This window comes from Bradyrhizobium guangdongense (genome assembly GCF_006483445.1).
Classification (GTDB): domain Bacteria; phylum Pseudomonadota; class Alphaproteobacteria; order Rhizobiales; family Xanthobacteraceae; genus Bradyrhizobium; species Bradyrhizobium guangdongense_A.
Window position 1 is genome coordinate 1 of sequence record NZ_PPPT01000195.1, and the last position, 53933, is coordinate 53933.

General features: G+C 64.7%; 49 protein-coding genes and 1 pseudogene. 22 read left to right on the plus strand and 28 right to left on the minus strand.

Going from position 1 to position 53933, the window contains the following annotated elements:
• Together C2U70_RS26580 and C2U70_RS26585 are read right to left on the minus strand one after the other, a co-directional pair.
• A pseudogene (locus C2U70_RS26580) lies at positions 1-250 on the minus strand (DUF4112 domain-containing protein); the annotation flags it as partial.
• A 48-nt stretch (positions 251-298) separates the two neighbouring features.
• A complete protein-coding gene (locus C2U70_RS26585) occupies positions 299-727 on the minus strand; it encodes a DUF5413 family protein (RefSeq protein ID WP_140981589.1) in 429 nt (142 codons plus the stop codon).
• A gap of 138 nt (positions 728-865) precedes the next feature.
• On the opposite strand from C2U70_RS26585, the gene C2U70_RS26590 reads away from it, so the two are divergent.
• The 3 genes from C2U70_RS26590 (at position 866) to C2U70_RS26600 (ending at position 3657) form a co-directional block, all read left to right on the plus strand.
• Positions 866-2743: a sensor histidine kinase gene (locus C2U70_RS26590; RefSeq protein ID WP_246666874.1), complete on the plus strand. Its 1878-nt coding sequence runs from the start codon at positions 866-868 to the stop codon at positions 2741-2743.
• Between the two features lie 79 nt (positions 2744-2822).
• Positions 2823-3065, plus strand: coding sequence for a hypothetical protein (locus C2U70_RS26595; RefSeq protein WP_140981590.1), 243 nt, complete (start codon positions 2823-2825; stop codon positions 3063-3065).
• A 295-nt stretch (positions 3066-3360) separates the two neighbouring features.
• Positions 3361-3657: a hypothetical protein gene (locus tag C2U70_RS26600; RefSeq protein ID WP_246666875.1), complete on the plus strand. Its 297-nt coding sequence runs from the start codon at positions 3361-3363 to the stop codon at positions 3655-3657.
• Between the two features lie 21 nt (positions 3658-3678).
• On the opposite strand, the gene C2U70_RS26605 is transcribed toward C2U70_RS26600, so the two are convergent.
• From C2U70_RS26605 to C2U70_RS26615, 3 genes are all read right to left on the minus strand, one after another.
• The gene (locus C2U70_RS26605; RefSeq protein WP_140981591.1) at positions 3679-5517 is read right to left on the minus strand and encodes a sensor histidine kinase; all 1839 of its coding nucleotides are present in this window, start codon (positions 5515-5517) and stop codon (positions 3679-3681) included.
• A 98-nt stretch (positions 5518-5615) separates the two neighbouring features.
• Positions 5616-7217 (minus strand): hypothetical protein, encoded by a 1602-nt coding sequence (locus tag C2U70_RS26610; RefSeq protein ID WP_140981592.1) that lies wholly within the window; start codon positions 7215-7217, stop codon positions 5616-5618.
• A 36-nt stretch (positions 7218-7253) separates the two neighbouring features.
• Positions 7254-8546 carry an adenylosuccinate synthase gene (locus C2U70_RS26615; RefSeq protein ID WP_140981593.1) on the minus strand — a complete coding sequence of 431 codons (1293 nt, stop codon included), beginning with the start codon at positions 8544-8546 and terminating at the stop codon, positions 7254-7256.
• Between the two features lie 370 nt (positions 8547-8916).
• On the opposite strand from C2U70_RS26615, the gene mgtA reads away from it, so the two are divergent.
• A complete protein-coding gene (mgtA, locus tag C2U70_RS26620) occupies positions 8917-11415 on the plus strand; it encodes a magnesium-translocating P-type ATPase (protein WP_140981594.1) in 2499 nt (832 codons plus the stop codon).
• A 154-nt stretch (positions 11416-11569) separates the two neighbouring features.
• Entirely contained in the window at positions 11570-12499 is a 930-nt protein-coding gene (locus tag C2U70_RS26625) for a DMT family transporter (protein ID WP_140981595.1), read from the plus strand.
• 23 nt (positions 12500-12522) lie between these two features.
• Here C2U70_RS26625 and C2U70_RS26630 read toward each other — a convergent pair whose 3' ends face one another.
• A complete protein-coding gene (locus tag C2U70_RS26630; RefSeq protein ID WP_186294487.1) occupies positions 12523-12948 on the minus strand; it encodes a DUF1330 domain-containing protein in 426 nt (141 codons plus the stop codon).
• 91 nt (positions 12949-13039) lie between these two features.
• On the opposite strand from C2U70_RS26630, the gene C2U70_RS26635 reads away from it, so the two are divergent.
• The 6 genes from C2U70_RS26635 to C2U70_RS26665 all read left to right on the plus strand — a co-directional run bounded on the left by C2U70_RS26635 (position 13040) and on the right by C2U70_RS26665 (position 19101).
• The gene (locus tag C2U70_RS26635; protein WP_140981597.1) at positions 13040-13975 is read left to right on the plus strand and encodes a DMT family transporter; all 936 of its coding nucleotides are present in this window, start codon (positions 13040-13042) and stop codon (positions 13973-13975) included.
• Between the two features lie 98 nt (positions 13976-14073).
• Positions 14074-15051 (plus strand): Bug family tripartite tricarboxylate transporter substrate binding protein, encoded by a 978-nt coding sequence (locus C2U70_RS26640; RefSeq protein ID WP_140981598.1) that lies wholly within the window; start codon positions 14074-14076, stop codon positions 15049-15051.
• A gap of 327 nt (positions 15052-15378) precedes the next feature.
• Entirely contained in the window at positions 15379-16212 is an 834-nt protein-coding gene (locus C2U70_RS26650) for an NAD-dependent epimerase/dehydratase family protein (RefSeq protein WP_140981600.1), read from the plus strand.
• A 21-nt stretch (positions 16213-16233) separates the two neighbouring features.
• Positions 16234-17205, plus strand: a complete 972-nt coding sequence (locus C2U70_RS26655; protein WP_140981601.1) for a TRAP transporter substrate-binding protein — start codon at positions 16234-16236, stop codon at positions 17203-17205.
• 61 nt (positions 17206-17266) lie between these two features.
• Entirely contained in the window at positions 17267-17818 is a 552-nt protein-coding gene (locus C2U70_RS26660) for a TRAP transporter small permease (protein WP_140981602.1), read from the plus strand.
• Positions 17809-19101, plus strand: a complete 1293-nt coding sequence (locus tag C2U70_RS26665) for a TRAP transporter large permease (RefSeq protein ID WP_140981603.1) — start codon at positions 17809-17811, stop codon at positions 19099-19101. The genes C2U70_RS26660 and C2U70_RS26665 overlap by 10 nt, the downstream gene beginning before the upstream one ends.
• 84 nt (positions 19102-19185) lie before the next feature.
• Here the strand turns inward: C2U70_RS26665 and C2U70_RS26670 are convergent, their stop codons facing one another.
• The gene (locus C2U70_RS26670; protein ID WP_140981604.1) at positions 19186-20871 is read right to left on the minus strand and encodes a methyl-accepting chemotaxis protein; all 1686 of its coding nucleotides are present in this window, start codon (positions 20869-20871) and stop codon (positions 19186-19188) included.
• Between the two features lie 245 nt (positions 20872-21116).
• On the opposite strand from C2U70_RS26670, the gene C2U70_RS26675 reads away from it, so the two are divergent.
• The 4 genes from C2U70_RS26675 to C2U70_RS26690 all read left to right on the plus strand — a co-directional run bounded on the left by C2U70_RS26675 (position 21117) and on the right by C2U70_RS26690 (position 25650).
• Positions 21117-22160, plus strand: a complete 1044-nt coding sequence (locus C2U70_RS26675; protein ID WP_186294488.1) for a C-terminal binding protein — start codon at positions 21117-21119, stop codon at positions 22158-22160.
• 117 nt (positions 22161-22277) lie between these two features.
• Entirely contained in the window at positions 22278-23627 is a 1350-nt protein-coding gene (locus tag C2U70_RS26680) for an ABC transporter substrate-binding protein (protein ID WP_140981606.1), read from the plus strand.
• Between the two features lie 171 nt (positions 23628-23798).
• Positions 23799-24755, plus strand: coding sequence for a carbohydrate ABC transporter permease (locus C2U70_RS26685; protein WP_140981607.1), 957 nt, complete (start codon positions 23799-23801; stop codon positions 24753-24755).
• Between the two features lie 52 nt (positions 24756-24807).
• On the plus strand, positions 24808-25650 hold the full coding sequence (locus C2U70_RS26690; protein WP_408918131.1) for a carbohydrate ABC transporter permease: 843 nt from the start codon (positions 24808-24810) through the stop codon (positions 25648-25650).
• Between the two features lie 179 nt (positions 25651-25829).
• On the opposite strand, the gene C2U70_RS26695 is transcribed toward C2U70_RS26690, so the two are convergent.
• Together C2U70_RS26695 and C2U70_RS26700 are read right to left on the minus strand one after the other, a co-directional pair.
• Entirely contained in the window at positions 25830-27515 is a 1686-nt protein-coding gene (locus C2U70_RS26695; protein WP_140981609.1) for a mucoidy inhibitor MuiA family protein, read from the minus strand.
• A 192-nt stretch (positions 27516-27707) separates the two neighbouring features.
• Positions 27708-28310 carry a response regulator transcription factor gene (locus C2U70_RS26700; protein ID WP_140981635.1) on the minus strand — a complete coding sequence of 201 codons (603 nt, stop codon included), beginning with the start codon at positions 28308-28310 and terminating at the stop codon, positions 27708-27710.
• A 202-nt stretch (positions 28311-28512) separates the two neighbouring features.
• Between C2U70_RS26700 and C2U70_RS26705 the strand changes: the two genes are divergently transcribed.
• A complete protein-coding gene (locus C2U70_RS26705) occupies positions 28513-29565 on the plus strand; it encodes an AraC family transcriptional regulator (RefSeq protein WP_140981610.1) in 1053 nt (350 codons plus the stop codon).
• Here C2U70_RS26705 and C2U70_RS26710 read toward each other — a convergent pair.
• From C2U70_RS26710 to C2U70_RS33190, 12 genes are all read right to left on the minus strand, one after another.
• Entirely contained in the window at positions 29562-31535 is a 1974-nt protein-coding gene (locus C2U70_RS26710; protein ID WP_140981611.1) for a methyl-accepting chemotaxis protein, read from the minus strand. The genes C2U70_RS26705 and C2U70_RS26710 overlap by 4 nt on opposite strands.
• A 196-nt stretch (positions 31536-31731) precedes the next feature.
• Positions 31732-32904: a thiolase family protein gene (locus C2U70_RS26715; RefSeq protein ID WP_140981612.1), complete on the minus strand. Its 1173-nt coding sequence runs from the start codon at positions 32902-32904 to the stop codon at positions 31732-31734.
• A gap of 209 nt (positions 32905-33113) precedes the next feature.
• On the minus strand, positions 33114-34703 hold the full coding sequence (serA, locus tag C2U70_RS26720; RefSeq protein WP_140981613.1) for a phosphoglycerate dehydrogenase: 1590 nt from the start codon (positions 34701-34703) through the stop codon (positions 33114-33116).
• Between the two features lie 128 nt (positions 34704-34831).
• On the minus strand, positions 34832-36004 hold the full coding sequence (locus tag C2U70_RS26725; RefSeq protein ID WP_140981614.1) for a phosphoserine transaminase: 1173 nt from the start codon (positions 36002-36004) through the stop codon (positions 34832-34834).
• A gap of 79 nt (positions 36005-36083) precedes the next feature.
• Positions 36084-36290, minus strand: coding sequence for a hypothetical protein (locus C2U70_RS26730; protein WP_140981615.1), 207 nt, complete (start codon positions 36288-36290; stop codon positions 36084-36086).
• Between the two features lie 158 nt (positions 36291-36448).
• A complete protein-coding gene (locus C2U70_RS26735; RefSeq protein ID WP_140981616.1) occupies positions 36449-36916 on the minus strand; it encodes a GNAT family N-acetyltransferase in 468 nt (155 codons plus the stop codon).
• A gap of 15 nt (positions 36917-36931) precedes the next feature.
• A complete protein-coding gene (locus C2U70_RS26740) occupies positions 36932-37522 on the minus strand; it encodes a glutathione S-transferase family protein (RefSeq protein WP_140981617.1) in 591 nt (196 codons plus the stop codon).
• Between the two features lie 74 nt (positions 37523-37596).
• Entirely contained in the window at positions 37597-38358 is a 762-nt protein-coding gene (locus tag C2U70_RS26745; RefSeq protein WP_140981618.1) for an outer membrane protein, read from the minus strand.
• A gap of 169 nt (positions 38359-38527) precedes the next feature.
• Positions 38528-39358 (minus strand): outer membrane protein, encoded by an 831-nt coding sequence (locus C2U70_RS26750; RefSeq protein ID WP_140981619.1) that lies wholly within the window; start codon positions 39356-39358, stop codon positions 38528-38530.
• A gap of 224 nt (positions 39359-39582) precedes the next feature.
• Positions 39583-40872, minus strand: coding sequence for an MFS transporter (locus C2U70_RS26755; RefSeq protein ID WP_186294489.1), 1290 nt, complete (start codon positions 40870-40872; stop codon positions 39583-39585).
• Positions 40873-40969: 97 nt separating this feature from the next.
• Positions 40970-42313, minus strand: coding sequence for a phosphoglucosamine mutase (gene glmM / locus C2U70_RS26760; RefSeq protein ID WP_140981621.1), 1344 nt, complete (start codon positions 42311-42313; stop codon positions 40970-40972).
• Between the two features lie 222 nt (positions 42314-42535).
• On the minus strand, positions 42536-42703 hold the full coding sequence (locus C2U70_RS33190; protein ID WP_186294490.1) for a hypothetical protein: 168 nt from the start codon (positions 42701-42703) through the stop codon (positions 42536-42538).
• Positions 42704-42795: 92 nt separating this feature from the next.
• Here C2U70_RS33190 and C2U70_RS26765 point away from each other — a divergent pair, with 92 nt between their 5' ends.
• Entirely contained in the window at positions 42796-43932 is a 1137-nt protein-coding gene (locus C2U70_RS26765; RefSeq protein ID WP_140981622.1) for an alpha-hydroxy acid oxidase, read from the plus strand.
• Between the two features lie 130 nt (positions 43933-44062).
• Here the strand turns inward: C2U70_RS26765 and C2U70_RS26770 are convergent, their stop codons facing one another.
• From C2U70_RS26770 to C2U70_RS26800, 7 genes are all read right to left on the minus strand, one after another.
• On the minus strand, positions 44063-44641 hold the full coding sequence (locus C2U70_RS26770) for a hypothetical protein (protein WP_246666877.1): 579 nt from the start codon (positions 44639-44641) through the stop codon (positions 44063-44065).
• Between the two features lie 104 nt (positions 44642-44745).
• Complete coding sequence (locus tag C2U70_RS26775; RefSeq protein ID WP_433960711.1) at positions 44746-45579, minus strand: shikimate dehydrogenase; 834 nt, start codon at positions 45577-45579, stop codon at positions 44746-44748.
• Between the two features lie 322 nt (positions 45580-45901).
• Positions 45902-46174, minus strand: a complete 273-nt coding sequence (locus C2U70_RS26780) for a helix-turn-helix domain-containing protein (protein WP_140981625.1) — start codon at positions 46172-46174, stop codon at positions 45902-45904.
• Between the two features lie 138 nt (positions 46175-46312).
• Complete coding sequence (locus tag C2U70_RS26785) at positions 46313-46687, minus strand: hypothetical protein (protein ID WP_140981626.1); 375 nt, start codon at positions 46685-46687, stop codon at positions 46313-46315.
• Between the two features lie 80 nt (positions 46688-46767).
• Complete coding sequence (locus tag C2U70_RS26790; RefSeq protein ID WP_140981627.1) at positions 46768-48816, minus strand: elongation factor G; 2049 nt, start codon at positions 48814-48816, stop codon at positions 46768-46770.
• 121 nt (positions 48817-48937) lie between these two features.
• The gene (locus C2U70_RS26795; protein WP_140981628.1) at positions 48938-49417 is read right to left on the minus strand and encodes a DUF992 domain-containing protein; all 480 of its coding nucleotides are present in this window, start codon (positions 49415-49417) and stop codon (positions 48938-48940) included.
• A 161-nt stretch (positions 49418-49578) separates the two neighbouring features.
• Positions 49579-50781 carry a pyridoxal phosphate-dependent aminotransferase gene (locus tag C2U70_RS26800; protein ID WP_140981629.1) on the minus strand — a complete coding sequence of 401 codons (1203 nt, stop codon included), beginning with the start codon at positions 50779-50781 and terminating at the stop codon, positions 49579-49581.
• A gap of 593 nt (positions 50782-51374) precedes the next feature.
• On the opposite strand from C2U70_RS26800, the gene C2U70_RS26805 reads away from it, so the two are divergent.
• The 5 genes from C2U70_RS26805 to C2U70_RS26815 form a co-directional block, all read left to right on the plus strand.
• A complete protein-coding gene (locus C2U70_RS26805) occupies positions 51375-52025 on the plus strand; it encodes a glutathione S-transferase family protein (protein WP_140981630.1) in 651 nt (216 codons plus the stop codon).
• Positions 52026-52190: 165 nt separating this feature from the next.
• On the plus strand, positions 52191-52364 hold the full coding sequence (locus C2U70_RS33195; RefSeq protein ID WP_186294491.1) for a hypothetical protein: 174 nt from the start codon (positions 52191-52193) through the stop codon (positions 52362-52364).
• A gap of 36 nt (positions 52365-52400) precedes the next feature.
• Positions 52401-52577 (plus strand): hypothetical protein, encoded by a 177-nt coding sequence (locus tag C2U70_RS33200; protein ID WP_210243918.1) that lies wholly within the window; start codon positions 52401-52403, stop codon positions 52575-52577.
• Positions 52578-52729: 152 nt separating this feature from the next.
• Positions 52730-53542 (plus strand): PAS-domain containing protein, encoded by an 813-nt coding sequence (locus C2U70_RS26810; protein WP_140981631.1) that lies wholly within the window; start codon positions 52730-52732, stop codon positions 53540-53542.
• A 72-nt stretch (positions 53543-53614) separates the two neighbouring features.
• The coding region (locus C2U70_RS26815; protein WP_140981632.1) for a GNAT family N-acetyltransferase at positions 53615-53933 on the plus strand (319 nt) is incomplete at its 3' end.

Genomic DNA, 53933 nt, shown 5'->3' on the forward strand with positions numbered 1-53933 from the left:
GGAGCAGCGGCTGGCGCGGCTCGAGGCGCTGGCAAAGCTGCTCCCGCGTCAGATTGCCGAACGGGTTCGCAAAAGAACTATCCTGCCCGAACTCGAAGCCAAACCCCTGCTCCAGCGTTTCGGGGCGGATCTCGTGGCCGTCTTGGTCGATGATCGGCCCGCGCGCCTCGCGGCCGCTGAAGGTCGCGCGCGAATTGTTCCCCGAACGGGGGCGGCCGCGCACTGAAATCTCGTCATCGGACATGGTCATCATCCACGGACAACGCGCGAGCCCCCGCGCGGGTTGCTGCGGCGGAGTTCACGCCGATGCGGCGGCCGGCTGCTGCGGCTCGTCGATATATTTGTAGACGAGCCAGGACGAGATCACGGCCGGCACGAAGCCGACCAGGCCGTAGAGGATGAACTGCACCGCGCCGCTCTCCGATCCGCGCCCGCCATAGGTGAAAGCCGCGAGGAAGAAGGCGATGATGCCGACCAGCAACACGCGCAGCACGGGTCCGATCCGCCTGATGTGCAGGATGATGTCGTCCACCGCGCCGATCATCAGCGCCGGCAGGAAGCCGAACAGATAGCTGTATTGCAGGGTCTTGAAGAACACCACGAACAGCTTGCCGACCTCGCCCCAATTGGTCTGGGTCCAGTAGCCGGACTGATAGGTGGTGGTCAGCAGCAGCAGAAACCCGCCGACGAACGGGCCCACCAGCGCGAAAACCAGATAGCGTTTCATCAAGCACCCCTCAACTGGACGCCGCCGTTATAGCAGTGCTGCGCGCGGCTTGGATAGCGGGCCGAGTGGGCCGGATTGCGGATTGAATTGGCGACACCTAGAGTGGGACGTCAAACAGGCGCTGGTCCGGGGAAGACGTTGGCACGACGTTGGCATGCGGGGCTGCGGCACGTCGTCATCTGCATGCTGGCGACGATGCTGTCCGTCGCGCTGGCGCGGTCGGCGGATGCCGTGGAGCCGAAGCGCGTCCTGGTGCTGCATTCCTACGGCCAGAACTTCAAGCCGTGGCGGGACTACGCGGTCGCGATCCGCCAGGAGTTCGAACGCCAGACGCGCTGGCCGATCGACGTGCAGGATTTTTCGGTCGTCACCGCGCGCTTCGACGACAATAACGTCGAGAACCAGTTCGTCGAATATCTCGCCGCATTGTTCGCGCACGGCGCGCCTGATCTCGTGGTCGCGATCGGGGCTCCGGCGGCGCTGTTCGTGCAGCAGCATCGCACCGACCTCTTTCCGTCGGTGCCGATGGTCCTGACGGCCGTCGAGGAACGGCGGGTCCGGTGGTCCGCATTGACGCAAAATGATGCGGTCGTTGCCGTCAGGCAGGACATTCCGGCGCTGTTTGCCAACATCTTCCGGCTGCTGCCGGAGACGAAGACCATCGCGGTGGTGATCGGCGATTCCCCGAACGAGCGCTTCTGGCTCGGCGAATTCCGCCGCGAGATCGAACCGACGATGCCCAACGTCAAGATGACGTATTGGAACCACAAGTCGTTTCCCGAGGTGCTGAAAGAGGCCGCCACGCTGCCGCCGTACAGTGCGATCTTCTGGGTGCAGTTGCAGGTCGACGGCTCCGGCGCCGTGCACGAGGGCGAGCGGGCGCTGAAGGACATCCACGACGTCGCCAACGCGCCGATCTTCTCCTATGACGAATCCTTCTTCGGCGGCGAGACCGTCGGCGGTCCGATGACGTCGGCGACCAGGACCGGCCGCAAGACCGCGGAGATCGCGCTGCGGATTCTCGACGGCGAAGCACCGGCCGACATCAAGACGCCGACGTTGCAATATGGCCCGGCCAAGTACGACTGGCGGCAGTTGCAGCGCTGGGGCATTCCCGAGAGCCGGCTTCCGCCCGGAAGCGAGGTGGAATTTCGCTCACCCTCGGCGTGGGAGATCTATCGCTGGCAGATCAGCCTGATCACGGCCGTGATCCTGCTGCAGTCCGCGCTGATCAGCATCCTCGTCCACGAACGGCGGCGGCGGGTGCTGGCGGAGGTGCAGTCCCGGCAACGCTCGGCGGAGCTCGCGCATATCAACCGCTTCTCGATGGCGGGCGAACTGACCGCCTCGATCGCGCACGAGCTCAACCAGCCGCTCGGCGCGATCCTGACCAACGCCGAGAGCGCGGCGCTGATCCTGAAATCCGACGCGCCCGACCTCAAGGAATTGCGCGAGATCGTCGAGGACATCAGGCGAGACGACACGCGCGCCAGCGAGGTCATCATCCGCCTGCGCAGCCTGCTCAAGAGGGCGCCGTTCGAGCAGAGCGACCTCGATCTCAACCAGGTCGCGCAGGAGACGATCGAATTCCTCCAGCCGCTGGCGACCGCGCGCGATGTCGAGCTGGACCCCGGCATCGCCGCGGGCACGCTGCCGATCCGGGGCGACCGGATCCAGCTTCAGCAGGTGATCATGAACCTGATCGTCAACGCGATCGATGCGATCTCCGGCCTGGCGGGCCCCCACCGCAGGATCGGACTTCAGACCGCGCGTGACGGCGACTTCGCCGAAATCGGCGTCTGCGACAACGGCCCCGGCATCATGCTCGACAGGTTCGACCGGGTGTTCGAGCCGTTCTACACCACGAAGCCGCAAGGCATGGGCATGGGCCTTGCGATCGCCCGCACCATCGTCGAGGCCCATGACGGGCGGATCGTGGCCGAGAACAAGCCCGAGGGCGGCGCGGTGTTCCGCATCCGCCTGCCGCTCTCCAAAGCCGGGCGCGCGCTGGCGTGAGCCGCCGGAACAAGTGCCGGTCCTGCCGAGTTGGGCAAGTCGAACGTCCTGCAACCCTGCAACCGACGCGGAGCGAGCCATGCGTGGCCTGATCATGGGACTAGCCGTCATCACCATGGCCGTGACAGGCCTTGCGGGCGCACCGGCCTTAGCGCAGGGCCACGCTGGAACCAAGCAGGAGCAGCAGGCCTGCTCGCGCGATGCCTCAAAGTTCTGCCGCAAGGACCTCGGCAATGACGGTGCAGTGCAATCGTGCCTGACGGTCAACCGGGCCAAGCTGTCGTCGTCATGCCGCAAGGTGTTCGAGAGTCACGGCATGTAATCCGGGATGTAACCTGGGATGCAATTCCGGCGCGTGATTTTCGTAATTTGCGTGACGAACGGGCAACAATCCCGGAATCGTTTTCGCGAACCATTGAAGCTTCGTCGCAATCACGCATAATTTGATTCGGGCGGCGCAGCACTTTCGATTCGACGACATCTCTGGATCGAGCAACCGCACCGGATGGATGGTCCGGTGCCGGTGATGACATGCGGCAGCGCAAGCCGCGTGCGGTGCCCCCAAAAAGTACAAGCGGCCTGCCGGGCCGCGAAAAAACCTCGGGGACGCATTTCACATGTCAAGCTACCGCATCGGAAACTTCGGGATCACCAGGATCGCCACGCTCGCAGCGCTCGCCATTTCGGCCTCCGCGCTCGCCACCTCGCCCAGCCTCGCCTTCACGCAGGAAGCCCAGCAGATGTGCTCGGGCGACGCCATGCGCCTGTGCTCCGCCGAAGTCCCCGACATCCCGCGCATCACCGCCTGCATGGCGCGGAACAAGTCCCAGGTCAGCCCGGGTTGCCGCGCCGTGATGGACAAGGAAGCGGCCGCCGCAGCCCACGCCCGCAAGCGGGAAGCGGCTGCGCAGTAGGGTCAACCGACGCCGCTCGTCTCAGGCAAGCGGCAGCCTGATCCGAAAGCGTGCGCCACCCTGGGCATCATTCTCGGCCAGGAGCTGTCCGGCGTGCGCCTCCACGATGGTTCGCGCGATGGACAGCCCCATGCCCATCCCGTGCTCCTTGGTGGTGAAGAACGGCTGAAACACCTGCGAGAGCTTGTCCTGGGGAATGCCGGAACCGGAGTCGGCGATCGAAACCTCGGCAAAGTTGCCGTTGCGATCGGTCCTGACGGCAATGCGGCGGTTGGCGGCCGCCATGCCCGACATCGCGTCGATGGCGTTGACGACCAGATTCAGGATCACCTGTTGAAGCTGGATCCGGTCGCCCTTGACGATGAGCGACCCCGGCTCGAGCGCCCTGTCCACGCTGACCTGGCGGCCGACGGTCAAGGCCGCAAGAAACTCCAGGGTCTCGCCGACGACGCCGTTGAGATCGACCTCACGCAATTCGAACGGCGTTTTCTTCAAGAGGCTTCGCAGGCGTAGAATGACCTCGCTGGCGCGCTCTTCGTCGCGGCGGATGTCGGCCACGATCTCCCTGATCTCGCTCATGTCGGGGCTGCTGGACTTGATCATCAGCGCCATCGTTTCGGCGTTGGTCCTGATGGCGCCGAGCGGCTGATTGATCTCGTGCGCGATAGAAGCAGTCAGCTCGTTGGCTGTCGTGAACCGGTTCACATGGGCGAGCTCGGACATGCGCTGGCGTGACTGCACCTCTGCGATGAGCCGGCGCCCGCGCTCATGCACCAGCAGCGTGATCAACAGCGCCTGGGCCACCAGCACGGCGAGGATAAGGGCGATCTGCCAGCGATAGGTCTGCCAGATGGATGGCTCGCGGAAATCGACCTCGCTGCCTGCCGGCAGCCGGCTTTCGCTGACGTTCCAGCGCTTCAATTCCCGTGCGTCATATTTGGGCGGCTGGAAATCGCTGGGCGGGGTCTTGATGTCGGCCGGCTTCTCGCCGCCGAGGATGCGCATGGCGACGGCCGCCGTTCGCCGGCCTCCTTCCGTGGGCGAATGCATCGGGCCGCCAATGATCTCGCGGCCGAAGAACGCCTGATCCGTCGTGAAGATCGGCGCATTGGCGACCGCGTATAGTCGCGTCAGCGCACGGTCGCCCTCATGCGCGACGCCGGCCCCATCGATGATCATCTGGAACCAGAAGATCGCGGAATGTGGCGGCAGCACCGCGATCTCCTTCAGCATGTCCTCGAACGAGCGCTTGTCGTACCACCTGACATCGACACGCTGCTCCAGCGGCTGCAGCTCCCGCCGCATCTCGTCCTGCCAGACCAGTTCGTTGGGAGAATTGCCGTTCACCATCGCAATGACGCGCGTCTCCGGCGCAATCGCGAGGAAGCTTTCGAACAGGTAGCGGAAATCGTGCCTGACCGCGACGACCGTGTCGTTCTCGGTCAGGTTCGCGAACTGGATACGGCGCTGCTCGACCGCCGTGAACAACATGGGCGCGGAAGGAAACAGTTTTTGCCGATAGCGCTGGATGAAGATCGCCGCCGGCGCCCCGATGCAGATGATCAGCTCAGGCGGCTTGCCGGCATAGAGCGCGTGCAGGTACTCGACGAAGGCAGGCTCCGGATTCGAGTCCGGCGTGCGCGCCGCCATCAGCGCATGCTCCTGCACATCCAGAACCCACGGCGACTGCCGGTCCAGCTCACCCCTGATAGCCCGCGCATACTCGTTCCACGGTCTGAACTCGCGGCCGAAGGAATGGAGGATCATGACGCGCTTGTGCTCGGCGGCCGCCGCATCGAGCAATGTCAATGCGTAGACCAGCGCCGCAACGCACAATCTGACAAGCGATGCCTGGGTCATGAGGACTGCAATGTGCTCGCGCGAAGGACGCCGAGGCCATTGTAGATCACAGGGTTCCGCAACGACAGCGGCGACCCATGACGCTTTGGATTAAGGCCCTACTCGCCCCACTGCGCAAACGCGTCGTTGAAGGCGCGTTCGCCGGGGGCGCCCTTCTCGATCGCGATGATGGCGCGGCGCTGGTTGGTGTAGACCAGCGGGATGTCGAACCAGGAGCGCTCCTTCAGGAGCTGGATGTTGCGGGCGCGGTCGGTCTCGACGTTGGAGAGGCCGACCAGGAAGAAGCCGTCGGTGACCTTGACGGCTAACCCTGCGAGCGGCGTGCCGCGCGCCTGCTCGTTCGACTTCATCAAAATGCCCGGCACGTTGGAGACGCCGCCGCCCGGGAAATCCGGCGGCAGGATGAAGGTCAGCTCGGCCGTGTGGCTCGCCGGCAGCGAGGAGTCGGTATTGCGGCGGAACGACATCGTCATCTTGAACTTGCGGTCGGGAATGTCGATGTCGGCGCGCACGGCGACGTCGGCCTTCTGGTTGCCGGACGCCTTGATCGGCTCGGTCCGCCACACCACCGAGCCGACGAACTGCTTGCCCTTCGGATCGGACGGATCCTCGTCATAGAGCACGACCTTCTGCGCCACCGGCGCAGCCGGCTGCTCGCTCGACGAGGGCTGGCCGACGCGATCGGGAATCTTCGGCTTGCTCTGCGGTTGCGACGGATCCTTCGGCGCCTCGACCACCTGCGTCGCCGACGGCTTGAACAGGCCGCTCACGGTCTGCACCACCGTCTTGCCCCAGAGAATGCCGGCGCCGACCAGGATCAGCACGATGCCGATGGCGATCGCGCTCTTGAACGGGAAGGCGCTGCGGGACTTCTTGACGTCGCGCACCGGAATGCGCGGACGGGGCGACGGGGCCTGCGCCTGCGGCGCGTAGCGCTCGGCCTCCTCCATCGACTCGTCATAAGAGTAGGGAGCGTCCGGCGGCTCGCCGGCGCGGTTCTCCAGGCTCGGCTCGAGCCGGTCGAATTCCGGCGAAGGCGACGGCACGTTGGCGTAGGTGCGGCGCGCGGCGCGATTGGCCTGCGCAGCGGCGCCGCCGAGATCGTTGGCGTCAGCCGTGATGTCGCGGAAGCCGCGAACGCCCGGGGCCTGCGGCGGTACGGGCGGCGGCGCACCCTCAGGCGGACGGCGCGACCGGTCACGCCCCGAGGGCTCCGGCATCGGCGGCGGCGGAGGAGCCTGCGGCGAACGCGGCGCTTCGGGGCGCGGCGGGCGCGCCTGGCGCTGGGTGTCACGATCGCCGAACTCGTCGGGCCGCTCGCCGCGCGGTGGCGCGGCCGGGCGCGGGGCCCGCGGCGGAGGCGCAGATGGCGGAGCCGGCTGTTGCGCGCCTTCGGCGGCGCGGGCGCTGGCCCGGCGGAATGCATCGCCGCTGCCGCCGGCAGCACCGCCGCTGCGGGAGCCGGAGCGGGAGGCGTCGCGGGCGCGTTGGGCGGCTTCCGATTCGACCTTGCGGACGGCCTCTTCCAGCGACAGCCGTTCGCGGGTGATCTCGGATTCGGAGAGCGGCGGCTGCACGCTGCGCAGTTGCGCGATCAGCGCCGTGCGCGCCCGTTCATAGAGCGCGCGCCGGCTTTCGCCGGGAGCATTGGGGTCCAGGGCGGATATAGCGCGGGCGATCAGCGGATAGTAATCAGCCATTGCAACTCAACTAGCGCACGTCCCGGTAAGATATCGTTAAGCCTCAAACGGATTTTGCACCAGAATAGTATCTTCGCGTTCGGGGCTGGTGGAAAGAAGGGCGACGGGGCAGCCCACCAGTTCCTCGATCCGGCGGACGTATTTGATGGCCTGGGCCGGCAGGTCCGCCCAGGACCTTGCATTGGCGGTCGGCTCCTTCCAGCCCTCGATGGTCTCGTAGATCGGCTCGACCCGGGCCTGGGCGCCCTCGCCCGCCGGGAAATGGTCGATCTCCTTGCCGTCCAGCCGGTAGCCGGTGCAGACCTCGATGCTGTCGAAGCCGTCGAGGATGTCGAGCTTGGTCAGCGCCAGCCCGTTGATGCCGCAGGTGCGGACCGCCTGGCGGACCAGCACGGCATCGAACCAGCCGCAGCGACGGGGACGGCCGGTATTGGTGCCGAACTCGCGGCCGCGCTCGCCGATCTTGCGGCCGGTCTCGTTGTCCTGCTCGGTCGGGAACGGACCCATGCCGACGCGGGTCGTATAAGCCTTGCAGAGGCCGAGCACGTAGCCGACAGCGCCGGGGCCCATGCCCGAGCCGGTGGCAGCCTGCGCCGCCACTGTGTTGGACGAAGTGACGTAAGGGTAAGTGCCGTGGTCGACGTCGAGCAGCGCACCTTGCGCGCCCTCGAACAGCATGCGCTTGCCTTCGCGGCGCTTGATGTCGAGCAGCCGCCACACGGTTTCCGCGTAGGGCAGAAGCTGCGGCGCCAGCGCGGTCAATTCCTTCAGGATGTCCTTGCCGTTGAACTCGGGCAGATTGAGCCCGCGGCGCAATGCGTTGTGGTGAGCAAGGAGCCGGTCGATCTTGTGCGGCAGCGTGTCGAGGTCGGCGAGGTCCATCAGGCGGATGGCACGGCGGCCGACCTTGTCCTCATAGGCCGGTCCAATGCCGCGGCGGGTGGTCCCGATCGCGGTCGCCGTGTTGGCCGATTCGCGCAGCGCATCGAGCTCGCGGTGCAGCGGCAGGATCAGCGTGACGTTCTCGGCGACACGAAGATTGTCCGGGCTGACGGCGACGCCCTGTGCGCGCAGCTTGGTGACCTCGTCGAGGAAGGCGGCGGGATCGAACACCACGCCGTTGCCGATGACCGACAGCTTCGACTCCCGGAGCACGCCCGAGGGCAGCAGCGCGAGCTTGTAGGTCTTGCCGTTGATGACCAGCGTATGGCCGGCATTGTGCCCGCCCTGGAAGCGCACGACGATGTCGGCTTGCTCCGACAACCAGTCGACGATCTTGCCTTTTCCCTCGTCGCCCCACTGGGCGCCGACGACGACAACATTGGCCATTCGCGGGTAATCCCTATCAATCTGTCTCTAGGAGGCACGATCCCTGCGGAAAACCGGTCGTTTCCGGGATCATGCCTGCGCCACGCCGATTCCGCGGCCGGGACCGCTGGCATGCGAGGCAGTCCCACCGGATAAAGGAAGCGGGTCCTCTAGGCAAGCAAGAACGGGGCTTTTTCGGGGTCTGAAACCAGCTTCAAGCCTTTGATATCCCCGGAAAATCCAGAATCGCTCAGGGACGGGCGGGCCATCCTCGACGAAAGGCGGAAGAAGCCCCCTTCAAATTGACGCGCATCAACCCGGCGCCGGCGCCCTTACGCCAAGGCTAGTGACCACCAAGCCTAGTCGCACCGCCTTTTCCTTCGGAACCGAAGTGACCGCGTCATCCGAGCCGACCCCCAAGGACTTCTGGCAACTTCCGCCCGACGCGCTGTGCCGGCAGCTCGGCTGCGGTCTGCAGGGCCTGACCGCGGGCGAGGCGAAAACGCGGCTGGCGCGCTTCGGGCCGAACAGCGATGCGCCGCCGAGCGTCGAAGGCGCTATGCGCGCGATCCTGCGCCGGCTCATGGAGCCGCTGTCGCTGATCCTGCTGGTGGCCGGTGTCATCTCCATGCTGACCGGCGACGAGATCGGCGGCCTGATCATCGTGCTGATCCTGACGCTGTCGATCGGGCTCGACACCGTGCAGGAAGGACACGCGGTCCGCGCCGCCGAGATCCTCCGCCGTTCGGTCGCGCTGAAGGCCGAGGTCAAGCGCGACGGCGCCTTTGCCGAAGTCGACGTCGAGCATGTGGTGCCCGGCGACATCCTGCGCATCCGCGCCGGCGACATCATTCCGGCCGATGCGCTGATCCTTGAAAGCACCGCCTTCACGGCCGGCGAAGCCGCGCTCACGGGCGAACCCTATCCGGTCCAGAAGCGCGCCGGCCCCGCCGCCGATGCCGACGACAAGTCGAACGCGCTGTTTCGCGGCGCCGTGGCGCAGACCGGCGAAGCGATCGCGCTCGCGGTCAAGACCGGGCGCGACACCGTGTTCGGCGCGGCGGCTTCCGCGCTGGCGGAAGCGCAGGTGCCCTCCCCGTTCGAACGCGACCTGCGCGAATTCGGCCTCGTGGTCGCGCGCGCCACGCTGGCGCTGGCGCTGATCGTGCTGACGGTCCGCGTGGTGTTCGGCCGCCCCGTGCTGGACTCGCTGCTGTTTGCGGTCGCGCTCGCGGTCGGGCTGACGCCGGAGCTACTGCCGATGATCACCACGGTGACGCTGTCGCGCGGCGCGCTGCGCATGGCCGGCCGCAAGGTGATCGTGAAACGGCTCGCCGCGATCCACGATCTCGGCGCCATGACGATTCTCTGCACGGACAAGACGGGCACGCTGACCTCGGCGGAGATCACGTTGGCCAGGAGCCTCGATGCCGAGGGCAAGGACGATTCCCACGCCGCAAAGCTCGGCGCGATTGCAGCCAGCCTCGGCGGCGACCGCGGCTCGCTCGATGCCGCGCTCGTTGCCGGGCAACCGGATGCCGCGCGCGGCTGGACGCTCGCGGGCCGGCAGGCTTTTGACTTCTCGCGCCGGCTGGGCTCGGTGCTCGCGAGCGGTCCGGACGGCCCACGCCTCATCGTCAAGGGCGCGCCGGAAGCCGTGCTTGCGCTCTGCACGTTAGATGACGAGGCGCGCAGCGCCGCATTGGCGCGCGTCCATGCACTGGCCGAAGAGGGCCTGCGCTGCGTCGCCATCGCCTCGCGGGCCTGGGATGGACCGACACGGGAGGTCGAAACTGAGGACGAAGTCGCGCTGACCTTCGAAGGTTTTTGCGCGTTTGCCGATCCGCCCAAACCGACAGCGGCGGCTGCGATTGCCGATCTGGCCGCGAGCGGCGTCGGGCTGAAGATATTGTCCGGCGATGATCCCGTGGTGGTGAAGCGGCTCGCAGGCCTCGTCGGGCTCAACGCCGAGCGCGTGCTGTCGGGGTCGGACATCGCCGAGCTCAGCGACGAGGCGCTCGCCGTGCAGGTGCAATCGGCCGACGCGTTTGGCCGGCTCGCGCCCGACCAGAAGGCGCGCATCGTCAAGGCGCTGCAGGCGACCGGCGAGGTGGTCGGTTTCCTCGGCGACGGCATCAATGACGCGCCGGCGCTGAAGGCCGCCGATATCGGCCTCTCCGTCGACGGCGCCACGGGCGTAGCGCAGGCCGCCGCCGACATGATCCTGCTTGCGTCCGACCTCGAGGTCGTCGCCGATGGTGTCGAGGAGGGCCGGCGCACCTTTGCCAACATCCTGAAATATGTCCGCATGGGCGCGAGCTCGAATTTCGGCAATATGCTGTCGATGGCGGCCGCCTCCATCGCGCTGCCGTTCCTGCCGATGCTGCCGACGCAGATCCTGCTCAACAACCTGCTCTACGACCTCTCCGAGCTCGGCATTCCCTTCGACCGCGTCTCCGCGCAGGCAACCGCCCAGCCGCAGGTCTGGAGCATGACGCGCCTGGCGCGCTTTGCCGCGATCATGGGACCGCTGTCGTCGCTGTTCGACTTCCTGACCTTTGGCGCGCTCATTTATCTCTTTGGCGCCTCGCCGGTTGAATTCCGCACCGCCTGGTTCATCGAATCCATGGCGACGCAGATCCTGGTCATCTTCATCATCCGCACCAATGGGCGGCCCTGGCACAATTGGCCCGATCCCGTGCTGTCGGCCTCATCGCTGATCGCGCTCGCCGTAGCGCTCGTCCTGCCGTTCACGCCGGTCGGCGCCTGGTTCGGCTTCGTCGCCCCGCCACCGCTGATGATGGCCGGCATCGCGGCTCTGGTCGTGGTCTATCTCGCCTGCGCCGAACTGGTGAAGCCGTTTGCGATCCGCAGCGTCCCGAAGCCGTAGAGTTCCTTCATCCGCACCATGCATGGTCGCGATGCGCCGCAGACCATTGATGTCAGGCGGATTTCCGTGTCTCTCTGAGGAGGCCGGGCATGAGCCGGCCCGGAGCTGCCGGGCCGGATGGCTCGGCGCATCAACCGGGCCTCGTCTCCACACCATGTCCGCCACCGACCAGACCACGGCCGCCGCGCCGGGTCATATCTGGATCGCCAACCAGCCTTATCTCCTGCTCAGCATCACCGCGCTGTGCTGGGCCGGCAACGCGATCGTCGGCCGGCTCGCCGCCGGCCACATCCCGCCGGTGACACTGTCCTTCCTGCGCTGGACCTTTGCGTTCCTGCTGGTGCTGCCGTTTGCGTGGAAGCATCTGGCGCGCGACTGGCCTGCCATCCGAGGCAAGCTCGGCCTGATGATCGTGCTGTCGATCACCGGCATCGGTGCCTTCAATACCTTGCAATACTGGGCGCTGGAGCACACCGAAGCCCTCAACACGCTGCTGCTGCAGTCGGCCGCGCCCTTGGTGGTGGCGCTGTGGTCGCTGGCGATCCTGGGTATCAGGCTGACGGCGACGCAGACTTTTGGCGTGCTGCTGTCGCTGTGCGGCGTGCTCACCATCCTGTTGCGGGGCGATTTCACGGCGCTGTCGAACATATCGTTCAACAAGGGCGATCTCATCTTCATGGTCGCCCTGATCATCTTCGCGCTCTATTCGGTGCTGACCTTGAAGCGGCCGGCGATCCACGGCCTGTCCTTCCTCGCCTTCACCTTCGGCTGCGGCGCGGCCTGCCTCATCCCGCTCGAGATCTGGGAATTGTCGGCCCGCCCCGTGATGAAGCTCGACATGCCGAACCTGCTGACGCTGTTCTATGTCGCGGTGTTTCCTTCGACGCTCGCCTATCTCTGCTTCAACCGCGGTGTCGCGCTGATCGGGGCCAACCGCGCCGCGCCGTTCTTCCACGTCGTGCCGGTGTTCGGCTCGATCATGGCGATGATCTTCCTCGGCGAGCTTCCAAAGACGTTCCACTTCATCGGCTTCGCGCTGGTGCTCTCGGGCGTGTTCGTGGCCTCGCGCAAGCAGGCGACCTGACGATTCCTCTCCCCATTCGACGTCTAATATATTGACCGGTTTCCGGCTCGGGCCGGCTTGAATTTGCTGTAGGCTTCGCTGGTCGCGACGATCACGTGCTCGGCACAGCCGTTGCGGCGATGCGGATCGGCCTGCTTCTCATAAGCGTCCGATGTCATCATATCGAGGAAGGCAGCGACGGTCGGGTAATGCACCAGCGCCACGAAATCCCAGTCATGGCCGGCCCGCGAGCCGAGCGCGACCGCCCTGGCATCGCCGGTCCACAACAGCGTGCCGCCGCGCGCCTTGATCATCGGCACCGTCACCGCGCTGTAACGCAAATATGCGTCCCAGCCGGTGCCATCGCCATCGAGCGAGCGCGCATGGAAGCGCATCAGGTTCAGCATCACCACGGGCGCCTGCTGGTCGAGCTGCGCCAGTCCTTCGACGTTCAAGAGATCTACACTCACTGATGTCTCCTCGGGATTTCCTGCATTGTAGCATTGCGGAGACGGGACTTGTCCGGCAAGCGAAAGCGGGCGCAAGCTCGACGTGGAAACAATGACGATTGCCGCGCCCGCGCCACCGAAAACCAGTCCCATCGGCTGGCTCAACAACCAGCCCTATCTGCTCTTGAGCCTGACCTCGCTGTTCTGGGCCGGCAATATCGTGCTCGCGCGCCATGTCGGCGCGCATATCCCGCCGATCACGATGACGACGATCCGCTGGTTCGGCGTGTTCTTCATCCTGCTTCCGCTCGCCTGGCCGCATCTGAAGCGCGACTGGCCGGCGCTGCGCGCGCATCTGCCGCTGATGCTGTTCTTGTCGCTGATCGGCTTTGCCTTCAACAACGCCATCTCCTACTGGGCGATGCAGTACACCGAGGCGCTGAACGCGCTGCTGATCCAGTCGTCGGGGCCGCTGTTCGTGGCGCTATGGTCGCTGGTGCTGTTCGGGGTGCGGCTGACCGGCAGCCAGCTTGCGGGCATCGCGGTGTCGCTCGTCGGCGTGCTCGTCATCATCCTGCGCGGAGACCTGTCGGCGCTTGCCGGCATCACCTTCAACAAGGGCGACATCATGTTCGCGTCCTCGCTGGTGGCGTTCGGGCTCTATTCCGCGATCATTCCGCGCCGGCCGCGGGTGCATCAGCTCTCGTTCCTGTCCTTCACCACCTGCTGCGGCGCGATGATGCTGGTGCCGGGCGCGCTGTGGGAATATTCCGCAGGGATCACGCTGAAGCTCGATGCGCTGACCTTCGCGACCATGGGCTACATCCTGATCTTCCCCTCGACGCTGGCCTATCTGTTCTTCAACCGCGGCGTGGCGCTGATCGGGCCGAACAGGGCCGCTCCGTTCTTCCATCTGGTGCCGGTGTTTGGCTCGGCGATGGCGATCCTGCTGCTCGGCGAGAAGCTAAGGGCGTTTCATCTGATCGGCTACGCGCTGGTGCTCGCCGGCGTCGTCACCGCCTCGCGGCAGGGTTCGGCTGTGAAATAATTCCGCACGGCGGATACGGGCGTGCCAAGCTGCCGCCTTCCGCTTCCACGACGAAACAGCTAGGTTCCCTGCACAACAAGAACAGGGAAACGTCCGGAATGTCATCATTCGTCCTCCGCGGCTTGCGCGCCGCCGCATTGCTGCTCGCGGGTTTTGCTGCCACCGCCGCCGCGCAGGCGCAAAATTATCCGAACCGCAACATCACGCTGGTGCTGCCGTTTGCCGCCGGCAGCGGCACCGACACCACGACGCGGATCATCTCGCAGCATCTTTCGCAGGCGCTCGGCGTTGGCATCGTGATCGAGAACAAGGCCGGCGCCAACGGCATGCTGGCCGCGACCTTCGTCGCGCGCGCCGCCCCCGACGGCTACACGCTGCTGGTCACCACCAACACCACGCATTCGGCCAATCCCTATCTGCTGAAGAGCCTCACCTACGACCCGGTGAAGGATTTTGCGCCGATCGCGCGCACCGGCGACCTGCCCTTCATGCTGGTGGTCCATCCCGACGTGCCGGCCAAGTCCGTCGCCGAGCTCGTCGCCTATGGCAAGGCCAATCCGGGCAAGCTGAGCTACGCCTCGGGCTCGTCGTCGGCGATCGTGTCGGGCGCGACCTTTGCGCATAATGCCGGAATCGACATGCTGCACGTGCCCTACAAGAGCTCGCCGCCGGCACTCAACGACGTGATGGGCGGCCGCGTCTCCATGATGTTCGTGGACATCCTCACGGGGCTACCGCACGTCAATGGCGGCGCGCTGCGCTCGCTCGCCGTCACCACCAAGGACCGCTCGCCGCTGGTGCCGAACCTGCCGTCGATGCAGGAGGCCGGCGTGCCCGACTTCGACATCACCTCCTGGCAGGGCTATTTCGCGCCCGCTGGCACGCCCAAGGAGATCGTCGTCAGGCTCAATGCCGAGATCCGCAAGATCGTCGAGAAGCCGGAGATCAAGGCCCAGCTCGCGACCCTCGGCATGGACGCTTTCTCTGGCACGCCGGAGGAGCTCGGCACTTTCGTGAAGGATCAGCTCGTGCTGTGGGAGAAGCTGATCAAGAACGCCAATATCGAGGCGCAGTAAGCACGCGCCGCGACTGACGGCCCCGCCTCGCACCGGACGAGCCAAGCGCCCCCTTGCGGGGCGCCGCGCGATCAATGCAACTCCAGCATTGATCGATGCCAGATTTGGCTTGGACAGAGAATGCTGCCCGCCCTAAGGACGAAGCTGGCGACATCGCGCCCGTAGAGCGCGCTCGCACAGCAATGGACGACTGTCTCGTCCGAACCTCCAATCCGCAACCAATAGCGGTCGAGCCGAGAAGCGGGAAGAAACATCCATGGATGCAATCTGCATCATCACCTCGCGCCCGGCGCCGGCCGACGGCGCGGCGCGATTGCCGAGGGTGCGATGAAAGTCGCATTGTCAGGCGCAAGCGGAAACATCGGCAGCCTGCTGCGCCGCGAGCTGCCGAAGCACGGCATCGCGCTGCGCTCTGCCGGCTGGAAGCCCTCGATTGCACCGCAGCACGAGGGCGAGGACGTCATGAACGGCGACCTCCGCGACACCGCCTTCGTCGATCGCTTCCTTAATGGCGTGGACGTCCTCATTCATCTTGCCGGGACCAGCGTCGAGCGGCCCCTGCCCGAGATCATCGAGAACAATCTGATCGGCCTGCACCAGGTCTACGAAGGCGCGCGCCGCAACAACGTCAAGCGCATCGTGTTCGCCAGTTCGAACCACGCCTTCGGCATGCACGAGGTCAGTGCAAAGCTCGCCCCCGACGCACCGTTCCGGCCCGACGGCCTTTACGGCCTGTCCAAGATGTGGGGCGAGGGCATGGCGCGGATGTATTGGGACAAGCACGGCATCGAGGGAATCTCGCTGCGGATCGGGAGCTGCGAGGCCCGCCCTTCGAACTTCCGGCATTTGAGCACCTGGCTCAGTCACGACGACATGGTTTCGCTGGCACTGTGCAGCATCAGGGCGCCGGCGGTCGGCTATCTCGACGTCTGGGGCGTCTCCAACAACACGCGCAGCTATCTCACGCCGCTCAACTGCGCCGAGATCGGCTATGCGCCGGGCGACAACGCCGAAGACTTCGCGACTGACATCCTGAAGCAGCCGAACCCGCTCGATTCCATCGCACAATCCTACCAAGGTGGTGCGTTTGTGACGCTTGACTTCACACCTGAACAGGAGCGCCCTACGGCGTCCCAAAGCTTCTGCGCGACCACGACATAATCAACAGGGAGGAACGACCACATGAAGACACTGACCGGCATCATCGCAGCCGCGGCGCTGGCGATCACGGCGCCCCTGGCGAGCGCCCGCGATTTCCGCTCCGCCGACGTGCATCCCGCCGACTATCCGACCGTCGAGGCCGTCAAGTCGATGGGCCAGGAGCTCGCGAAGGCGACCGGCGGCAAGCTCGGCGTGAAGGTATTTCCCAACGGTGCCCTCGGCTCCGAGAAGGACACCATCGAGCAGTTGAAGATCGGCGCGCTCGACATGATGCGCATCAACTCTTCGCCGCTGAACAATTTCGTGCCGGAAACCATTCCCCTGTGCCTGCCCTTCGTGTTCCGGGACACCAAGCACATGCGCGCCGTCCTCGACGGTCCGATCGGCGATGAAATTCTGGCGGCCATGGAGCCCGCCGGATTGATCGGCCTCGCCTATTACGACAGCGGCGCCCGGTCCATCTACACCGTCAAGGCACCGGTCAAGTCGCTCGCCGACCTCAAGGGCCTCAAGATCCGCGTCCAGCAGTCCGATCTGTGGGTCGGCATGATCCAGAGCCTCGGCGCCAACGCGACGCCGATGCCCTATGGCGAGGTCTATACCGCACTCAAGACCGGCCTGGTGGACGCGGCCGAGAACAACTGGCCGTCCTACGAATCCTCGCGCCATTTCGAGGCGGCCAAATTCTACAACGTCACCGAGCACTCGCTCGCGCCCGAAGTACTGGTCATGTCCAAGAAGGTCTGGGACACCCTCAGCAAGGAAGACCAGGCGGCGGTCCGCAAGGCGGCCAAGGACTCGGTGCCGGTCATGCGCAAGCTCTGGGACGAGCGTGAGCTGGCCTCGCGCAAGACGGTCGAAGCGGCCGGCGTTCAGGTCATCACGATCGCCAACAAGGCGGAATTCGTCGATGCGATGAAGCCGGTGTACGACAAGTTCGCCAACGACGAGAAGCTGAAGAGCCTCGTCAAGCGCATCCAGGACACGAAGTAAGACACGACGCCGGTTCCGGTGTCGCCGACCGGCGGCACCGGAATCCCGCAAGGAGATGGGGATGTCGGACAATCACTCGGGAAGCCACGAGCCGGAAGCGGAGGCGGGAAAGCCGTCGACCGGCTTGCTGTCGCGGATCAATGCACCGATCGCGCGCGTGGGCATGTATTTGTCCGTGAGCGGCCTGCTCGTCATCGTCATCATCGTATTCTACCAGGTGTTCGGACGTTACGTGCTTAATTCCAGCCCGACCTGGACCGAGAACCTTGCGCTGGTTCTGATTCTGTACGTCACGTTGATCGGCGCCGCCGTCGGCGTGCGCGATGCCGGGCACATCGGCATGGACAGTCTCCTGGTGATGCTTCCGGATCGCACGCGCGAGACGATCGAGCTCGTGATCCACGTTCTGGTGGCCGTGTTCGGTATCGCGATGGCCTATAATGGCTGGATCCTCGGCGCCTCGGTCGGCACCGTGAAGATCCCCAATCTCGGTCTGCCCGAGGTCGTCCGCTACGTCCCGCTGATCGCCTCCGGCGTCCTGATCGTTTCCTTTTCCATCGAGCACATCATCGCGCTCCTGCGCGGCGAAGAGGTCATTCCGTCATGGAACTGATCATTCTCGGCGCCACCTTCTTCGGCTTCCTCATCCTCGGCGTACCGGTCGCGTTTGCGATCGGCCTCTCGGCGATCTGCACCATCCTTTATGAAGGCCTGCCCGTTGCCGTCATCTTCCAGCAGATGATGTCGGGCATGAACATCTTCTCGTTCCTGGCCATTCCGTTCTTCGTCTTCAGCGGCGAGCTGATGCTGCATGGCGGCGTTGCCGACAAGATCGTGCAGCTCGCCAAGAACCTCGTCGGACACATCCGCGGCGGCCTCGGCATGGCGAACGTGGTCGCCTGCACGTTGTTCGGCGGCGTCTCCGGCTCCCCCGTGGCCGACGTGTCGGCGATGGGCGCGGTGATGATCCCGATGATGAAGAAGGAGGGTTTTGACACCGACTACGCCGTCAACGTCACCACCCATGCCTCGCTGGTCGGCGCGCTGATGCCGACCAGTCACAACATGATCATCTATGCGCTCGCCGCCGGCGGCAAGGTCTCGATCGGCGCGCTGATCGCCGCCGGCATCTTGCCCGCGCTGGTACTGATGGCCTGCATGCTGGTTGCCGCTTATGCCGTGGCGGTGAAGCGCGGCTATCCAGCCGGCAAATTCCCGGGCTGGGCCGAAGTCATTCGCTCCTTCGCGGCCGCGCTGCCCGGCCTTCTGATCGTCGGCATCATCCTCGCCGGCATCCTGTCCGGCGTCTTCACCGCAACCGAATCGGCGGCCATCGCGGTCACCTACACGATCCTGCTGACCTTCTTCATCTACCGCACCATGACCTGGAAGCACTTCCTGAAGGCCGCGGCCAAGGCAGTGAAGACGACGGGCGTGGTGCTGCTGCTGATCGGCGTCTCCACCATGTTCCAGTATCTGATGGGACTCTACGAGGTGGCCGACCTCGCCGGCGCGATGATGAACAAGCTGTCCTCGGAACCCTGGATGATCTTCCTGCTCATCAACATCATCCTGTTCCTGCTCGGCACCTTCATGGACATGGCCGCGACGATCCTGATCTGCACCCCGATCTTCCTGCCGATCGCGATGAAGGCGGGCATGGATCCGGTGCAGTTCGGCATGCTGATGCTGATCAACTGTGCGCTCGGCCTGAACACTCCGCCGGTCGGCACGACGCAATTCGTGGGCTGCGCCATCGGCGGCATCTCGGTGGGCGCCGTCATGCGCACCATCCTGCCGTTCTACGCCGCGCTGATCGCGGCACTGATGTTCGTGACCTACGTCCCCGCCTTCTCGCTGTGGCTGCCGCGCCTGCTGATGGGGTACAAGGGATAAGGTCGGCCCATGGCATCAAACAGAAAGGGCGGGCACGGCGCTGACGCGCGTGTGCCCGCCCTTTTTGTTTCGTCCTGCGCTGGCTTAGGCCGCGCGCACCTTGGCAAGGAAGCCGTCCACGGCGCTGCGCAGCGCGCCGGACTGGTTGTCCAGTTCGCGGGCGTTGGAGAGCACGTCGGACGCCGCCGCGCCGGTCGCTTCCGCGGCCGAGGTGACGCTGCCGATATGGGTGTTGATCTCGCTCGAGCCGGCCGCAACCGACTGGATGTTGCGGGCGATCTCGCGCGTCGCCTCGCCCTGCTGCTCGATCGAGGTGGAGATGCCGGCGGTGATCTCGCTCATCTCCGCAATCGTCTGCGTGATGCCGGCAATCGCCGCGACCGCATCGCTGGTCGAGGTCTGCATCGCCGCCACCTGGGCGGAGATTTCCTCGGTGGCCTTGGCGGTCTGGTTGGCCAGCGCCTTGACCTCGGATGCGACCACCGCAAAGCCGCGGCCGGATTCGCCGGCGCGCGCCGCCTCGATGGTGGCGTTGAGCGCGAGCAGATTGGTCTGCGCCGCGATCGAGTGGATCAGCTTGACGACCTCGCCGATCTTCTCGGCGCCGGACGACAGCACCTGCACGGTGGCATTGGTGCGCTCGGCGTCGTTGACGGCCTTGCTGGCGACTTCGGTCGAACGCGTGACCTGACGCGAGATCTCGGTGACCGAGCTCGACAGCTCTTCGGCGGCGGCCGCAACCGTGCCGACATTGCCAGAGGCGCGCTGCGAGGCGGCGCCGACGGTTGCCGCACGGGCGCTGGCGTCGCTGGCGGTCGCGGTCATCGATTGCGCCGTGGTCTGCATGCCGGCGGCAGCCGAGGAGACCGAGCGCACGATGCCGTTGACGCTGCGTTCGAAGTCGTTGGCGATGTTCTCCATCGCGCTTCGGCGTTCGGCTGCGACACGCTCCTTGGCGTCCGCCTCGGTCTTTTCGAGGTCGCGGATGCGCACCGCGTTGTCCTTGAAGATCTGCACCGTCGAGGCCATCGCGCCGACCTCGTCGCCGCGGCCAACGCCGGGGATGTCGCCTTCGAGCTTGCCGTCGGCGAGCTCTTTCATGCGGGTGCCGAGCATATCCAGCGGACGGCTGATGCTGCGGCCGAGCAGCCAGGCCACGCTGCCGGCGATGATGACGATACCGAGTATGGACAGGCCGAGCAGCCAGGCCACCGGCGCCATCTTGTCGTCGATGTCGTCGAGATAGGCGCCCGTGCCCAGGTACATGTCGAAGCCAGGGACGGCGACGGCCCAACCGAGCTTGCGGATCGGCTTCTCCTGGCCGGGCTTCACATATTCATAATAGAGCAGGATCGAGCCATTGGCCTTGACGCCGTCCATGAGCTCCTTGGACAGCTTGCGGCCGTTGGTTTCGACCTCCATACGGTTCGTACCGATCGCCTTCGGGTCGGGCGCGAGCTGGGTGATGCCGTCATAGGTGGTGCCGAACAGGTAGCCCGAACCCTTGTCGTAGGTCATCGAATTGCCGTAGCGGCGAAGGTCGGCCATCGCGGCATCCTTCGTCATCTCGCCGGCATCGATTCGCTTCTTGAGCGCGGCTGCATAATTGCGCGCCATTTCCACGATCGCCTTGGCCTGATCGATGCGCGCCTCGACCATCTCGCGCTTCATCAGATAGCCGGCGAGCACCCCGGAGATGCACAAGCCAAACAGGGTAACGCCAACAAGGATGCCAAGCTTGGGGGCGATCTTCATATTGCTCAACTTCACGGGGATTGCTCCGGGGATGAGGGACAGACGCACATCGGATCGATACAATTTGAATCAACTTCTAGGGTGAGACCCCTTAGCGCTTTGTTACGGGAACTCCGTAGAAGCCCTGACATCCGCGAAAGTCCGGTATTCCGGCAACCGACGATTGTACGAACTCCGGCCGCTTTCGCGTAAAAGACGAACAGGCCCGCTGCAAAGGCGGGTCAAGAACAAGAACCGAACAGCAAAATCGGGAGCAGGAAATGCCGAAATACAGGGTGCTGACACCGAAGGGCGCGAGCTTTACGGTCGCCGGCAGCGACTATTCCTATGAGCGGGAGGCGCTCGACCCCATCGATGCCGAGATCATCGAGGCGCCGGCCAACGAGGCCGAGTTCATCGCGGCGGCCAAGACGGCGGACGCGATCTACGCCAAGGGCATGCCGATCTCGAAGACGGTCATCGACGCGCTGGAGAACTGCAAGGTCATCACGCTCGGCTCGGTCGGCGTCGACAGCGTCGACGTGAAGGCAGCCACCGCCCGCGGCATTCCCGTCACCAACATTCCCGACACCTTCATCGAGGAGGTCGCCGACCACGCCATGATGCTGCTGCTCGCGGGCTTCCGCCGCCTGGTCGAGCAGGACCAGATGGTCCGGCAGGGACGCTGGGCCGAGGGCCGGCCCGCGCTTTTGAAAATCCCCCGCCTGATGGGGCAGACGCTCGGCTTCATCTCGTTCGGCCGGGTCGCACGTGCAGTTGCGAAGCGCGCCGCCCCCTTCGGCCTCAGGATGATGGCCTATGACCCCTTCATCCAGGAAACGCTGCTGTACGACCACGGCGTCATCCCGGCGACCCTGAACGAGGTGTTGTCGCAGTCGGATTTCGTCTCCATGCACGCCCCGGCCCGGCCCGAAGTGCACCACATGCTGACCGAGAAGCACTTCCGGCAGATGAAAAAAAGCTCGGTCTTCATCAATACCGGCCGCGGCGCCACCGTGGACGAGGAGAGCCTGATCAAGGCGCTCCAGGAGGGCTGGATCGCGCATGCGGCGCTGGACGTGCTGGAGAAGGAGCCGCCGTCGCACAACAATCCCATCCTCAGGATGGAGAACGTAACCCTGACCGCCCATGTGGCCTCGGCCTCGGCACGGTTCGACGAAGCGCGCAAGCGCCGCGTGGGCTACGAATTGTCACTGGTGCTGCAGGGGATGTGGCCGGTAAGCTGTGTCAATCCGTCGGTGCTGCAAAACACCGCGCTCCGCCGCTGGCAACCCGTCAGCATGGATCGCGGCCCGAACAGCTAACCGGCAGAGTTGGCTTCGAAGGAAACGGAGATCCGTTGAACTAGACTTGTCCGAACCGAAGAGACCCTTCACCGGCGATCAACGCCGGGACGGCGAAAAAATCATAGGGAGGAACTGATGAGGAACGACTTCACCCGTCGCGATGCCTTGGCACTGGGCGTGTCCGCCGCGGCACTTGCCGTCACCGGCGCGCCGGCGCAGGCACAATCCGCAATCAAGGCCGCCGACGTTCCGGCGCCCAAATGGGCGATCGAGAAGGGCGCATCGCTGAAGATGCTGCGCCCGGTCCGCTTCGTGCAGGCCGATGAGGACGTGTTCCGCGCCAACGCGGCAAAATTCACCAAGGAGACTGGCGTCGAGGTCAAGGTCGACTTCGTCGGCTGGGAGGACATCAACCAGCAGACCGCGGTCACCTCGAACTCCGGCGCCGGCCCCGACATCATCATGGGCTTCTCCGACGCGCCGCACATCTATGTCGACAAGCTGATCGATCTCAGCGACCTCGCCGACTATCTCGGCAAGCGCTACGGCGGCTGGCAAAACCTCGCAAAAGCCTACGGCAAGAAGGCCAAGAGCGACACCTGGATCGGATTGCCGTTCGGGGCGACTGCCGGTCCCCTGATCTACCGCAAGTCGGTCATCAAATCGGTCGGCTTCGACAAGGTGCCGGACGACGCGGCCGGTTTCCTCGACCTCTGCAAGAAGCTGCAAAAGGCCGGCAAGCCCGCCGGCTTTGCGCTGGGCAACGCCGTCGGCGACGGCAACGGCTTTGCGGAATGGATGTTGTGGGCGCACAACGGCACGCTGCTGGACGAGGAAGGCAATGTCTCCATCAACAGCAAGGAGACGATCGCGGCGTTGAACTTCGTGAAGGAGCTCTATCCGACCTTCATCGCGGGAACGCCGTCCTGGAACGACGTCAGCAACAACCGCGCCTATTCCTCGCAGGAAATCGCACTGACCGCGAACGGCGTCTCGCTGTATTTCTCGCTGAAGAACGATCCGGCGACCGCCGCGATCGCCGAAGACAGCGAACATCAGCTCTTGCCGAAATTCTTTGCGCCGATCTCGCCGATGTCGGGCCTGACGCTGAACGCGATGGTGTTCAAGCACAGCCCGTATCCCAACGCCGCAAAGGCCTTCCTCCAGTTCATGATGGAGAAGGACCAGTACGAGCCCTGGCTCAACGCCAATAGCGGCTACTGGGCGCAGCCGCTCCCGGCCTATGCCGACTCGGCGGTGTGGAAGGGCGATCCCAAGGTTGCGATCTTCAAGGACACCATGAACAGCACGTATTACACCGGCTACAAGGGCCCGATTTCGGCGGCCAGCGGTGCGGTACGCGCGGACTATGTGCTGGTGCAGATGTTCGCCTCGGTCGCAACCGGCGCGGCGACGCCCGAAACCGCAGCCGCCGAGGCTGAGCAGCGTGCAAAGCGGTACTTCCGACGGCAGGCGTCGAAGTAACGCCTGAACCACAAAGCCACCGTCATTGCGAGGAGCCCGTGACAAAATTGCGAAGCAATTTTGCACTGATGCGACGAAGCAATCCAGACTACCCCCGCGGAAAGACTCTGGATTGCTTCGCTTTGCTCGCAATGACGGCGTGTTAATAACTGATAACAGGACAACGCCCTAATGTCCGTGACCACACTCTCCTCTCCCGCCCTGGCGGTCCGCCAACCCGGCTGGATCGTGCGGCTTTTCGACTACAAGCCGTTCCTGATCGTAATGTGCCTTGCGCCCGCAATCGGCCTGTTGGCGGTGTTCCTGACCTATCCGCTCGGCCTCGGCGTCTGGCTCGCCTTCACCGACACAACAATTGGGCGGCGCGGCACCTACATCGGCCTGGAGAATTTCCAGTATCTGCTCACCGATCCCTTGTGGTGGAATGCCGTTTTCTACAGCGTGGTCTATACGGGCATTGCAACCTTCGGGAAATTTGCGCTCGGCTTCTGGCTGGCGCTGCTGCTCAACAACCATTTTCCGCTCAAGAGCCTGCTGCGCGCTATCGTGCTGTTGCCCTGGATCGTTCCGACCGTGCTCTCGGCGCTGGCGTTCTGGTGGATCTACGATCCGCAGTTCTCGATCATCTCCTATCTGCTGGTCGACGTGCTGCACTGGCGCAGTAGCAATATCGATTTCCTCGGCACGCCCTGGCCGGCCCGGTTCTCGCTGATCGCCGCCAACATCTGGCGCGGCATCCCCTTCGTCGCGATCTCGCTGCTCGCAGGGCTCCAGACCATATCGCCCTCGCTCTACGAGGCCGCGATGCTCGACGGCGCCAGCGCCTGGCAGCGCTTCCGCTACATCACCTTCCCGATGATGATGCCGATCCTCGCCATCGTCATGACCTTCTCGATCATCTTCACCTTCACCGACTTCCAGCTCGTCTACGCCATCACGCGCGGCGGCCCGGTGAACTCGACGCACCTGCTTGCGACGCTGGCGTTCCAGCGCGGCATCGCCGGCGGCGAGCTCGGCGAAGGCGCCGCGATCGCGGTCTCGATGATTCCGTTCCTCGTGTTCGCGACGTTGTTTTCCTACTTCGGCCTCGCGCGCCGCAAATGGCAGCAGGGAGAAGCCAATGACTGACGTCGCCGCCTCACCGGGCAACACCAACGTCGCCAGCGCCACGCCCGACACGATGGCGTGGGATTCCCGCGCGCGACGGGTGATGATGATCTATTTGCCGCTGTCCTGCTTCGTGCTGATCCTGTTGTTCCCGTTCTATTGGATGGCGATCACGTCGTTCAAGCCGAACGCCGAGCTTCTGAACTACAAGGAGCACAACCCGTTCTGGATCACCTCGCCGACGCTGGCACATATCAAGCACCTGCTGTTCAACACGGCCTATCCGACCTGGCTGAAGACCACGATGTTCGTGGCCGTCGGCTCGACCACGCTGTCGTTGTTCGCGAGCACGCTCGCGGCCTACGCGATCGAACGCCTGCGCTTCCGCGGCAGCCCCTATGTCGGGCTCGGCATCTACCTTGCTTATCTGGTGCCGCCGTCGATCCTGTTCATTCCGCTGGCGACCGTGATCGTGCAGTTCGGCCTGTTCGACTCGCCGATGGCCCTGATCCTGGTTTATCCGACCTTCCTGGTGCCGTTCTGCACCTGGCTGCTGATCGGCTATTTCAAGTCGATCCCCTATGAGCTCGAGGAATGCGCGCTGGTCGACGGCGCGACGCGGCTGCAGATCCTGCGGCGGATCACGCTGCCGCTCGCGGTGCCCGGCCTGATCTCGGCCGGCATCTTCTCTTTCACGCTGTCCTGGAACGAGTTCATCTACGCGCTCGCCTTCATCCAGAGCGGCGCCAACAAGACGGTGCCGGTTGCGATCCTGACCGAGCTCGTCACCGGCGACGTCTATCAATGGGGTGCGCTGATGGCGGGCTCGCTGCTGGGATCGCTGCCCGTCGCGCTGTTCTACTCGCTGTTTGTGGACTACTACGTGTCCTCGCTGACCGGCGCGGTCAAGGAATAGACTCTTTCTCTCGTCCCCTCTCCCCGTTCTTACGGGGAGAGGGCGGCGTGAGGGGCTCTATCGGCGCATACGGAGAGACGGACTCGCGGAGGCTCCCCTCACCCGACGCGCTCCGGACGATGCTTCGCATCGCTCGGCGCGCGTCGGCCTCTCCCCGCACGCGGGGAGAGGCGAAGCAATCAGCCCGCCGGCGTCATGACGATGCCCTTGTCCTTGGGCCAGCGGATGCGCCAGGCGAACTTGATCTCCTTGACCTCGCCGGGTTTGGCGTCGAACGCCCATTCCAGCACGCCGCGCTTGTCGCGCAGATTGGTCGATGTGGGCGGCGTGGTCGAGGACTGCATCTCGACCGCGATGTCCTCGTTCTCGCTGACCGGAAGCTGATCCTCGATCGCGATGCGGATCGGGAAATCGTGGCCGTTGCGCACGACGGTGCGGAACGAGCGCGCGTCGGTCTTGGATGACGAGATCACGCCGGTGGTACCTTCATTCTGCCGGATCACCGAGCGCTCGATCTTGATCTTGTCGTCGGCACCGAAGCCGAGCCGGATGGCATCGTTGCGCGCGGCGGCCGAGAATTTGCTGCGGCCGACGAAGGTACCGTCGCGGAAGATCGCGACCTTGCCCGGCAGGAGATTGGTGTCTTCGGCGAGCTTGAACGACGCTTCGAGATAGGCAGTCGGGTCCACGACCGGCGCGGCGCGGATGGCGATGTCAGGCGTGACAGTCATGGAAGAGATCAAGAGGCTCTTGGCGCCTTCATTGGCGCCCAGGCTAACGCGTCCGGATATCTGATACACGGCCTGGAAATCGCCGATCTCGGCATTGGCCTGCTGTTCGTCCGCGCGCTCGCGCTGCTCAGGCTCCGCCGCCTTGGCCATCGCCGGCGACTGCGCCTGCCGCGTCATCGGCGGCGGCGCCGCGGCGGGCATCGCCGAATCCGACATCGTGCCCAATGCCAGCGGCTTTGGGATTTGCGGATATCTGACGACCAGCGAGTTCAGCTCCGGCGCGCTGCCGCCGCGGTTGACGCGGACGGTGGAGACACCGAGGCTGACATTCGACCAATCCTCGCCGGTTGCCTGCGTGATCTCGGCGCGGCGCACCAGTTCAAGCTGCGGCTTGCGGTCCTTCGTTCCGGTGTCGAGACGCGCGTCGTAGAGCGGCAGCCAGCGCGCGTTGCGCACATTGTAGGTCACCCGCAACGTCGCCTTGGCGGCGGCGGCTGAGGCAACGTCGATCCGCACCTCCAGCTTGCTCGGCGGTTTTGCGGAACGCTCGGCCTCCAACTGGCCGATCTGGCGGTCGAGATCGCGCTGCTTGCGCGTGGCCTCGCGGATCGCGGTGTCGGCGGTCGCGATCTCCTCGGCGACCGCCGCAAAGGCCGCGCGCCATTCGGACATCGGCCGCGCCTCGCCCTTCTCGCCGATGCCGGCGGGCGAGGCCTCGGCAAAGCGCTCGGCGAATTTGCGCCGCGCATTGGCCGCATCGATCGTGCCTTGCAGGTTGCCGCGCTCGTCCTTCAGGGCCTCAATGCGCTTGTCGAGCTCGGGAAGATTGACCGGCGGTGCCGCGCGCGGCGGGCGGGCGTCGATCGAGCCGATGGTGAGCTTTGCCGTCGCATCGCCTTCGACCCGCAGCGACGAGGGATCGAGCGTCAGCGGAAAGTCCTTGGCGACCAAGGTTGAATCGCCGGACGGCAGGTCCAGCGTGATGATGCGGGTGATGCTCGCGCCATCGGGATAGACGGTGACGGCGTCGATGGCCGAACTGGCGTCCACGTCCGCGGCCCAGCACGGCGCAGCGACCGCCGCCGTAACCAGGACCAGGCTCGTCGTTGCCAGATATTTTGCAATCGTTCGCATAAAATTCCCTCCTGCCAGCCTCGCCGCGCCGCCAGCCGGGCGCGCGAGAAAATGCCTCGCCATCGGAATGAGACGCGGCAGGAAAGGAACTGGTTCGATTGAGGTTTCCGCGGGGCGCGCGGACGGCGATAGCGTGGCGGCGGCTCGCGTCATCCGGCCGCACGCGCCGGATGGCTGATTTTCAGCCCCGGTTCAGGTTTGCCCGTAGAGACGGCGGAGCAGGTCCGTCACGTTCTTGGCACTGGCCTTCTTGAGAATGCTGGCGCGGTATCCCTCGACCGTTCGCGCGCTCAGCCGCATCAGCCGGGCGATCTCCTTGTTGGTGAGGCCCGCCGCGAGATGCTCCAGCACCTCGGCCTCGCGCGCCGTCAACGGCTCGCAGCCAGCAAGCCACCGCTGCTGGCCGGCTTCCGGCTGGCCGAACTCGTCGATCGCGGCGTCGATGCGGTCGACGATCTCATGGCTTTGGAACGGCTTCTCGATGAAGTCGAACGCGCCGCTCTTGATGGCGTCGACCGCCATTGCAATGCTGCCATTGGCCGACGTCACCAGGATCGGTGCCATGCAGTTCTCCTCGCGGAGACGCCGCAGCGTATCGAAATGGCCGGGCTCCTGCATTTCCAGGAGCACGCAAGCGGGCATACGAACCTTGGCCTCGGACAGCAGCGACGCGCCGTCGGCAAAGCAGATCACGTCATAGGCCTTCCGCTGCAGTGCTGCGGAGAGTTCTTCGCGGGAGGAGGCGTCGGTATCAATGACAAATACCTCGCCCTTGGAAATCGTGTTTCCTGGCATCATATCCGGCTCAACAATGTTTTGGTCAAAAGCGTCCGAGACGGCCATCCGGGAATAAAACAACCCCGTCCCGGCGTACCGTCGTCAGCGCGGCATCAGTGCCAGCGCTTCGGTTTTGCTTATGTATGTTCCATCCGGTTCCGGGATTTGACGAATTGGGACATAAACTTTACAATTCGGGACATCTGCGGGAATGGCTGGTATGACCGATCTCATTCGCAGCGCAGCTCTGACCCATTATCCGGAAATTGCCCGGTCGGTCGGACTCGACCCCAACCAGATCATGCGCAAGGTTCGGCTTCCACTGGCCTGTTTCGAACGGCCGGAGGTCCGCATCGCAGTGACCGGCTTCCGGCGTCTGCTCGAAACGTCGGCAACATCTTCAGGTGCTCAAGATTTCGGCTTGCGAATGGCCGAGCACGGCGGCCTCACCAATCTCGGCCCCGTGGCGCTCGTGGTCCGCGAGCAGGCCACCATTGGCGGCGCGATCGAAGCACTGGCGCGCTACATCCACATCCATCACGAGGGCATGCGGCTCGACATCAGTCGCAGCGGACACAATATCGTCATCGCGCTCGCGCTGCGCGGCCGTCATCCCAGCGCATCCAACCAGTCCATCGATCTCGGGCTCGGAACCGTCCACCGCGTCATCCAATCGCTGATCGGCGACAAATGGCGGCCGCTCGAGGTGCACTTCCGCTATCCTCCGCCGCGCGATCAGAGCCGCCATCGTAAATTCTTCGGCTGTCCGCTCGCATTCAACGCCGAGATGGATGCGGTGGTGATTTCGGCCGAGGACATGAAGCGCAGGATTCCGAGCGCGCACCCGTTGATGGCGAGCTATCTGCGCAAGCGCGTCGAGGCCATCGACACGCGGCCGGGCGGCTGGGACGAAAAGGTGGACGAGGTCGTGCGCGCGCTGCTCGCCACCGGCAATTGCACGGTCGAGCGCGTCGCGGAGCATTTTGCGTGCAACCGCCGCACCATCCACCGTCACCTCGCCGACTGCGGCACCAGCTTCTCGGCCATCCTCGATACCCAACGCGCCGAGCTCGTCACCAAGCTGGTCGAGGATCCCGGCCGGTCGCTGTCGGCGATCGCCCAGCAACTCGGCTTCTCCGCGCAAAGCGCCATGGCCCGCTGGTTCCGCAGCCGCTTCGGCTGCTCGATCACCGACTGGCGCAAGGGCGTGCGACCGGCACGGCCGCGCGTGGATGGCAAAGCCGATGTCGGCGTGCAGGCCGCAAGGATCTAGGCCGCGCGCACCGTATCGAGGAAGCGGCCGACCTCGAGCTTGAGGCGGTTGCTGTCATCGGACAGCGAATGCGCGGCGGAGAGCACCTGCGAGGATGCCGAGCCTGTTTCGGTCGCGCCCTGGCGCACATTGGTGATGTTGGCGCTGACCTGCGTGGTGCCGGCGGCGGCGTTCTGGACGTTGCGCGAGATCTCGCCGGTGGCGGCGCCCTGCTCTTCCACGGCGGCGGCAATCGCCGAGGAGATCTCCGACAGCCGCTCGATCGTGCCGCTGATGGTCCTGATCGCGCCGACCGATTCATGCGTCGCCGACTGGATGCTCGAGATCTGCTGGCCGATGTCGCCGGTCGCCTTCGCCGTCTGCTCGGCCAGCGCCTTGACCTCGGAGGCGACCACGGCAAAGCCGCGGCCGGCCTCGCCCGCGCGCGCCGCCTCGATGGTGGCGTTGAGCGCCAAGAGATTGGTCTGGCCTGCGATGGTGTTGATCAGCTCGACCACGTCGCCGATCCGCGCCGCCGCCTTTGAGAGCTCGCCGACGCGGTCATTGGTTTGCCGCGCCTGATCGACGGCCTCGCTGGCGATGCGTGCCGATTCCTGCACCTGGCGGCTGATCTCGTTGACGGACGCGCTCAATTCCTCCGCGGCCGAGGCAACCGACTGCACGTTGGTCGCCGCTTCTTCCGACGCCGCCTCGACCATGGTGGCGAGCTCCTTCGAACGGCCGGCTGTGGACGTCAGCGACGTCGCGGACGCCTCGAGTTCTGTCGCCGCCGACGACACCGTATCCACGATCTGGCCGATCGCGCCCTCGAAATTATCAGCCATCCTGATCATGTCGGCGCGGCGACGCTCGGCGGCGAGCTGATCCTGCCTGATCTTCTCCTCGGCCTCGTCGCGCGCTTTCTGCTCGGCGTTGACCTTGAAGGTCTCGACCGCCTGCGCGATCTCGCCAATCTCGTCGGGACGCCCGAGGCCGGGCAGCACGATCGCAAAGTTGCCGTTGGCGAGCTCGATCATCGCCGCGCGCATCGCAGCGAGGGGCTTCGAGACGGAACGGCCGATGAAGAAGCCGAGGCCCAGCACGCCAAAAGCGATCAGGGCGATCGCGACCGCAATCCAGAACTGGATGCTGTCGCGCTCGACATTGTTGAGCCGGTCAGCCTCGGACCGGATGGCATCGACCGATTTCGAAACCTGCTCGATGACGGGTTCGACCGCCGAGAACGCCTCCGACATCGACTTGAGCGACGCCGCGAGCTTGAGCGCAGTCTCCATCCACGCGCCGAAGTCGCGCTGATAATCGGCGAGTTTCTGGCGCAGCTCGGCCTTGGCATCGTCACCGCCCGGCGCCGTATCGACACCAGCCTGGAATTCGGATGCACGCTTCTTCATGTCGTCGCCATATTTGGCGTCGCGCCGCAGCATGAAATCCTTCTCGTGACGACGCATCATCAGCATGGTCACCTTGAGCTGCGCGTCGCGGAGCTGGTCGACCTTGGTCTCGATGTCGTGGACGGAGGCGCGCAGGCGCCCTTCGAGGCCGGACTTTTCGTCGAGCCCGAGTTTCTGCCGCTGCTCGACGACCGCGGAAAAATGGCTCTGATAGTCTTTCAGCGAGGCGCTCATCGCGTCGATTTTCTGCACCAGCTCGGGCTTGCCGAGTGCCGCGACCTTGCTGCGCAGCTTCTCGATGTCGGCGGACGAGTCCCGCGCAATCTCGGCCTGGCGCTGCGCCTTGGCGGGATCGCTGCGCAGCAAGAAGTCCTTTTCGGCGCGACGCCCCTCGAGCAACGCGATTGCGATCCTGTTGTTCAGCTCGAAGATCGCGCGCGCATTGTCGGCCGCGTCGCGATAGACGGCCATCGCCCGCTCGCCATAGAGATGAATGCCGCCGATCATGACGACGCCGATGACGCCGATGACGCCGATTGCGGTGATCTTGTGCGTGAGACGAAGGGAGAGTGACCGCATCTGACGAAAGCCTCAGTTGTGGCTGATGCGGTCTATCAGGCGATATTGATTAAAAACTTCCGTTAATTTGCGGGCACGTACGATTACGTGTTTTATGACACAATGCACGTCAGAGTGCACATACGCCCAACAAAAAAGCACGGCGCTCGTCGCGCCGTGCTGCCTTACATACAAGCGTCGCGGGGACGCGAACGCGTTAGCTGTAGATCTCGAACAGTCCGGCGCCGCCCTGGCCGCCGCCGATGCACATCGTCACGACGCCCCACTTCGCCTTGCGGCGACGTCCCTCCTGCAGGATGTGGCCGGTGAGACGCGCGCCGGTCATGCCGAAGGGATGACCGATCGCGATCGAGCCGCCATTGACGTTGTACTTGGCGGGATCGATGCCGAGCTTGTCGCGAGAATAAAGGCACTGGCTGGCAAAGGCCTCGTTCAGCTCCCAAAGGTCGATGTCGTCGATCTTGAGGCCATGGCGCTTGAGCAGCTTCGGCACGGCGTAGATCGGCCCGATGCCCATCTCGTCAGGCTCGCAACCAGCGGCAGCCCAGGCGACGAAGCGGCCCATCGGATTGAGGCCGCGCTTCTCGGCGTCCTTGGCTTCCATCAGCACGACGGCCGCAGCACCGTCCGAGAGCTGGCTGGCGTTGCCGGCCGTGACGAACTTGCCCGGACCCTTCACCGGCTCGAGCTTGGCGAGACCCTCGAGCGTGGTCTCGGGGCGATTGCACTCGTCGCGGTCGACGACATAGTCGACGATCGATTCGGCCTTGGTCTGCTTGTCGACCACCTTCATCTTGGTCTTCATCGGGACGATTTCGTCCTTGAACCTGTTGGCCTGCTGGGCGGCCGCCATGCGGCGCTGCGACTCCAGCGAATACTCGTCCTGATATTCGCGGCTGACCTTGTAGCGTTCGGCGACGATGTCGGCGGTGTCGATCATCGCCATGAAGATGGCGGGCGCGGACTTGAGCAGCTCCGGGTCGATCGACTCCTTCGGCGTGCCGCCGCCCGGGATCGAGATGCTTTCGACGCCGCCGGCGACGATGCAGTCGGAGCCGTCGGAGCGGATCGAGTTCGCAGCCATCGCGATGGTCTGCAGGCCCGACGAGCAGAAACGGTTCACCGAGACGCCGCCGGTCGACTTCGGCAAGCCCGCGAGCAGCGCGGCCTGACGGCCGATATTCGGCGCGCCATGCGCGCAATTGCCGAGATAGCAATCCTCGACGTAGTCCGAGGCGACGCCGGCGCGATCGACCGCGTGCTTGATGGCATGCGCGGCCAGCGACATCGGCGGGGTGATGTTGAATCCGCCACGGCCGGACTTCGCCAGACCCGTGCGCGCGTAGGAAACGATGACGGCTTCACGCATTGCTTTCTCCCTTTTCGGACGACCTGAGTTGGCCGGTCTTGTACGGTCAGTCTTGGGACCATTGGTACACAAAGTTTGACGGCCGCGGCAAAGAAAAACGCCGCCTCCGGGAGGTGGAGGCGGCGCTTGTTCCGCAGATCGGAATATATGGTATGATGTTCGTCATTCCGCGGCGGCTCGAAGAGCCGAACCCGGAATGACTGCGTTACTCAGAACGTCAGCGCCTTGACCTGCTTGACCTGCGGCAGCGCCTGTACCTTGGCGAGCACGTCAGCCGGCACCGCGCCGTCGACCTCGACGAGTGCGATGGCGTCGCCGCCCTGTGAGACGCGGCCGAGATGGAAGGTCGCGATGTTGATCTTGGCATCGCCCAGGAGCCCAGCGAACTTGCCGATGAAGCCCGGCTTGTCCTCGTTGGTGACGTAGATCATCGTCTTGCCGAACTCGGCGTCGACGCGAATGCCTTTGATGTCGACCAGGCGCGGCTTGCCGTCGTGATAGACGGTGCCGGAGACCGAGCGCTCCTGGCGCTCCGTCGACACGGTCACCGTAATCAGGCTCTCATAGTCGCTCTGCGCGGCGCGGGTCACCTCGTCAACCACCATGCCGCGCTCCTTGGCGACGACAGGTGCGGACACCACGTTGACCTCGCCCAGCATCGGCCGCAGCAGGCCCGACAGCACCGCCGAGGTCAGCGCCTTGATCTTCATCGCGGCAACATGGCCCTCATAGGTGATGGTGACCTTGAGGATGCCGGTCTCGGTGAGCTGTCCGGCGAACGAGCCGAGCTTCTCGGCGAGCGCGATGAACGGCTTCAGCTTCGGCGCTTCTTCCGCCGTGATCGAGGGGAAGTTGATGGCATTGGAGATCGCACCGGTGAGCAGATAGTCCGACATCTGCTCGGCGACCTGCAGCGCCACGTTCTCCTGCGCTTCCGTCGTGGAGGCGCCGAGATGCGGGGTGCAGATCACGTTGGGATGACCGAACAGCACGTTCGAGTTCGCCGGCTCCTCGACGAACACGTCGAAGGCGGCGCCCGCGATGTGCTTGGAGTTCAGCGCATCGACCACTGCCTGCTCGTCGACCAGGCCGCCGCGGGCGCAGTTGATCAGGCGGACGCCCTTCTTCATCTTGGCGATCGCTGATGCGTCGACGATGTTCTTGGTCTTCTCGGTCAGCGGGGTGTGCAGCGTGATGAAATCGGCGCGGCGCAGCAGGTCGTCGAGTTCGACCTTCTCGACGCCGATGTCCTTGGCGCGCTCGGGCGACAGGAAGGGATCGTAGGCGATCACCTTCATGCGCAGGCCGAGGCCACGATCGGCGACGATCGAGCCGATATTGCCGCAGCCGACGACCCCGAGCACCTTGCCGGTGATCTCGACACCCATGAAGCGGTTCTTCTCCCACTTGCCGGCCTGCGTCGAGGCGTCGGCCTGCGGGATCTCGCGGGCGAGTGCCAGCATCAGGGTGATGGCATGCTCGGCGGTCGTGATCGAATTGCCGAACGGCGTGTTCATCACGATGATGCCCTTGGCGGTCGCCGCCGGGATCTCGACATTGTCGACGCCGATGCCGGCGCGGCCGATCACCTTCAGGTTGGTCGCCTTCTCGATGATCTTAGCGGTCGCCTTGGTCGCGGAGCGGATCGCGAGGCCGTCATAATTGCCGATGATCTCGGCGAGCTTGTCCTTGTCCTTGCCGAGGTTCGGCTGGAAGTCGACCTCGACGCCGCGATCCTTGAAGATCTGCACGGCAGCAGGAGAGAGCGCGTCGGAAATGAGAACTTTGGGTTTGGTCATGGATGTAATCCGTGGTGCGAGCTGCATTTACGGAGCGTCACCCGCGGGCTTGACCCGCGGGTCCATCTCTCTTGATTTGATGGATGGCCGGGTCGAGCCCGGCCATGACGAGAATGAGTTGGAACGCGTTACGCCGCCTTGGCGAGCTGCGCCTTGGTCTCGGCAAAGGCCCAGTCGATCCACTGCGTCAGGATCTCGACGTCCTTTGCTTCCACGGTGGCGCCGCACCAGATGCGCAGGCCTGCGGGCGCGTCGCGATAGTAGGCGAAGTCATAGCCCGCGCCTTCCTTCTCGATCAGCGCGACCAGCTTCTTGGAGAACTCCGCCTGCGCGTCGTCCGAGAGCGAGGTGATCGCCGGATCGGTGAACTTGAGGCACACCGAGGTGTTGGAGCGGATCGCAGCGTCCTTCGCCAAAAAGTCGATCCAGGGCGTCTTCGCCTTCCAATCGGCGAGCACCTTGGTGTTGGCGTCGGCACGCGCGATCAGCGCCTTGAGACCGCCGATCGACTTGGCCCAGTTCAGCGCATCGAGATAGTCCTCGACGCAGAGCATCGACGGCGTGTTGATGGTTTCGCCGACGAAGATGCCTTCGTTGATCTTGCCGCCCTTGGTCATGCGAAAGATCTTCGGCAGCGGCCAGGCCGGCTTGTAGGTCTCGAGGCGCTCAACGGCGCGGGGCGAGAGGATCAACATGCCGTGCGCGGCTTCGCCGCCCAGTGCCTTCTGCCAGGAGAAGGTCACGACATCGAGCTTGGCCCAGTCGAGCGGCTGCGCGAACGCCGCCGAGGTGGCGTCGCAAATGGTCAGGCCCTCGCGGGTCGCACTGATCCAGTCCGCGTTCGGCACGCGCACGCCAGAGGTGGTGCCATTCCAGGTGAAGACGATGTCGCTCTTGGGATCGACCTTCGACAGGTCGGGGATCTCACCATAAGCCGCGTTGAGCTTGGTGACGTCCTTGAGCTTCAATTCCTTGACGATGTCGCTGACCCAGCCCTCGCCAAAGGATTCCCAGGCGAGCGTGGTGACGGGGCGTGCGCCGAGCAACGACCACAGCGCCATTTCGACCGCGCCGGTATCGGAGGCCGGCACGATGCCGATGCGATAATCGCCGGGCACCTCGAGCACTTCGCGCGTCAGATCGATCGCGAGCTTGAGCTTGGTCTTGCCGACCTTCGCGCGATGCGAACGGCCGAGCGCTGCGTCTTTGAGATTTTGGGCGTTCCAGCCGGGGCGCTTGGCGCAGGGGCCGGAGGAGAAATGCGGCACGGTCGGCCGCGAAGCGGGCTTCGCTACAGTCATCGTCTACCCTTCCAGATAGTAAGCCTCCCGTTGGGGGGAGGTGTCCCGCCGCGGCTGATACGGGAATCGGGTAGAGCAGTCAAGGAACTTTGGGCGTCTCACGCTGGAGTGATGGCTCCGCGGGCGTTTCCGCAGACCCCTCGGCCGCAGCCTTGGCGTTGAGTAAGCCCAAGGCCTCACTGATCAATTGCGCCGCCCTGCGGCGGCTCGCGACCTTCAAAATGCACTGATGATCGGCCTGCACGACATAGTCGTTGCCGACCTTGATCAAGGAATAGCTGGTCATCGAAATCCCCCAAACTGCCCGCGCCGGATGGGAGACTCAACGATACACCAATCGTTCCACGGCGAACATGAACGCGCGCCCGGTAGTTTATCAGCTCTTAATGAACACCAACGCGCGAGCGAAATGTGCAGGCGTTGCAAGGGGTGCGACGGCTTGCGTCAAAAGCGGACAGTCATGCCGACATGGCTCGCGGTGAATCCGAGCCGCGTGTAGAAGCGCTGCGCGTCGACGCGGCTCTGATGCGTCAACAGCTCGACGAGCTTGCAGCCGCGCGCACGCGCCTCTTCGACCGCCCATTGCACCAATAGCTCGCCAATGCCGCGGCTGCGGCAATCGGAAGCGACGCGGACGTCCTCGATCAGGCCGCGCGAGGCGCCTTGCGAGCTCAAACCCGGCAAGATGCAGAGCTGAAGACAGCCGACCACCCTGCCCTCGCCGGTCTCGGCAACAACGAGGCGGAAGGTCGGATCGCCATCGACCTTCTCGAATGCGTCGAAATAGGACCCCGGCAGCGGATCGGTGAGACGTTCGCGCGCGCTGCCGAGATGATCGTCGGCGAGCATGGCAACGATCGCAGGCACGTCGTCGCGGCGGGTGCGTCGGATGGTGATGGAGTTTCCGGCCATGATTTGATCCAGAGCTCAGCGCACCGGGGCCAGGCCGAAGCTCTTCTCGGTCTCGCCGATCCAGCGTCGGATCGCAGCGTAGCGCGAAAGATCGAAGCCGCCCTCATGGGCAAGCCGGGTATAGGCCAGCAGCGAGACGTCGGCGAGCGAGACGGCGTCGCCGGCGAAGTAGTTGTTGTCTGCGAGATGCTGCTCCATCCGGTCGAGCGCGGAATAGCCGCGCTTCACCTTCTCCGGATCGAGCTCGGATGCGCTCTTGCCGAGATAGACCATCTGGAAGCGACACACGGCAATATAGGGCTCGTGGCTGTACTGCTCCCAGAACAGCCATTCGTCCATCTTGGCCGCGGCAAAGGCATCGCGCGGGATCAGCGCGCTGTCGCGCGCGAGATAGCGGATGATGGCGTTGGACTGCGCCAGCGTGCGGCCGTCGTCGAAGGCGACCGTCGGCACCTGGCCGGCGCCATTCATCCTGAGGAATTCGGCTGTGCGCGTCTCGCCCTTGCGGGTGTCGATCTCGATCCACTGATAGGGCAATGCGAGCCTGTCACAGACCCACTTCACCTTCAGGCAGTTGCCGGAATTCGAATCGCCGTAGATTTTCACAGCCGTCGCTCCAATACAGGAACGACAGAGCATCAGGGCCAAACGGCCCTGTCAACCGGCGCCATGCCGGTGCGTCAGAACTTGTAGCCGACGCCCGCGCGCACGGTATTGATGTTCGACTCGATGTTCGAGGTCACGCGCTGGAATTCGTATTCGGCACGGACGAACAGACCACCCATGAGCATGACGTCGACACCGAGGCCGGCGGAATATCCATAGACCAGCTTGGATTGGCTCGAGGACGTCGTGGCAGGCAGCACCGGTGCCGGAAACGCCGAGACGAAGCGATCGACCGTCTGATATCCGACCCCGCCGCCGAAGAACGCATAAGGGAGGAAGCATCCCCAGGCATAGCCGGCGCGCGCGCGCAGCGATCCGAAATCGGAGATGCCGACGGTCGCGGACGAAGCGGTGGTGGCGATCGCGGCGTTTGCGATGTTGTAGGTTATTCCTGTCGAGGCCGAGGTCGGCTTGAAGCCGAAGTGAATGTAGTTCGCCTCGATGCCGAGGACGACGTCGTCCCACTGCGCATTGTATCCGGCAAAGCCGCCAAAGCCGGTGTGGTTGCTTTTCGCAAGCGGCAGTCCCTGCCAGGTGTAGGCGGGGCCCGGCGTTACGAAGGTCGACTGGAGGTCGCTGTTGATCGACGGCGAGATCTTCGATGCGATGTTGCCGTAATCGGCTTGGCCGCCGACATAGTAGCCCTGCCAGTTTGTTCTGGAGGTGGACAGGCCGTCGGTGAATCCGCCGCGCAGGATGGGAAGATCGGGCATATCGGCCGCTTGCGCGGCGGACACCGACCCCAACATGGCAGCCACCAACATCAACCGACGCATCGCAACGCTCCATCGAACACGAACTTTTCGCCGGTGATCATGGACCGTTAACCTTAATCAATGGTTGCGCCGGAGCGTTTTCGAGCAATGAGCCTTGAAAAATACGCAAAGCAAAACGGCGCGGGATGAACCCGCGCCGTTAAGAGACTTTAACAGATGGAACGACCGATCAGCCCTTGGTGACCAGCGGCGGCGGCATGTAGGCCGGCGGGCTGTTGAGATCCCAGCGCACGCCGAGCTTCAGGTCGTGCGAGGTGAGGTCCCGGATCTTGATCGAGGTCGGGCCGGAGGCGCTGTTGTCGAACAGGCGGAAGTTGCCGGGCGCAGCGTCGCCGAGGTTCATGTAGCTGTAGGCCAGTTCGACGGTGAACCCGGGATTGACCTTGTAGGCGAGACCGGCGTGAGCGGCCCAGGCGAAGTTCCACTTCCCGTTGTCGGCGAAGTAGGCGACGCTGTTGTTCAACAACGGGCTGTAGGACACGCCGTCGTCGCGGAAGCCGCTGATCTTGTTGTAGGAGCCGCCGACACCGGCACCGATGAACGGGGTGATGCACCACCAGGTGCCGAGATCGACATAGGCGTTCGCCATGACGACCCATTCGGACTTGCTGCCGGTGTAATTGTTGACCCCGACGAAGCCGGGCCCAACGACGTTGTCCGAACCATGCAGGTTGGCCTTGCCGCGCCACTGCCCGATCACGTCGGCGCGGAACCAGTTGTTGAAGCGATAGCCGACACCGAGGTCGAACAGCGGGGACGAGTCGAAGCCGAGCCCCTCCGTCGTCTTCGTAAACCCAGGCGCGACGACGCCCTCGATGCTCTTGGCGCGCTGGTTGGTCATGCCGACGTCACCGCGCAGGTACCAGCCGCCGAAGTCGGCGGGCGGCGCCGGGGGCGCGTACATCGGAGGGGGAGCCGCGATCGGCATATCGGCGGCAAACGCCATCGACGAGATCAGGGTTGCCGCACCCGCGGCAAGGAGAGACTTCACGCTACGCATTGGCTTCGTCCTTTTGGCCGGTGAGGCAATACGGACGCCCCACGTTCTTGAAACTCACGGGCGGACGATGCCAGCAAATGCTTAAGCGCCACTTAACCCTAATTTTTAAGGTTGATTTTTTCTGACTACTCGCGCGGATGCGGCGAGAGCGTTGCAAAAATGCGGCGCCTCGCGCCCCAATTGCTAACAAACCGTGAAGGTGCAGCGCCAGGAAACAGGAAGTGTTAACGCGCGGGCCGCGGCAGTTTTGGCAGGAACACGGCAAGCAGCCCGATCGCAGGAAGATACGAGCAGACCTGATAGACGAACTCGATCGAGGTGTGGTCGGCGAGCTTGCCGAGCACGGCAGCACCCAATCCACCGATGCCGAATGCGACGCCGAAGAACACGCCCGAGATCATGCCGAAGCGATGCGGCACCAGTTCCTGCGCGAACACGATGATCGACGACGTCGTGGATGAGATGATGAGACCGATGAAGACGGAGAGCACCGCGCTTCCGACCAGCCCGACATAAGGCAGCGCCAGCGTAAACGGCAGCGCGCCGAGGATCGAGATCCAGATCACGATCTTGCGGCCGAAGCGATCGCCCAGCGGACCGCCGAGAAACGCGCCGACCGCATTCGCCGCCAGGAAGACGAAGAGATACATCTGCGCCGCCTGCGTCGACACTCCGAAGCGATCGATCAGGTAGAAGATGTAGTAGCTGGAGAGACTCGAGACGTAGAGCTGTTTCGAGAACAACAGCGCGACCAGCACGAGCAGCGCAATCGCGACGCGGCGCGAGCTTGGCCCGTCCGGATGGGCGTGAAGCGGTGCGACTTTCTTGGCGGTGATCTGCGGCGCATACCAGCGGCCGATGCGCCAGAGGATGAGGATCGCGAGGAACGCGATCGACGAGAACCAGGCAATGCTGCCCTGCCCGAACGGCACGACGATCAGCGCTGCGAGCACCGGCCCCATCGAGGTGCCAAAGCTGCCGCCGAGCTGAAACACCGATTGCGCAAAGCCGTAGCGCCCGCCGGACGCCAGCCGCGCGATGCGCGCGGACTCCGGATGAAATACCGCCGAGCCGAGCCCGACGAGGGCGGCCGCAACGAGAATGACGAGGTATTGCTGCGCGACGGCCAGCAACAGCAGGCCGAAGAAGGTCGAGGCCATGCCGATCGCCAGCGAATAGGGCTGCGCCTTCTTGTCGGTGTAGTGCCCGACCACCGGCTGCAGCAGCGAGGCCGTGAACTGGAAGGCCAGCGTGATCATGCCGATCTGCGCGAAGTCGAGCGCATAGGTGTCCTTCAGGATCGGATAGACCGAGGCGATCAACGACTGCATGGTGTCGTTGAGGAAATGCGAGACGCTGATGCCGGCGAGCACGATATAGGCCGGCCCCGCGCCGGGCTTGGCATTGGGCTTGGCATTGGACTTGGCATTGGACTTGGCAGCCACAGTCGCCACGTCGCTCACGACGACGGGCTCGGTCAGCGTTTCCTCGGCGACGACGACAGGCTTGTTCAAGGGAGCATCCCGGAGAGGCGCGGCGAACCGCCGCACCGCTTACCTACGATGACGGTGGCCGTGCGACCACCGCCAATCGTCGATAGCTGGATTGCGCTTAAGCCGCCGCCTGGCCCAGCGCCGAGACGATGGTGTCGACGACGTCCTCGACCAGACTGCGGTCTTCGCCCTCGCCCATCACGCGGATCACCGGCTCGGTGCCGGAGGAGCGGATCAGCAGGCGGCCGTGGCCGTTGAGGCGCTTCTCGCCGTCCGAGATCGCCGACTTGACGTCGGTATCGTCGAGCGGCTTGCCGCCCTTGTGGCGGACGTTCTTGAGGATCTGCGGCAGCGGATCGAAGCGATGGCAGACCTCGGAGACCGGGCGACGCAGCTTCTGCACCACGGCCAGCACCTGCAGCGCGGCGACAAAGCCGTCGCCTGTCGTGGCGTAGTCGGACAGGATGATGTGGCCGGACTGCTCGCCGCCGAGATTGTAGCCGCCGCTCAGCATCTGCTCGAGCACGTAGCGGTCGCCGACCGGCGTGCGCACGAGATCGAGCCCCTGCCCTTTCAGGAAGCGCTCGAGGCCGAGATTGGACATCACGGTGGCGACGATACCGGGACGCGACAGACGTCCGTCTTCCTTCCAGCTCTGCGCGATGACGGCCAGCAGCTGGTCGCCGTCGACGATGTGGCCGCGCTCGTCGACCAGGATGACGCGATCGGCGTCACCGTCGAGCGCAATGCCGATATCGGCGCGCATCTCGCGCACCTTCTTCGACAGCGCCTCCGGCGAGGTCGAGCCGCATTCCTTGTTGATGTTGAAACCGTCGGGCTCGACGCCGATCGGGATCACGTCGGCGCCCAATTCCCACAGCGCTTCCGGCACCACCTTGTAGGCCGCGCCGTTGGCGCAATCGACCACGACGCGCAAACCGTCCAGCGACAGGTCGCGCGGCAGCGTGCGCTTGGCAAATTCGATGTAGCGGTCGTGCACGCCGTCGATACGGCGGGCGCGGCCCAGGCTCGCGCTTTGTGCCAGCCGCTTGTCAATGGGCTCGTCGAGCAGTTGCTCGATCTGCTTCTCGACGTCGTCGGAGAGCTTGAAGCCCTGCGGGCCGAACAGCTTGATGCCGTTGTCCTCGAACAGATTGTGCGAGGCCGAGATCATCACGCCGAGATCGGCGCGCATCGATTTTGTCAGCATCGCAACCGCCGGCGTCGGCATCGGGCCGACCAGCAGCACGTCCATGCCGACGGAGGTGAAGCCCGCCACCATCGCGTATTCGATCATGTAGCCGGACAGGCGCGTGTCCTTGCCGATCACCACCCGGTGGCGATGATCGCCGCGCTGAAACGCAAGACCGGCCGCCTGTCCCACCTTGAGCGCGAGCTCAGGCGTGATCAGTCCGTTGGCGCGGCCTCGAATCCCGTCCGTACCGAAATATTTGCGGCTCATGTGATCCCCCACGCGGCAACCAGGAATCCCCAATACAACCACGGGATGCCCGAGCGGGCACCGCCATCCCTGATTTGCTGGGGTCTTATAATGCCTGCGCGGCTAACTTGGCTTCAAAAAATATGATGAATCATTACGGAACCGGGCTCGGGGCCAAGCCGGTAACCTGTTGTTAACGCTGATTTTCCTGATTATCGCACCGGTGGCGGCGGAACCCTCGACCTAACGGGTGCGCTTGATGTGGTGGTCGGCCCGGCTCGGCGGCGGCTGGGTGACGTTGACGGGATCGGAGGCCGGGAAGGTCTCTTCCAGCCCCTCCTCGAGGGCTTCGTCCAATCGCTGCTTCTCGACGCTGTCGTCAGATTTCGGCGGAGTGTGCGGTCTGGTCATCACGACCTCCTCGCAAACGATTTGGCTGCGCATCCAACCATGCTAGATGACCATGAAATCTCCTGATGCAAGGACGGGCCGGGGAAACGTTCATGAAGCACATCACCTGCATTGAAGACCTGCGCGAGCTGCACAAGCGGCGCGTGCCGAAGGCGTTCTTCGACTATTGCGACCGCGGCTCCTATGCCGAGGAGACGCTGCGCGCCAACCGCGAGGATCTTCAGCACATCAAGTTTCGCCAGCGCATCCTGGTCGACGTCTCCAAGCGCGATACGTCGACGACGATCCTCGGCGAGCCCTCGACCATGCCGCTGATCCTGGCGCCGGTCGGCCTATTGGGCATGCAGCATGGCGACGGCGAGATCCACGCCTGCCGCGCCGCGCAGGCCGCCGGCATTCCGTTCACGCAGTCGACGATGTCGATCTGCTCGATCGAGGACATCGCCGCCAATGTCGAGAAGCCGTTCTGGTTCCAGCTCTACGTGATGAAGGACCGCGGCTTCATCAAGGAGTTGATCCAGCGCGCTGCGGCCGCCAAGTGCAGCGCGCTGGTGCTGACGGTGGACCTGCAGGTGATCGGACAGCGCCACGCCGACATCAAGAACGGCATGACAATCCCGCCCGAATGGACGCTGTCGAAATTCATCGACTTCGCGACCAAGCCCGCCTGGGTCTCCGGCGTGCTGCGCGGCAAGCGCCGCACCTTCGGCAACATCGCCGGCCACGTGAAGAACACCGAGGACCTCAACCGGCTCGCGGAATGGACGGCGTCGCAGTTCGACACCTCGCTGAACTGGAAGGACGTCGACTGGATCCGCAGCATCTGGCCGGGCAAGCTCGTCATCAAGGGCATTCTGGACGTCGAGGATGCCGAGGAAGCGGCCAAGACCGGCGCGCAGGCGCTGGTCGTCTCCAACCATGGCGGCCGCCAGCTCGACGGCGCACCGTCCTCGATCGAGGTGCTGCCCGAGATCGCCGACGCAGTCGGCTCCAAGATGGAGATCATGTTCGACGGCGGCATCCGCTCCGGCCAGGACGTGGCCCGCGCACTCGCGCTCGGCGCAAAGTCCTGCATGATCGGCCGCGCTTATGCCTATGGTCTGGGTGCCGGCGGCCAGGCCGGCGTCGCCAAGGCGATCGACATCATCCAGAAAGAGCTGCTCACCACCATGGGCCTGTGCGGCGTCAACAAGGTGGACGAGATCGACGATCACATCATTGCGGTGTAATCCGCCGTAGGGTGGGTTAGCTCTGCGGTTGCGCGAAGCGCAATCCGCTGAGCGTAACCCACCAACTTCGAGCCGCATTTGCGGAAGCATGGTGGGTTACGGCTTCGCCTAACCCACCCTACGAAGCACCTCACATCGGCGGCGTCACGCCATCCCTGCCGACATTGACGCGGCCCGCCTCCAGCGAGCCGTCTTCCTTCTTCGCCGCGCCAAAGATGATCAGCTTGGCACCCGGCTTCACCTCGCTCTTGTCGGCTGCGACGAAGGTGACGACCGGCGTGTCCGGCGGCACCACAACCTTCTTCTCGCCGTCCTTGTACTTGACCAGGATGTTCTGGCCATCGGTGCCCTTGACCGTCTGCGCGACCGTCGCATTGGTCATGGTCGAATTGGGCAGCGCATCCCAGGGACGAAAGCCTTCGGCGGCGCCGCGCTGGTTCTCCGGGAAGATGTGCACCGCGATCGCCCGCTGGGTGCCGTCGGGCTCCGGCATCGCGGTGACGCCGATATAGGACCCCTCCTTGATCTCCGAGAGATCCGTCTTGACGACGGCGAAGACGGCGACATTGTCGGTCATGCGCACCTTCGCGTCGCTGCCCTCGCGCGTCTTGATGCCGAGCGTGTTGCCGTCAACCGTTTCGATGGTGCCGCGGATACGGACCGTCGGGGCCTGCTGGGCGATGGCACAGAGGGAAGACAGGGCCACCATCGCGACAGCGACGAGCGGACGCGCAAACGTCTGACGTTGAACGGGCATGATGACTCTCCGATTGTCCCACGAGAGCAAGACCCCGGACGTCGCCCGATATTCGCTCAAGACTTTGTGAGATCGGCCTCGACCAGCGCACGCAGTTCCGCCGTGACCTCGGGGCGCTTGCCGAACCACAGCTCAAAGCCGCGCACCGCCTGGTGCAAGAGCATGCCGAGCCCATCGGCGGTCTTCAGGCCCCGCGCCGTCGCGGCTGCGAGCAGCGGCGTGACCAGGGGAACATAGACGAGATCGGCCACGACGGCGTCTTGCGGCAAGCGTGTCACGTCGATCTCCAGCGCGGGCTGGCCGTGCATGCCGAGCGAAGTCGTGTTGACGAGCAGTCTTGCGCGCGGCAGCACGTCGGCGACAGCACTCCACGCGATCGGATTCACGCGCGGCCCGAACTCCTTCGCCAGCGCCTCGGCGCGCGCGACGGTACGGTTGGCGAGATGCACGCGTCCGATGCCACGCTCCAAAAGGCCGAACACGACGGCGCGCGAGGAGCCGCCCGCCCCCAGCACCAGCGCCTCCTTGCCTTTGTCCCAGCCCGGCGCACTGGCGTCGAGATTGTTGACGAAGCCTTCGACGTCGGTGTTGGTCGAGCGCAGCTCGCCATTTGCAAACCAGAGCGTGTTGGCGGCGCCGATCGCCCTGGCGCGCGCGTCGGGGGTCGAGAGCGCGAGCACGCCCTCCTTGTGCGGGAGGGTGACGTTGGCGCCGACGAAGCCGCGCAGCGACAGCCGCAGCACGAAGTCGCGCAGATCGTCCGGCGGGACGGCCTCGATGACATAGCCGCCCTCGATGCCGAGCGTGCGCAGCCAATAGCGATGGATCAGCGGCGAGCGCGAATGCGCAGCCGGCCATCCGATCAAGCACGCAGCAGGCACCTTGGACACGACGCTCCCCTTGCACGGTCCCTCCCGGGACATTGTTGCAGGCGATCCATTTCGCGTCCCGGCGGCACTGTCAAGCAGGCGGACGGCGCATCACGGCAGGGGCATCAGGGATGCCGTCGGCCACGACAGATGATCACGGCGATGCCCGCGGTGGGGAGCCCACGATGTCACGCCCGAGGCGATCGCAATTGCCATCGACAGCGGCAGCCCGTGTGTTCGCGCGTGATGCTCACGCGCCCTGCAATGCTCCGATGCGGCGTGCGGCGTAATCCCGTCGCGACGATGCGCCAGCTCATGCTTCCTGGCACGATCATCGCCGGGATCATGCCCCCACCCGGCGCGGCGGCCCCGGCTCCTTCAGGCGAACGCCACGCCCACCGCTTTCGCTGCGCGCCTGCTCGCCGATCAAATCGACGCCGGCCCGGTCGAACGCTTCGACCACCTTCATCAGCGTCTCGACCACGCCGCGAACATTGCCGGTCGAGGCCTCCATCCGCTGGATGGTCGGCAGCGAAACGCCGGCGAGTTCAGCCAGGGTTTTCTGGTCGATGCCGAGCAGCGCCCGGGCTGCCCGCATTTGGAACGACGTGATCACCCCTGCCTCACATATGGAGATTTATTATTGATATCTAATACTAGGACAGTGATGTTAAATACATCATTCGACTGAGAACGCAAGCTCTCGCACGAAGGGCCGGGAGACGCATCCACCGCGGACGATAGGGGCAGCCGCTCAGCAGCGGGTGAAGCGTGCGGAGTCGCGCCGTTTCGGTGCGCTTGGATCCGTGCGTGAGAACGCCGCAGCGATGGTGCCGCCGCTCACCTTGCCCGAAAACGTTCCGGCGCCGCGCGAGAATGTCGCGTTCATCGTGATCTGCGAACCCGTCAACGTTCCGTTGCCCGAGCCCGAGAACGTGGCGCCGTCCCTCGTCTTGCCATTGATGGATGCGCTGACGTTCGATCCGTTCTGCTGCAAGGACATTTGCCAGACGAAACCGCTCGCCCAGGTGCCGCAATACGTGCCCGAAACGGACGGCGCATCCTGCGCAATGGCGTCGGTTGCAACAAGCGCAAGCAAGGCCGCGCCTGCGACAAGGCGAATGCTCACGACCCCCTCCCCAGTCCTGTTCGATCACGCAAACGAACTCACGACGCCTGCGAGGGCGTCATGAGTCCGATTGCAGCACGTTACGCCGCGTCGCGATGCGCGGCGATGATCTGGTCGGCGGCGCGCCCGGTCACCTCGGCCATATGGTCGAACTGGCGCGTAAAGCTGCCGGCACCGGCGGTGGCCGACCGCAACTCCACGATCAGTTCGCCGATCTCGGCCTCCGGCATCATGGCGCGAACCGAATCCCAGCCGCTCCAGCCGTCGCGGGTGTCGAAGCCGAGGATCTGGCCGCGCCGTGCCGACAGGATCGCGTTGATCTTGGCGGTGGCGTCGGTCGGACAGACGATCTCGACCACGTAGATCGGCTCCAGCAGCACCGGCTGGCACTGCGGCAGGCCTTCGTTGAGCCCGATCCGCGCCGCCGTGCGGAAGGCGAGATCGGAGGAGTCGACGCTGTGGTAGGAGCCGTCGGTCAGCGTCACCTGCAAATCGGTGACGGGGAAGCCGAGCGGGCCGCGCGTCAACCCGTCGACGACGCCTTCCTCCACTGCGCCGATGTAGTTGCGCGGCACCGCGCCGCCGACAACTTTCTCGGCGAACTTGAAGCCGTCGCCGCGCGGCAGCGGCTTGATCTCGAGCACCACGTCGCCGAACTGGCCGTGGCCGCCGGACTGCTTCTTGTGCCGGCCGCGCTGGGTGATCGGCTTGCGGATGGTTTCCTGGTAACCGATCCCGGGCGGGTGCGATTTCACGCCGACGCCAAAGCGGTCGCGCAGACGTTCGCTCGCGACACGCAAATGCATCTCGCCCTGTCCCCACAACACGGTGTCGTGGGTCTGGGCGTTCTGCACGATCCCGAGCGAGGGATCCTCCTCGTGCAGCCGGGCCAAGGCCTGGCCGAGCTTGACGTCGTCCTTGCGATCGTTGGCCGCGACCGAGATCGCCAGCACCGGCGGGACCGGCTCCACCGCGATCAGCGAGGCCGGCTGGGTCTTGCCGCTGGAGAGCGTATCGCCGGTCTTGATCGGATCGAGCTTGCCGAGCGCCACCGTATCACCGGCTTCCGCCGACGGACGCTTGCTGTCATAGGCACCGCTGACGGCAAGGATGCCGGACACGCGGCTCGCCCCTCCCGATGAGGATTGCAGCGTGGCGCCGTCGTCGAGATGGCCGGCGAGCAGCCGGGTCAGCGACAGCTTGCCGCCATGCTGCAGATGCAGCGTCTTGAAGACGTAGCCGAGCGCGTCCTTGCTTTCGGGCGCGCCGAGGCGCTTTGCGGTCTCGGCGATTCCAGGCGCCTCGTGACGCAGCGCCTTCATCAGCCGCAACACGCCGTTCTCGCGCGAGGCCGCGCCCAGCAGCACCGGGCAGATCAGGCCTTCGCGCAGTTCGCGCGCGAGGTCGTCGAACACGGCGTCACGCGGCGGCTGGATGTCCTCGAGCAACTGCTCCATCAGCGCATCGTCGTGATCGGCGAGCTTCTCCAGCATCGAGAAGCGGGCCTCCTTCTCGCGATCGAGATCGCCGCCTTCGAGCGCGACCACCTCGGATGCCTTGTGCTCGCGATAGATGAAGGCGCGTTCGAGCGCGAGGTCGACAAATCCCTCGATCAGCTCACCCTTCCAGATCGGGATCTGCCGCAGCACCAGCGGCACGCGCGAGGCCGGCTGCAGCATCGCGAGCGTCTCGCGGATGCGCTTGTTGGCGCGATCGATCTTGTTGAGGAACAGGAAACGCGGGATCTTCATCTCCTCCAGCTCGCGCAGGATGATCTGAAGCTGCGGCAGCTTCTTCTCGTCGGCCTCGCAGACCACGACCGCGGCGTCGACCGCAGGAAGCGCGGCGCGCATGTCGTGGGCGAATTCGACGGAACCGGGACAATCGAGGAAGGTGTAGCTGTCGCCCATGAAACTCGTGGTGGCAGCAGTGAGGCCGACGGTCATCTTGTGATGACGGGCCTCCGGACTGGCGTCGCCCACCGAGGTACCGGCGTCGACGCTGCCGGCGCGCGGGATCGCGCCCGTTCGCGCCATGATCGCTTCAAGAAGAGTGGTTTTACCGCTTTGGAAAGGGCCCACCAGCGCGATGCACCGTGGACCGCGGGGACTTCTGACGTCTTGTCCCATTCGCCGCCTCCTTCATCTGGAGCTCGGCCCGTGATTGGGTCGGCGCGACGATGCTCTGCCCGTCCTTTGATTTTGGCAAGCGCGAAAAATCGCTGCGGTGCGTCGTCCGTTAGGTCGAGTCTCAACGGCCGGGGCGGAGTTCCAGACTCTCCAGGCCGGCGGCGATGCTGACCCCGACCTGGCCCTGCACACTGAGCGGCTGGAGCGCGATCGAATTGTTGGAGCCGCCCACCAGCACGTTACCGCCGACGCCGACGCCCAGCGTCGCGCTGCCCTGCGCGCCGACATAATTGCCCGACAGGTCGCCCGGTCCGAGCCGGTCCACCGGCGCGAACACGCCCCAGGCCAGCGCGGTTTCCTGGGTGATGCCGATGTCGAGGCCGACCTTGCGAATGGTTGCGACGTAGCGGTCCTCCGGGAGGCCGTCGGCGCGCAGCACGCAACCGAGGTGGGTCACCGACCCCACGACGAAGCCGATGCTCGCGCCGCCGCGGCATTCGAGCACGCCGACCCGCACCATCCGCTGCTGCGCACCGGCCGCAACGATTGACGCAACGAGACTGGCGGCAACGAGCCCGGCGAGGGCGAATGAACGGCGCATGGGAAATCTCCGGCTGGAAATATGATGCAAGCGAAGGACGATCGGCGCAGCACAAGCAGCGCGCGATGCTCTATGCCATAACATCCTCTGCGGTGCCAGATTGACCGGAGGCATAAAAAAGGCCCGCGCGACGCGGGCCTTTTCTTCTGATGCGGTGTGGATCAGCGCAGATTGCCGCAGAAGCGCTGGATGCGCTTGCAGGCGTCTTCGAGGTCCGAGGTCTTGGTGGCATAGGAGATACGGAATGCCGGGCCGAGGCCGAAGGCCGAGCCCTGCACCACGGCGACGCCTTCGGTCTCCAGCAGCTCGGTGACAAACTGCTCGTCATTGCCGATCACATTGCCCGACGGCGCCTTCTTGCCGATCGTGCCGGCGCAGGACGGATAGACGTAGAACGCGCCTTCGGGACGCGGGCACTCGATGCCGTTGGCCTGGTTGAGCATGGAGACGACGAGGTCGCGCCGCTCCTTGAACACCTTGTTGTTGGCAGGGATGAAGGTCTGCGGACCGTTCAGCGCTTCCACCGACGCCCACTGCGCGATCGAGCACGGGTTCGAGGTCGACTGCGACTGGATGGTCGCCATCGCCTTGATGAGCTGCGCCGGACCGCCGGCATAGCCGATGCGCCAGCCGGTCATGCAATAGGCCTTCGACACACCGTTCACGGTGAGCGTGCGGTCGTAGAGTTTCGGCTCGACCTGCGCGACGGTGGTGAACTGGAAGTCGTCATAGACGAGGTGCTCGTACATGTCGTCCGTCATCACCCAGACATGCGGATGCTTGACCAGCACGTCGGTGAGCGCCTTGAGCTCGGCCTTGGTGTAGGCCGCGCCGGTCGGGTTCGACGGCGAGCACAGGATCACCCATTTGGTCTTCGGCGTGATCGCGCGCTCCAGCGCTTCGGCCTGCAGCTTGAAACCGGTCGCGGCGGTACAGACCACCGACACCGGCTCGCCGCCGGCCAGCGCCACCATCTCGGGATAGCTGACCCAATAGGGCGCCGGAATGATCACCTCGTCACCCGGATTGATGGTCGCCATCAGCGCGTTGTAGAGCACCTGCTTGCCGCCGGTGCCGACGATGATCTGGTTCGGCTTGTAGGCGAGACCATTCTCGCGCTGATACTTCGCGATGATCGCTTCCTTCAGCTCGGGAATGCCGTCGACCGCGGTGTACTTGGTCTTGCCGGCCTGGATCGCCTGGATCGCTGCCTGCTTGATGTTGTCGGGCGTGTCGAAGTCGGGTTCGCCGGCACCCAAGCCGATGACGTTGCGGCCCGCCGCTTTCAGCGCGCGTGCTTTATCCGTGACCGCGATGGTCGCGGACGGCTTCACACGGTCGAGCGCAGCGGCAAGGAAGGACATCGTCATCTCCTGACAAGCGTCGTGAATCCAGTGTTGGTCACGACTCTGATTGTGGGAATGGAAACACCCTAGGACGGGTGGCGCTGCACCGCAAGAAACTTCCGCAATTGCCGCAAAAGTTTACGTGAGTGGCGAGGTCCACAGCCTCGGATTTGCGCAAGATTCGTAAATTTTCGCGGCAAAATGGCTCATTTCCGGCAAGGCCCGTCCTACCGACCGCGAGGCCTCGCCCGATCCGCAATTGCACCGAATGGATTGCTCCGAGCACGCCCAACGACGACCGCCGGTGGACCTTGACGACGAGCACGCAACACCAAGCGAGCCGTTACAAGTCTTGCGCCGGAGACTGCGATCATGCGACATGAATCGTGCTGCGCGCCGATGATTTGCAAGGGCGATCTAATTGTCGCGCAAGCGTGATCTGAATTGTTTGGTTGCGTTGAAAAGATATTTCGCACGTTTGCAGTGCGGTAGAGTTTTCGAGTTTTTCTAGCGCCCGGGCCTTGCGGCAGATTCGCATCGGCATCATTGTTTAGCCGCGTTGCGGGACGACATGTCCCGCGACCGTCGTCGTCAGGATTCAAAACAAGCGAATGTACAAGCTCTATTCGATGCAACGCTCCGGCAACAGCTACAAGGTCCGCCTTGCGCTGGCGCTGCTGAACGTTCCCTATCAGGCGATCGAGATCGACATTCTGCGCGGCGAGAGTCGCACGCCGGATTTCCTGGCCAAGAATCCGTCCGGCCAGGTGCCGTTGCTCGAGGTCGGCGAGGATCGCTATCTCGCCGAGTCCAACGCCATCCTCTGGTACGTTTGCGGCGGCACGCCGCTCGCGCCCGAGCAGCGCATCGATCGCGCCGAGGCGCTGCAATGGATGTTCTTCGAGCAGCACGCGCTCGAGCCCAACATCGGCGCCGCCTATTTCTGGCTGTCGCTGGTCAAGGGCGGCCGCGACCTCCAGACCCACGCGCTGGAGGACTGGATGGAGCGCGGCTATGGCGCACTGCAGGTGATGGAAAACCACCTCAAGACCAACGAGTATTTTGCCGCCCGCCAGCTCACGGTCGCCGACATCGCGCTCTATGGCTACACCCACCTCGCCGACCGCTGCGACTTCGACCTCTCGACCTTCCCGGCGGTCCGGGCCTGGCTGAGGCGGGTCGAGCAAAGCCCCGGCTTCGTGGCGATGGACTGGCAGCCGGCCGACATCGACAACCCCGCCAGCATCGCGGCGGGCGCCTAAACCGGCCGAAACAGCGGGGATAGCGGCCTAAACAGCGGGCACAACGTTAACCTTTGCCGCGATCTCGCCGCATTCGGCGCGACGGCCGCCAAACTATTGCCTGTAGGAATTGTGACAGTGGTCTGCGTCGCGGGTGATTCGCTCGCGCGTCGAAGGATTTAGACCATGATTCGGGAGTCCGCCACGACGGGCTTTCAAAGCCAGCTAACACCCGCTGCCTCGTCCCGGCTGACCAACGCCGTCGCGGCGTCGCTGGTGATTGCCGCCTTGTCGCTGTGCCTGAGCGTCAGCCTCACCGTGCTGTCGACCAAGGCGACGATGGCGATGACGCTGCACTGACGCAGCCTCACCCTCGATCACGGTCCAGAGCGCCCCATGAGGACACGCGCCGACCCGCATCGCGACAGGACGTCGATGAGAACACCGGTCATCCTGGTTGTCCTGACGCTGACCGCGGCCATCCTGGTCGCGGTGCTGATGCTCGCCGGCACGCGCAAGAGCGCGGGCACGACGCTGCACATTCCGGCCGAGCATATCCAATTGACAGCTTGAGCCGTCCGCTCAAACGCGCGGCGATTTGAGCTAAAATCAGCGCAAAGCTTGTCGCACCGCCTCAGCCGCTCCTTAAGCATCGGCTGCGAAACTCCATCCCGTTTTCGCAAACGTCAGTCACACTTACGCCCCACCTCGTCCTGGGAGTGTGCATGCGGTTCGGATGGCGAGCGATCTGTGGTCCGGCGCTGACGGCAGCGACCGCGCTGCTGGCGCTCCTGCTCGATCGTTTTCTCCCGGTCCCCTCGCCCGCTCCGCTGTTCGTCTGCATCGTCGCCTTTGCCGGCTCGCTCTCGGGACTCGCGTCCGGCCTGGTCAGCGCGGCCATCGCGGTGATCGGCGCGGCGCTGTTCTTCCTCGACCATCGCGGCGTGTCCGGCTACGTCACAGGCGATCTGGTGCGGCTCGGCTTGCTGGCGCTGACCGCGGCCGGAACCGCGGGGATTACCGGGCTGATGCGCCAGCGCCTGCTCGACGCCTTCGCGCTCGAACGCCGCCATTACGCCACGGCGGCGCGGCTATCGGCCGCGCTCGACCAGGTCGACATCGGTATCGTGCTGCTCGACAGCGAGACGCGCGCGGAATTCATCAACCGCGCCTTCCGCGACTATTTTTCGCTGCCCGACGAGAAGGCCGACAGCCGGCCGCCCTTCATCGCGCTGATGTATCACGGCCGCGACACCGGCGCGTTCGAGCTACCCGAGGACGAATTGAGCGCCTTCATCGCACAGCGGATGGAGATGGTTCGGATCGGCGACGCCACGCCGATCAACATCAACCTCGCCAATGGCGAAGTGCTGCGCTTCAGCTGCACCGCGCTGCCCGACGGCGGGCGCATGCTGAGCTACACGCCGGTGACCGACCTCGTGCGCCACACCGACGAGACCTCGCGCGCCGATTATTATCGCGCGCTGCGCGACCCCGCAGGCCGCAAGCTGATGCGCTATCTCCGCGTCGCCGAATAATACATTGATCATTGCATTCTCCATCCCGTATGAAGGAGCGCCCTGCTTCCTCTGCGATCGCGGAATTCCAACATGTCGCTCACCATTCGCCCCGTCACCCGACAGGATTACGACCAGTGGCTCCCGTTGTTCGACGGCTACAACGCCTTCTACGGCCGCTCCGGTCCGACGGCGCTTGCGCCCGAGATCGTCAGCATGACGTGGCAGCGCTTCTTCGATGCCTATGAACCCGTGCATGCGCTGGTCGCCGACGACGACGGCAAGCTGCTCGGGCTGACGCACTATCTCTACCATCGCAGCACCACCGCGATCGAACCGTCCTGCTATCTGCAGGATCTGTTCACGCTGGAAGCCGCGCGCGGCAAGGGCGTCGGCGCCGCGCTGATCCACG

What these genes read in the sequence shown, in the direction of transcription:
- C2U70_RS26585 (WP_140981589.1), bottom strand. Translation starts at nt 727, where the DNA reads ATGAAACGCTATCTGGTTTTCGCGCTGGTGGGCCCGTTCGTCGGCGGG.
- C2U70_RS26595 (WP_140981590.1), top strand. Translation starts at nt 2,823, where the DNA reads ATGCGTGGCCTGATCATGGGACTAGCCGTCATCACCATGGCCGTGACA.
- C2U70_RS26600 (WP_246666875.1), top strand. Translation starts at nt 3,361, where the DNA reads ATGTCAAGCTACCGCATCGGAAACTTCGGGATCACCAGGATCGCCACG.
- C2U70_RS26605 (WP_140981591.1), bottom strand. Translation starts at nt 5,517, where the DNA reads ATGACCCAGGCATCGCTTGTCAGATTGTGCGTTGCGGCGCTGGTCTAC.
- C2U70_RS26610 (WP_140981592.1), bottom strand. Translation starts at nt 7,217, where the DNA reads ATGGCTGATTACTATCCGCTGATCGCCCGCGCTATATCCGCCCTGGAC.
- C2U70_RS26615 (WP_140981593.1), bottom strand. Translation starts at nt 8,546, where the DNA reads ATGGCCAATGTTGTCGTCGTCGGCGCCCAGTGGGGCGACGAGGGAAAA.
- C2U70_RS26625 (WP_140981595.1), top strand. Translation starts at nt 11,570, where the DNA reads ATGTCCGCCACCGACCAGACCACGGCCGCCGCGCCGGGTCATATCTGG.
- C2U70_RS26635 (WP_140981597.1), top strand. Translation starts at nt 13,040, where the DNA reads ATGACGATTGCCGCGCCCGCGCCACCGAAAACCAGTCCCATCGGCTGG.
- C2U70_RS26640 (WP_140981598.1), top strand. Translation starts at nt 14,074, where the DNA reads ATGTCATCATTCGTCCTCCGCGGCTTGCGCGCCGCCGCATTGCTGCTC.
- C2U70_RS26650 (WP_140981600.1), top strand. Translation starts at nt 15,379, where the DNA reads ATGAAAGTCGCATTGTCAGGCGCAAGCGGAAACATCGGCAGCCTGCTG.
- C2U70_RS26655 (WP_140981601.1), top strand. Translation starts at nt 16,234, where the DNA reads ATGAAGACACTGACCGGCATCATCGCAGCCGCGGCGCTGGCGATCACG.
- C2U70_RS26660 (WP_140981602.1), top strand. Translation starts at nt 17,267, where the DNA reads ATGTCGGACAATCACTCGGGAAGCCACGAGCCGGAAGCGGAGGCGGGA.
- C2U70_RS26665 (WP_140981603.1), top strand. Translation starts at nt 17,809, where the DNA reads ATGGAACTGATCATTCTCGGCGCCACCTTCTTCGGCTTCCTCATCCTC.
- C2U70_RS26675 (WP_186294488.1), top strand. Translation starts at nt 21,117, where the DNA reads ATGCCGAAATACAGGGTGCTGACACCGAAGGGCGCGAGCTTTACGGTC.
- C2U70_RS26680 (WP_140981606.1), top strand. Translation starts at nt 22,278, where the DNA reads ATGAGGAACGACTTCACCCGTCGCGATGCCTTGGCACTGGGCGTGTCC.
- C2U70_RS26685 (WP_140981607.1), top strand. Translation starts at nt 23,799, where the DNA reads ATGTCCGTGACCACACTCTCCTCTCCCGCCCTGGCGGTCCGCCAACCC.
- C2U70_RS26690 (WP_408918131.1), top strand. Translation starts at nt 24,808, where the DNA reads ATGGCGTGGGATTCCCGCGCGCGACGGGTGATGATGATCTATTTGCCG.
- C2U70_RS26695 (WP_140981609.1), bottom strand. Translation starts at nt 27,515, where the DNA reads ATGCGAACGATTGCAAAATATCTGGCAACGACGAGCCTGGTCCTGGTT.
- C2U70_RS26700 (WP_140981635.1), bottom strand. Translation starts at nt 28,310, where the DNA reads ATGCCAGGAAACACGATTTCCAAGGGCGAGGTATTTGTCATTGATACC.
- C2U70_RS26705 (WP_140981610.1), top strand. Translation starts at nt 28,513, where the DNA reads ATGACCGATCTCATTCGCAGCGCAGCTCTGACCCATTATCCGGAAATT.
- C2U70_RS26710 (WP_140981611.1), bottom strand. Translation starts at nt 31,535, where the DNA reads ATGCGGTCACTCTCCCTTCGTCTCACGCACAAGATCACCGCAATCGGC.
- C2U70_RS26715 (WP_140981612.1), bottom strand. Translation starts at nt 32,904, where the DNA reads ATGCGTGAAGCCGTCATCGTTTCCTACGCGCGCACGGGTCTGGCGAAG.
- serA (WP_140981613.1), bottom strand. Translation starts at nt 34,703, where the DNA reads ATGACCAAACCCAAAGTTCTCATTTCCGACGCGCTCTCTCCTGCTGCC.
- C2U70_RS26725 (WP_140981614.1), bottom strand. Translation starts at nt 36,004, where the DNA reads ATGACTGTAGCGAAGCCCGCTTCGCGGCCGACCGTGCCGCATTTCTCC.
- C2U70_RS26730 (WP_140981615.1), bottom strand. Translation starts at nt 36,290, where the DNA reads ATGACCAGCTATTCCTTGATCAAGGTCGGCAACGACTATGTCGTGCAG.
- C2U70_RS26735 (WP_140981616.1), bottom strand. Translation starts at nt 36,916, where the DNA reads ATGGCCGGAAACTCCATCACCATCCGACGCACCCGCCGCGACGACGTG.
- C2U70_RS26745 (WP_140981618.1), bottom strand. Translation starts at nt 38,358, where the DNA reads ATGCGTCGGTTGATGTTGGTGGCTGCCATGTTGGGGTCGGTGTCCGCC.
- C2U70_RS26750 (WP_140981619.1), bottom strand. Translation starts at nt 39,358, where the DNA reads ATGCGTAGCGTGAAGTCTCTCCTTGCCGCGGGTGCGGCAACCCTGATC.
- glmM (WP_140981621.1), bottom strand. Translation starts at nt 42,313, where the DNA reads ATGAGCCGCAAATATTTCGGTACGGACGGGATTCGAGGCCGCGCCAAC.
- C2U70_RS33190 (WP_186294490.1), bottom strand. Translation starts at nt 42,703, where the DNA reads ATGACCAGACCGCACACTCCGCCGAAATCTGACGACAGCGTCGAGAAG.
- C2U70_RS26765 (WP_140981622.1), top strand. Translation starts at nt 42,796, where the DNA reads ATGAAGCACATCACCTGCATTGAAGACCTGCGCGAGCTGCACAAGCGG.
- C2U70_RS26770 (WP_246666877.1), bottom strand. Translation starts at nt 44,641, where the DNA reads ATGGTGGCCCTGTCTTCCCTCTGTGCCATCGCCCAGCAGGCCCCGACG.
- C2U70_RS26790 (WP_140981627.1), bottom strand. Translation starts at nt 48,816, where the DNA reads ATGGGACAAGACGTCAGAAGTCCCCGCGGTCCACGGTGCATCGCGCTG.
- C2U70_RS26795 (WP_140981628.1), bottom strand. Translation starts at nt 49,417, where the DNA reads ATGCGCCGTTCATTCGCCCTCGCCGGGCTCGTTGCCGCCAGTCTCGTT.
- C2U70_RS26800 (WP_140981629.1), bottom strand. Translation starts at nt 50,781, where the DNA reads ATGTCCTTCCTTGCCGCTGCGCTCGACCGTGTGAAGCCGTCCGCGACC.
- C2U70_RS26805 (WP_140981630.1), top strand. Translation starts at nt 51,375, where the DNA reads ATGTACAAGCTCTATTCGATGCAACGCTCCGGCAACAGCTACAAGGTC.
- C2U70_RS33195 (WP_186294491.1), top strand. Translation starts at nt 52,191, where the DNA reads ATGATTCGGGAGTCCGCCACGACGGGCTTTCAAAGCCAGCTAACACCC.
- C2U70_RS33200 (WP_210243918.1), top strand. Translation starts at nt 52,401, where the DNA reads ATGAGGACACGCGCCGACCCGCATCGCGACAGGACGTCGATGAGAACA.
- C2U70_RS26810 (WP_140981631.1), top strand. Translation starts at nt 52,730, where the DNA reads ATGCGGTTCGGATGGCGAGCGATCTGTGGTCCGGCGCTGACGGCAGCG.